Raw genomic sequence first — 46,048 nt, 5'->3', positions numbered from 1 at the left:
TGCCTTGGAACCAAACATTTACCGGTACCGCCCAATCGACCGTCGCTTAAAGCAAAGAGGTCCGCTTCCCTGAATCTGGGAACGGGCCTCTATTGATTTTCAAGACGGTCTGTTATTGGGTGCTTACCGTTGTTCTGCTGTTAGCGTGTCATAAGTGGAAGAAACTTGTTGCTGAACTGCTGTGTTCAGAAGCTTTGCAAACTGCTCAAATGTTAGATCATGTGTAACGCCATCAATCTTTATTAACTTGTGAGTGCTCATTATCCTTCTCCTCTGGGGCTTACCCCGTAACCTCTATAAAACTAGATGGCTAATTTTTCTAACCATGCTTCCAGATCTGTTTTACGGATACGCTTGTATCGGCCGTAAGAGATTTCTGGCAATCCATCCTGAATCCATTTGTAAAGAGTGTTGTAACTGCAATGGGCGGCGTGACAGGCTTCGCTAAGGTTGTACACAAGCGGTTCACGTAGTTCAACAATCTTTTGCTCTACGATTTGTTGCACACGTTCATCAATTCGTTGATCCATGGATTTATCAAAAGCGGGTTCCCAAATGATTTGGGCTTTAAGTGGTGTTTCTTGTTTCATGGGCTTTCATCCTCCTTTTAACTGTGAACAGTATAAGTCCATGACTGTATACAGTCAATAGTAAAAATACTGTTTACCTGCAATTTATTCCGGCGTATAGTCAACTTTGAGCGTACATGGTCACACCTGCTTTCTCTGGTGCTGCGGATTTTGGGTGTTTTTTCCCGTGCCGCGGCAGTGTGGGACAAATTTTTGTTTACAGAGGCTTTATAGGCAAGTCCATGACGTATGTAAAAAAACAAATCAAAAAAATTGAAAATCCAAGCAAGTCAGTGAAAGAAGGGAACTCAGTGATAAATGTTCAGTTGAAAGAAGTTGCACGACAACAAGGCCATACCCTTACGGATATAGCCAAGGCAACAGGTATTTCAATGAATACGCTCAGTGTTCTTGGGCGTGGTGATTCTAACGGCATTCAGTTTGGTACGCTTGAAAAGATCTGCAACTTCTTACAAATCACACCGAATGATCTCTTTGGCTTTGAACCTGATCTATACAAGATTTCTATCGGTGAGCAGCAAAATTCTGACCACAGCTATTCAGCAGCGGCGTTTAGTAGTGATGATCTCGCCGCATTAAATAGGAAATTAAGCGGTATTGATCTGGCTCAAACAGACAAGCCGTTAGCTGTATACGTTCAGCAGCCTGCCTTTAACGGTGCTGGCGCGATGTTAGTTGTAGGTGCACCACTGAATGATACAAGTGGCGTTTATCAATGGTTAGAATCTTTAAGCCAGAGGCAGCAGATTAACATTATTCAAGAAGCATTTACCATCTTACGGTTAAATCCCTATAAAGATGCCAACAGTCATGTGGTGGCATTGTTCATCATGGCGGATCACTCAGCGCGTGCTTATGATTTTCTGGTTTCAGAGGATCACAAGCTGTCGTTGGCGTAGGATAGGGAAGTCTTTGGTTCTCCATTTCTCAGTGCACCGCTTGCCTAGCGTGACGGAAAATAGGAGGAACAACAGATGTCGCAGTATAAATATTTGATCAAAGCAGGTGAACGGTGGCGTTTTGATGCAACAACACAGGTTCGGGGCAGCAACGGGCGCTTTAAGCGTGTAAGCGGTGGCGGCTTCTTAACCAAAAAAGAGGCTGCACTCCATGAGCGCCGCGCACTTGATGATGTAGAACGTCACGGATTCACAGAATCCAACAAGATTACGTTTAGAGCCGTTTATGAAAAATGGTATCAAGTATATGAAAGAGGTGGGATAGCCGAATCTACGGCGGCAAAGACACAGGATAATTTTCGGCTGCATATTTTGCCACTTTTCGGCGAGAAGCCGATTAAAGAAATTTCAATAGAGGATTGCCAGAATGCCGTTCAGTTGTGGGCGGATAAAGGATACAAGAAGTATCGCACGTTCTTGAAAATGACTTCCAAGGTGTTTGAACATGCCATGCTTAACAAAATTAGGTATGATGATCCTACAAGGGCCGTTTGGGTTCCTAGAAAGCCGGCTAAGTCAGACCGCAAGACAGAACCAAAAGACAACTTTTATACTGAGGATCAACTTCAAGCTTTTCTCAAAGCCGCACGCCAAGAAGCAAACTGGAAGGCGTATACTATATTTAACGTCTTGGCATTCACTGGTATGCGTAAGGGTGAGGCAATGTCTTTACGTTGGACTGATCTAGATTTCAAGAAACACACTCTTACAATCAGTAGAACCTTGACCCGCGGTAAAAATAATCGCCTTTATATCTCGCCAAATCCCAAAACAGAAAGCAGCAAACGCACGCTGTTTCTGGATGACAAAACAATATCTATTTTGAAACAGTGGCAAAAGATGCAAGCCCAAGAGTTTCAGCGTGATGGCATTAAATCTAACGGTGATGAACAATTGATCTTCACCAATGACCATAATGGGTTCATGCAACCTATGTATCCTAACAAGTGGATGGATAAGATTATCGCAGCTGCAAACCTAAAGCGAATCACGCCGCATGGTTGGCGTCACTCATGGGCAACCATTGGAAATATTAAGAATATCAATCCCGTATTGATTGCTGCGGAACTGGGGCACAAGTCTGTACAAACCACCCAAAACGTTTATACTGGTGTCACTGAGGATCAGCTTGCGGGTTTGCCAGACCTATTTGTTGAGTAGCCCTGCAATCGTGGAATATAGATATTCCCACATGATTCCCACATCAAAAATGTTTTCACAAGAACAAATACCGTAATGTAGGCGTTCGTTAACTGCATTGCTCAGTGTATATTGATCCCTATCTACCCAAGAATAATATCTATCAGCTGTCACGGCGTTCAAAAGCGCCAGGTGGCAGTTTTTTTATTGGCATACTTCCCTCTGAATGGCGTGATTGATCAGCGCTGTTTTGTCGCTGTTTGGTTACCGTTGTGTAACGGGCATGCAAAGCTGACGGTTTGGGCGTAAACTTAACTTATCACTTTGGAGAAAAGAGGGGCACGCATGAAAATCGAATCTGCATGTACGTCGATCTTGGTAGGCAAACTCGCCTCGATCGATGGCACCACCATGATCGCGCGCAACGACGACACATTCAAACCACTGACACCGCAACGCTTCTACATGCATCCAGCATGGAAAGGCGAGAAGGACTTAATGGTGAAGTCGCCGCTAAACAACTTCGAGGCACCGCTGCCGGAGAATGGCTACCGCTACAACGCGGTGCCTAATGTTGACCGTGAGCATGAAGGCGATTATGAAGAAAGCGGCATCAACGAGAAGAACGTCGCAATGTCGGCGACTGAATCGACTTATGGCAACGAGCGCACCTTGGCCTTTGATCCGTTAGTCAAAGACGGCTTAGACGAAGACTTGATGGTGAACATGGTTTTGCCATTCATCGAATCTGCACGCCATGGGGTCGAATACCTCGGTCAATTGATCAAAACATACGGCTCCCCAGCCGGCAATTCGGTGCTTTTTTCCGATAAAGACGCGGCTTGGTACATGGAAATCGTCACCGGCCATCACTGGGTCGCTCAGCGCATCCCTGATGACGCTTATGCAGTCGCTGCCAATCAAGTGGCGATTCAAGAAGTCGATTTCGACGATCCGGATAACTTTATCTGGAGCGCCGGGATCCAAGAATTCGTTGAAGAACACCACTTGAACCCGGATCAATCCGGCTTCAACTTCCGGCATATCTTTGGCACGATGAACGAGAAAGACCGTCACTATAACACGCCGCGGGTTTGGTATGCGCATCATATCCTCAACCCAGAAACGCCGGAAACCCCAGAATCCGCCGAGCTGCCGTTCATTATGCATACTGATCACAAAATCACCCGTGAAGACATTGCTTATATCTTAGGCAGCCATTACAACGAAACTCGCTTTGATCCGTTAGGCCATGGCGATGACGCGGATAAATATCGTTATCGGCCGATCGGCTTGAACCGCACGCAGAATTCGCATATTCTGCAGGTGCGCGATAACGCTGAATCAATCATGTGGTTAAACATCGGGATGCCGACGTTCAGTCCATATGTGCCGTTCTATTGCAACGCCGAAGACACCGATCCGTCTTATAACCAAACGCCAATGCAAATGGATGTGGATAAAGATTCTGCATATTGGCTGCATCGGTCGATGGGGATGTTGGTTGAATCGCATTATAACCACTTCATTCAACAAAACCGCGACTATTTAACTGAACTCAACCGGCGTTTCCGCATTCATATTGCCCAAACCGATGCCGCGACAGCCGACCTTTCCGGCAAAGACTTGACTGAAGCGTTGACTGCGGCCAATTACAAACTGGTGGCCATGGTCAAAGCCGAAACCAAGAAGCAAATCGCCAGCTTTGTGATGCAAGGCTTGGAGTTGTCGAAGCTGACGTTTAATATGGATAAGAACTTGTAGCCATTGCCAAGACCTTTGCCTTGCCGCTCATGTGAGTGCCAAGCGAAGGTCTTTTTTGGTGGTGGCGGGATGAATGGACATCTGGGATTTCTAGTGTATAATGTTGATAAAGGTGGGATGGATAGCCGCCTATCACGGAGGTTACGCGATGAATAAAGATCGAATTAACGCGTTATCAGATGGTGTGTTTGCGATTTTGCTGACGATCTTGATTTTAGAATTCAAGCCTGAAACGATTGCCCCTGGGACTTTAGGCCATGTGATCAGCCATCAAGGGCCGTTGTTTGTGATGTATTTGATGTCGTATTTCTATGTGGGCACCAGCTGGTTGTTTCATCATGACTACTTCCAATATGTGAAGAAAACCAACCGCACCTTGAATATCTTGAATCTGGGGTTGCTTTTCACCGTGACGCTGGTGAACTACGCCATGGTGTTGTTGATCGAAGCGCTGACCAATGGCAATGCTGATGATATTCAAGTGGCGTTCATTGTGTATGATGTGGTGGCGATCTTGATTTCAGCCAGTTTCTTGGTGGTGTATCGCTTCTTGGAGCGGCATGTGGAGTTGCGCAACTTGTCAGGCATCGAACACCACTACAACCGCATCCGCCAAGATCCGGCGCGGTCGGTGGGTATTTACCTGTTGTCGATCGTGGCGACTTTCTTCTCTAATGGGTTGGCGGGGGCCTTGTTGATCGTTGGGGTGGTGTTTCATTTTGTCGCGTACTTGCGGTTTTCCAAGGTTATTCATTTGGGGGTCAAGAATGCCAGTGGGGAAAATGAGCACGAGGAGCCAAGAAGTTAGGCGCCAAGCCTTGACAATCCCCTTGAATCCTGTAAAATGTTTATTGTTCTGATGATTCATTGCCCGTTGGTCAAGGGGTTAAGACGTCGCGTTCTCAGCGCGAAAACACGGGTTCGAATCCCGTACGGGTGAGTGTGCCGCTACATCGTTGATGTAGCGGCTTTTTGTATACCAGAGCGGAGTGGCGCGCACTTAGCGGGTCGGGTAGCTTAGCCATCGGGCTTGGGGCGTTCTTTGCCCCGAGTTCGATGGCGTAGCTAACCGTACCCGCGTTGCGCCACGCAGCTCGACGAAGACCACAGCGTATCAAGTCCGGACTTGGGTAGAGCCCGGCCAGGTGTTGCTTCGGCGCGCGGGGAAAGCATCGGCGCAGGCGGTGCGGCCGGTTCCAACCGCGCAAAAAAGCGCGTGGTTTCCACCTAAGAATTTAGCCGTACGTTCGCTCTGCTCACCTGCACGTCTAAATTCTTGCCGCGATCAGCGACGCGAGCCAAGCACAAACCGCTTGTCTCACGACGCTGATCGTTTCACGGCCTGACCGATGCTTTCCCCACGCGCCTGCGCAACACCTGTCCTCCGTGATTAAACCAGTCTAGTGGTTGGCTTGGCATACACAGTTGAACGGATAAACACCGGTTGGTTCAGATTTCGGGGCATATGTTTGCTATATTAAGCGCGGCGTGATCCGTATTGTGTGCAATCGTCAGATGAAGCAGCAGTACAACGCGAGTGTATGGCAGTGCAGCATGCAATGTTTTCGCGATGGCAAAACGGCTGTGCAGATCAACAAAGCAGCCGCGGCGCAAGACCATTGATGCCACCCAAGCTGCACAAAGGCCCGCAAACTCAGAATCCTGGGTTTGCGGGCCTTTGTGGCACTTGATTTCGCTGCTGCACCTTTACTTGTCTTGCGGCAAAGCAGGCTTACCGAAATAATAGCCTTGTTGGCGGAAGATGCCGCTTTGCTTAAAGGCATATTCGGATTCTTCTTGGTTCTCCACGCCTTCGAGAATAAATTCGAGGTGATGGTCATCGGCGATTTTCTTCCAGAAGTCGATGCGCTCCAACAACTGTTGCGCGTCATTGGTTTTGCGCAGATTCTGCATCGCAAACTTAATACCATCAATATAGGCGAACATGTGCAACACCAATTCATAACTGTTGTCGCTGCCGACGTCATCCAGATAGATCTTGATGCCTTCAGCGCGATAAATTTCTGTGATCTGCTTGACTGTTTGCAGGTCTGGGGCGTCCATGATCTCAATGACGAATTCCTTCAAGCGCGGTTCGTGGCGCTTGAAGTGCACAAAGTCGCGGGCGATGGCGGCATCGCTGAACTGCTTAGCGGTGAGGTTCACTGTGACACTTGGCACGTGGCTATGATTCAAGACGCGCTTGATCAAGCTGATTTGCGTCGTTGTCGCGATTTCGAAGCTGTCCGGCAGGCGCCATTGATTGCGATCAAAGGCGCGCAGCAACAGTTCATTCATGATCGTCTGATCGGTATTTCGGCGCACATCAACGATCGGCTGGGCATAATAAGTATAAGTCGGCAGCCAGTTTTGCGCCTCGCGGGCGTGCTGAGCGACCCCTTCAACGGTGATGGCGTCGCGGCCGCTGTGCTTGCTTTGGGTCATGCTGGCAGTGGCGCGCTTATACAGCGGATCAACATCTCGATCGACTGATTGGATCTGCGACAAACCAGCTGAGATCGTTAGCATCAACTGCTTGTCTTGGTAGGTGAAGGTATGGGTGCGGATCGTGTCCCAGCAGTCCAAGATGATCGGCGCTGCCAAAGTTGTCGGTGTGTTGTTGAAAATGATGCTGAACTCTTCGCCGCCAGCGCGGAACAAATGTGATTCAGCGCTGTATTGCGACAAGACGTTCTGCAACACTTCAACGACTTGCATCAAGATCGCATTGGCGCCGATGTGGCCATAGCGTTCGTTAATATCGGCAAAATGATCCACATCGATCACCGCTAACGTCAAAGGTTGGCGGCTTTGCTTGGCCCCCTCAAACAAACTGGCGACATTGCGGGCGTATGACGCATAAACGGTGTTGACAGTCAGGTCTTCACTGGCAGCTTGACTGGTCGTCAATTGCCGACGCCGGATGAAGTTCCAATATAAGCAAGTCAGCGCCGTCATCAATAAGTATGCGCCGATGCTGAAGTACAAATGCGCTTGAGTTAAGTTGACGTCAGGCACCGTCAGCCAATAGGCCGCGGCCACATAAGCGCCAGCGGCTAAACAATACCAGAAGCGATAGCGCAGGTCCCACCCGCGCAGGCGAATCACCACCAGCAGCGCAAGTAACCCCACCAGGGTTAAGCCAACTGGCCATGTCCAGAGGTTGGCTTGATGGCCAACGCCCCAAATCACCAGCAAAGCGGCACAGCGGATCAGATATTCCCACTTGCCCAGCTGATTATCCAAGATCGGAAAGGCGACTAAGAACAAGGCAATATTGGCATATAACCACCCGTTGGCAATATCCGTCAAACTGGCTGCTGTTAGGAGTGCGCCTAACAACCAGCTGGCCAGCGGCAAGGCGCAGCGGATACCCAGCAGCTGCCATTTAGACAGCGCGGTATTGCCCACGACGCGCTGCCAGATGCGCGAGTAGCCGATCACCAAAGCACAAACAAAGCCGGTGGCAAAAATCAATAAGACAACCTGAGGCAGCCAGGTTGCTGAACCAATTGTTGCAAACAAAATGTGAATGACCCCCAGAATACGCATCACGAACATGATGTCGAGCGAATAAGGATGAGGCACAGAATATCCTCCAACCAAACTTTATTATCATTTGCCAGATTGGACAAGGGGGCTGACGAAAATATCTCATGATTTCATCAGATTTTAGCAAAATATTCCTATTACTTGTGAATTGACATGCAGAAACTGATATGTGATTATGTTAATGCCATTAACATATTATGCACTTGGAGGAGGAATTATTTTGAATATGGACAAGGCAAAAGAGGTGTTTAACAAGTATCGCTACGCCGTATACGGCGTGGCGGTGTTGCTGGTGGTCGTCATTGGCTTTGGGATCTGGCGGGGGCTGGCGAGAACCGATGCTTTAAAAGATGCTGAATTAAAGTTTTCCGGGTATAACGGCGACGGCACCGCGTATCTGACGTCAGCATCTGCTCAGAATGCCACCAAGGCGATCCTAGTCGGTGTGATGACTGGCGACAACGTCGATAAAACGGCTATCGATTACGTTAAAGAAACCGATGCTGCGGAATTAAACTATGACAAGATCGGGCAGTTGTCCGGCAGCACGACGCTGATGAGTCAAGTCAATGAAACCTTAGGCGACATCAAGATCGACGTGACGCCAAACACCGGGCTAAAGAACGGTGAAACGGTCAAAGCCAAGTTGGCGATTTCAGACGCTGAAGCCAAGAAGTACAAGCTTAGCAACAAGAGCCATTCATTCAAGGTGTCAGGCTTGAAGAAGACCCAAAACATCGGTATCGCCGACATCAAGAAGCACTTGGATGTGACGTTCAGCGGCTATGATGAACACGGCATGATCACCATCACCAGCAAACAATATGCCAATGATTTGCGGTTTAAAGTGGCTGACAATGGCCAGCTCAAGAATGGTTCAGAAGTCTCGTTGACGGTGCCAACCAGCTTTACCAAGCAATTTAAGACCAAAGGCAAGATTTGGCAAGGCACGCGCAGCTTCAAAGTCAAAGTCAGCGGCTTGCAAAGCTTAGGCAAAGTCACCAACAAGGCTGATGTGACGCGCTTTATTGACGAACTGGCGGCAAAGCAATGGGAAACCACCGGCGATTTCGCCGATTATTCCGCGCGCAAAGCGTTGAAGACTTACATTTTTACTTATAATCCGATCGAAGGTTACAGCTTCGAAAGCCAAGACGCCAATACGCAGAATGTCGGTGAAACCGTTGATGTGCTTTCTGCAAGCGACAGCAGCGACACTGAGCGATACTCCGGTGATGATCAAGGGGTGACAATCGCCACGCTGTATCAATTAACCGAGAAAGACGGCGGTAAACAACGTTATGCTTTGGCTGGATACTCAGATTTGCACCTGAACAAAGGCGCGGTGGATATCGCCACCAAAGATGACAATGACAGTGCTTATCAGCTGAAATTCGAAGATGAGAAGTCGTTGACCAGTATTCAGCAACAATGCCAAAGCAATGGCCAAGTGTTAGATTAAATAGCTGCAGATACAAATAGCGCCTCTGGACTTCGATCCAGAGGCGTTATTTGTGCGTCATCAGGCGCGATTGAGTAATTCGGTATTCTTGGCTTTCCAGTCTTCTAACTTGATGCGCACCCAGAAGCCGTAGATGCCACAAGTGATCAGCGTCAACAGAAACCACTTGATCCAGTTGCCAAATAAACCAATGGCACTGCCGAAGAAGTGCATCCGATAGCCGTCCACCACAGTGTGATTGATCTTCCAGCCGTATTGCATGCACAATGCCCAAGGATAACAGATCCCCAAGGTGCACACGGTAATAATTGCCCCTAACAGTGTCCAGCCGATCAGACTCAACAAGCCGCCGTCAAAGAATGAGTTGCGTCCGTACTTGGTTTCCATCATGTTCTCCTTAGCGATTCTTCCAGATGACCATAGTATACACGAAGCTGATCAACGCGAACACCAAAGTCGCGACCACCAAATAAATCAGCCAAGACCAATCCAGCATCTGCATGCCCAGCCAAAATAAAAAGGCGAGGATGCTCGCCTGAACCGTGCGCCGCAACGCCTGATTAAATGCTTTATTCAAAGCTGACCTCCACAAAGTTAAGGCCTAACTTGCTGACGTGGCCAAGGGTCAGCCAAAGTTCATTAGGCACTGGCGGTTCATCTGCGTCGATTTGTTTGGCCAGCCATTGCACCAACTGCGGATGCGCTTGGATGAAGCCGTCTTCCATGCGCGTGGCTTCTAAGCGTTCATCTGGGAATAAGTGGTGTTGATAAGGAAAGATGATCGTGTCTGGCAAGCGAAACGCGACGACGTTTTGCAGGCCCCGCGTGACTATGGCATAGCTTGTAGGATGGGTGTGTAAATAGTCCAATATCATCTGCGCAGTTTTCACGTGCTCGCCTCCGACTTTAGTCTCTGTAGGATAACTCGTGAATATGATAACATGAAAAGGTAGGTGAAACCAAATTGAATGTTTGAAATCGTTTTCCAACTACGCAAATGGGGGCGCAGATATGACAGTGCGATTGTATTTGGTGCGACATGGACAAACTGATATGAATAAAACCAACCGCCTGCAAGGCATCACTGACCGGCCGTTAAGTGCCCGTGGTTTGAAACAGGCCCAAAGCTTGGCAGAATTACTGGCCGATGTGCCATTTGCTGCAGCATACAGTTCTGATCGCAAGCGCGCGGTGCAAACCGCCCAGGCGATTTTACAATATCATCCGAATTTGGCGCTGCATCAGCGCGCCGGCTTGCGAGAGTATTACTTTGGCGGTTTGGAAGGGCAAGGTGAAGGGGTATTGATCCGCCACACAATGCAAGCGGTCGGGGCCAAAGCGATGATGCGGGCTTTTGCGGGTGATCGCTTTGCCCATTTGATCGCGACTTTCCAACACCGCGATCCCACCAAGCAAGCGGAAAGCTTGGCTGAAGTGCAGCTGCGCGTGCGCACCGGTTTGGCCAAGATCGTCGCTGAAGCGCCAGCAGATGCTGATGTGTTAGTGGTGGCGCATGGCTTGTTGTTAAGCGCCTTGGTGCATCAATTGGCGCCGGATCAATTGCCTTTCGGGTTGTTGAAAAACACCAGTGTCACCCGGATCGATGTTGAGCAAGACCAATGGCAAGTCGTCGGGGTGAACTTGACGCAATTGCCAAAAGCTGTCGTCGAGAATTAAAGTTGAACTTTGGCCTTGGCCGCTTGTGATGGCGGACAAGGCTGTTTTGTTGCGCCTGAAGGTCAATGCCTCATTTCGGGCAAAAGAACTATTGCTTTTTTGCATCACTCGCGTATAATGACAAGTTGTCACATGACAGTTCGTCATGCCAGAGCACAAGGAGGTCAACATGCCGAAACCGACATTTTTCCGGTTGCCTGAAGAAAAACGCATGCGCTTGGTTAAAGCGGCTTATGCGGAATTCACTCGAGCACCGTTTGCCGATGCGAGCATCTCAAACATCATTAAAGATGCTGGGATCCCGCGCGGGAGTTTCTACCAATACTTTGAAGACAAAGGCGACATTTTCTTCTACTTACTAGATCGGATGCGTGAGTCGACGACTGCTGCGTTGCAAGGGATGCTTGCCAAACACAATGGCGATCTCTTCCCATCGGTCACCGATTTGTTTGACATGATCATCAACGAGTTGGCAGATGGTCCTTATGCGGCTTTCTACCAGAACGTGTTTATGTATATGGACTTTCATTCTGCAGCGAAGATCAGCCCAGGCGTCGATGCTAATGCCCATAAACCTAAAGGGCACGAGGTCATCGATTACATGATGAACAATGTCGATCGCAGCAACTTGCGCGTCGATTCTGATCGGCAACTGAGAATGTTGATCCGGCAGGTGATGGGCATGTTTATGCAAACTGTTGGTTCGTATTACAACCATTTGGGCAAAGGCGAAACCGTCAGTGCACAAGAATTAAAGAAGCGCGTGGCGCAGCTGTTAGACTGGCTGCAATACGGTGCGGTGAAGGAGGCGCCACATGATTAAACTGGCTAAAGGCCGGATGAGCTCACTTGCGGTCATGGGAGCGGTATTATTTATGATCGTGCAGGTCATCAGTTCGTTATACCTGCCGAATCTGACTGCCGATATTGTTAACAACGGGGTGGCCAAAGGGGATACGACTTATATTTGGCACACCGGGATCAAAATGATCGCCTTCTCTGTCTTGAGTGTCTTGGCTGCCGTGGGGAACGTTTTCCTGGCGTCGCGCACCTCACAGCGATTAGGCCAACGCGTGCGCAGTGACGTGTACCGCAAAGTCTTGAATTATTCCCATGATGAACTGGACACCATTGGCACCAGTTCGTTGATCACGCGGACGACTAACGATGTCACCCAGCTGCAGAATGCCTGGATGATGATCTTGCGGATGATGATCATGGCACCGATCATGTTGATTGGGGCCAGCTTCTTGGCTTATCAGAAGAATCACACGTTGACGTCGATTTTCGTGATCGTCATTCCGATCATGTTGTTGTTTGTCGGGATCTTGATGAAGTTTGCGGTGCCATTGTTCCGCAAGATGCAAGAGAAAACCGATAAGATCAACTTGGTCTTTCGTGAAGGCTTAACTGGCGTGCGCGTCATTCGCGCTTTCCGCCAAGATGATTTTGAACAAGACCGCTTCAGTGAAGCCAACAAGGATTACACCGATAATGCCATCAAGGTCAATACCATCATGGCCTTGGCGCTGCCGGTGATGACTTTGATCATGTCTGGCACCAACATTGGGATCACTTGGTGGGGCGGACATTTGATTGCCCAACAAGCCTTGGAAACCGGTAACATGATCGCATTTATCACTTATGCGATGCAGATCTTGATGAGCTTCATGATGCTGTCGATGATCTTGATGTTCATTCCGCGGGCCCAAGCTTCTGCCGTGCGGATCAACGAAGTGTTGGATCAGAATTCGCCGATTATTTCCCCAGATGCACCAAAGCCTTTAGGCGACACGCCGGCTTTGGAATTTGATCATGTGGACTTCCGTTATCATGGCGCCGAAGATCCGGCATTATCCGGCATCGACGTGTCGATGCACGCCGGGCAGACCTTGGCGATTATTGGCGGTACCGGTAGTGGGAAAACCACGATGATCAACTTGATCCCGCGCTTTTATGATGTGGATGCTGGGACGGTTAAAGTCAACGGTGTCAACGTCGCCGAGCTTGACTTAAAGCAGCTGCACCAAGCGGTATCTTTTGTGCCGCAAAAGGCGGTGCTGTTCTCCGGTACTGTCCGTGAGAACATGCAATACGGCAATCCTGATGCCACTGATGAACAGATCTGGCATGCCTTGGACATTGCGCAATCGCGTGATTTCATTGCAGAAAATCCTGAAGGCTTGGATTATCACGTTGAACAAGGCGGCGGCAACTTCTCAGGCGGCCAGCGGCAGCGTTTGGCGATCGCCCGGGCCTTAGTCAAGCCAGCCAGCATCTATGTGTTTGATGATTCCTTCTCGGCTTTGGATTTCAAGACTGATGCCAACTTGCGCAAAGCATTGTTGGATGATCCGGAAATCTCGCAGAAAGTCGTGGTCATTGTCGGCCAGCGCGTTTCAACAGTTGCCGACGCCGATACCATTGTCGTGTTAGACGATGGTAAAATGGTCGGTCGCGGCACCCATGCCGAACTCAAAGCCAACAACGAAACGTATCAAGAAATCATCAATTCTCAAATCAGAAAGGGGGATGAAGCCTAATGGCAGAGAAAACCACGAGTCGTCCAGCCGGCGGTCACGGCCCAGGTGGGCGCTTGGGTGTTGTTGAGAAGCCTAAGAACTTCTGGGGCACGACTAAGCGCTTGATGGGCTATATGAAAGGCCGCTTGGTGGGGATCTTCATCGTGTTGGTGTTCGCCATTGCCTCAACGATCTTTCAGATCCGCACCCCAAAGATCTTAGGTCAAGCCACGACTGAGATCTTCAAAGGCTACATGAAAGGCGTCGCCCAGCAAAAGGCCGGCATCAAGATGAGTGAATTCCCGATCAACTTTGGGAAGATCGAATCGGTGATCATCACCGTCATTCTCATGTATGTGGCTTCGGCGTTATTCTCCTTCTTGCAACAATACATCATGACCCGGGTGTCGCAAAACACGGTTTATGACTTGCGCAAAGAATTGAAAGCCAAGATGAAGCGGGTGCCGATCAATTATTACGACACCCATTCCAACGGGGATATCATGTCCCGGGCGATCAACGATATGGATAATATCGCCTCGACTTTGCAACAGTCTTTGACGCAAATGGTTACCTCGACGTTTACTTTCATCGGGACGTTGTGGATGATGATCTCGATTTCTTGGCAAATGACCTTGATCGCCTTGATCACCATTCCGCTGTCTTTGATCGTGGTTGGTGTCGTGGCGCCAAAGTCGCAGAAATACTTCGCTGCCCAACAGAAGGCTTTAGGCTTGTTGAACAACCAAGTCGAAGAGAACTTCGCCGGCCAAGTGGTATTGAAGTCCTTTAACCGTGAAGAAATCGCGGTGACGACTTTTGAAGAAGAGAACCGCAACTTCTACAATGCCGCTTGGAAAGCCCAGTTCGTGTCTGGCATCATCATGCCGTTGATGAACTTCTTAAACAACATCGGTTACGTCTTCGTGGCGATTTTCGGTGGGGTCGGCGTGGCCAACGGGACAGTTTCTTTAGGGGATGTGCAGGCATTCTTGCAATACACCCAGCAGTTCTCCCAACCAATTTCGCAATTGGCCAACTTAGCCAACACCATTCAAAACACGATTGCCTCGGCAGAACGGGTCTTTGAAGTGTTAGACGAACCGGAAATGACCAACGAACCATCCAACTTCCCAGCAGTACCTAATGATCCTAACAAGCTGGTGATGGATCATGTGAAGTTTGGTTATGACGGCGCTGAATTGTTGATGAACGACTACAACCTGCAAGTTAAACCAGGTCAAATGATTGCCATTGTTGGCCCTACTGGTGCCGGCAAAACGACGGTCATCAACATGTTGGAACGCTTCTACGATGTCAAAGGCGGCTCGATTCGCTTAGACGGTGTGGATACGCGCGACATGACCCGCGAAGAATTGCGCAGTCACTTCGCCATGGTCTTGCAAGACACTTGGTTATTCACCGGCTCTATCTGGGACAACTTGAAGTATGGTAACGAACACGCCACAGATGACCAGATCATGGCTGCTTCTAAAGCCGCCCATGTGGACAACTTTGTGCGCCAGCTGCCAGAAGGCTACAACACGATCTTGGACGAATCGGCAAGCAATATTTCGCAAGGGCAGCGGCAGTTATTGACGATTGCCCGTGCGTTTGTGGCCGATCCGGATATCTTGATCTTGGATGAAGCCACCAGTTCGGTTGATACACGAACTGAAGTGCATATCCAACATGCCATGAGCCGTTTACTGGAAGGCCGGACCAGTTTCGTGGTCGCCCATCGCTTGTCAACGATTCGAGACGCCGACAACATCATTGTGATGAATCACGGCTCGATCATTGAAACCGGCAACCATGATTCCTTAATGGCCGCCAATGGCTTCTATGCTGATTTGTACAATTCACAATTTTCCGGTAATGTGGCGATTTAGCCGCCATGCCTAACGCCTGCCGCTTGGTGGGCGTTTTTATTTTGGGTAAAATTACGCGGCCAGTTGGTTAATTAACGCGTTATTTAGGCTAAAATAGGCGTATGGGAAGTGAAAGCGTGAAGACGATCGAGAACATGTTGCATCAGTTAGTGACCAAGCGCATGGTACCAGGGGTATCTTATGCCTTAATGCAAGGCGACTGCGTGCAAACAGAGGTGTTTGGTGCCAGTCAATGGCTCCCGACCAAACAAGTGCTGCGGCCGGGGATGGTTTATGATTTGGCCAGCTTAACCAAGGTGTTAGGCACGACTACGGTGTTCTTGCAGGCGCTGGATGCGGGGTTGGTTTTCATTGATGAACCATTGCGCAACCACTTGCCTGAGTTTGCCCCTGCCACCACGTTTGGCGAAGCGTTGACGCATACCAGCGGCTTGGAAGGTTATATCCCACACCGTGATGAATTAAGCGCCCAAGCGTTGCGCCAGGCGCTGATCACCACGCTTAAGCCCACCGGCCCAAAGACCGTGTTGTATCGTGATTTCAACTTATTGCTTGTGGGCTGGGCGCTGGAAAATGTGTATGGCGCAGCGATCCAAGACGTGATCACAACGCGCGTGCTGAAGCCGCTGCATTTGGCTTCCGCCAGCTTTCATCCGAACATTGATGATTGTGTGCCAACGACTTATCACGACAGCCGCTTGCTGCAAGGCGTGGTGCATGACCCCAAAGCCCGCATCTTAGGCGCGCATGCCGGGTCTGCCGGGTTGTTTGCCGGGTTAGCCGATTTGATTGCATTTACGCAATACGCCTTTGGCCAGCGCCAAAGTGCGGCGTGGCCAAAGGCGTTTGCCGGTTTGCTGCGCGATTATGCTGGCGGCCGCAGCTTAGGGTGGGATCTGCGCCAAGATCGCCTTGGTCAGCTGTGGCTATATCATACTGGCTACACCGGCGGGTTTTGGCTGTTGCAGCCGCAGTCTCAGCAGGCGTTAATCGTGTTGACTAATCGGGTGCACCCGGTGGTGAATGCGGATTTTCTTGACGCACGCGATGAGATCGTCGCGCAATATCTGCAGAACGTGGTAGAATGAAAACGGTATAAATAAGCTTTTTCACGGGAGGATAACATGACGGAACCATTATTCTTAGCACCGGTGTTTCATGAGAAGATCTGGGGTGGGCGCAAGCTTGAAACTGAATTCGGCTACCAGATTCCAGACGGCAAGATTGGGGAGCTATGGGCGATTTCTGCGCACCCCAATGGCCCGTCGACCATCGAAAACGGCCCGCTGGCTGGCAAAACGCTGACGCAAGCTTGGGCAGAAGATCAAGACTATTTTGGCCATCAGACTTCTAAGGTCTTTCCTTTGTTGACCAAGATCTTGGATGCCAACGACAGCTTGTCGGTACAAGTGCACCCAGACGACGCTTATGCCGCAGCCCATGAACGCTCTGGCGAACTGGGCAAGACGGAATGCTGGTATGTGATTTCAGCAGAACCTGGTTCTTATTTGATCTATGGCCATCACGCCAAGACGCGTCAAGAACTGGCGGATATGATCCACGCCGGCGATTGGGACCACTTATTGCGCAAGGTGCCAGTTAAAACCGGCGATTTCTTCTATGTGCCAAGCGGGACCATTCACGCGCTGAACAAAGGCATCATGGTGTTGGAAACGCAACAATCGTCTGATACCACTTATCGCTTGTATGACTATGATCGCACCGATGCGCAAGGCCACAAGCGCGAATTGCATTTGCAACAAAGCATCGACACGACCACGGTGCCTTATGCCGATCCGCAATTAGACATTCAAGAAGCCAAAGTTGACGACGCCACCATTACCACTTATGTGCAGCCGCCAATTTCCAAGTACTTCTCAGTGGAACATGTGCAACTCAATGGTAAATTACATCAAACGCCATTAGCCGCTTATACCTTGGTTTCGGTATTAGCCGGCAGTGGTGAATTTGCCGCCGATGGTCAAACTTATTCGATCAAGAAAGGGACGCACTTCTTGATCCCTAATCAAATCAAGGCTTGGGACTTTAAGGGCGACTTAGAAATGATTCTTTCGCAACCAGGACCGGAAGCTTAACCCTAATAAATACCGCAATTTCACGACTTGCCTCGTGAAATTGCGGTATTTTTAGTGGTGCGCCTGGGACTGCTGACGCTGCCAGGCGCGGTATTTGGCGGTTTCAATGAAGTAAGTGAGTAATTGTTGATGCTGGCGTTTCTGGCTGAAGCCTTTGCGCGGCGTTTCCAGCTTGGCCAAGCGCGCCAGCGGACTAGGCACCAGCAAAACATCGCGGATCACCGCCGACACATATAACACTGGATCCAGCGAAAGGGCTGGTAAGATAAAGCCGGCTTCAGCATGCTGCAGCGTCGCTAGGGCTGGGTTGTTGCGCAACAGCCGCCGCTGCGCCGCCAACCATGGTGCCAGCTGCCAATTACCGCTTAAGAAGCGTTCCGTTAAAGCGGCAAAGGCTGGTTGCACGCTTTTGGTGACATGGCGGCGCTGCCAGTCCGTCAAGAACTTGCGCCAGGCGGCTTGCTGCTTGTTGCGGGCTTCAAGCGCGCGTTGATAACTAGTCGATAAAGTGATCGCATCCAGCTGGGCGCGGCCGCTGACACTGATGGTATCGCCGATTTGCAGCCGTTGGCCTAACAGCAAATGCGTGAATTTGACACAAGCAAAGCGACACGCTTGCAGTTGCGCCAAGCGCGGCGGGATCGGGTCCGATGTGAGAGAAACGTGTTTCAGCTGCAGCCAAACGTAAGCATCTTCATCGACAAACTTGCCGTTGGTAAAGCGCACGGCATAATCCACGCCGGAAATGACGGCGATCAGCTGATAATAAGCCGCCTCGAACATGACTTCACCCCCTAGCCATAGTGTACAAGGCGGCTTGCAGGTTGCCAAAGTTTTGCTCAAAAGCCTGATTTGTCAAGGGTTAGACGGCTGCTGCTTAAGCGGTAAATACACAAACGCCCAAGCCCCTGCGATTCAACGAGAATCGCGGGGGCTTGGGCGTTTGTTGGTTAATCTTCGTGCCAAGTGGCATCGTTGCGTGCCACTTGGGCGTTGACTTTTTCGGCGGCGGCCAAATCGGTGGTGGTCCAGCTGTGAATGCCCCAATAATAAAAGCCCAGTGAACATACGCCGATCAAGACGTTGTCCCAAGGATATACCAGCCAGCCGACCCCATTGAATTCATGGGCGCCGGCATAAGACATCACCGAGATAAATACCAGATACACCAGCATCCACATGGCGGGTTTAATGGCGGCGCGCAGTTCGCTGAAACCGTTGCGCCATTCGAAATAGAAGTAAAACGGTAACCCGATCAGAATGATCAAGATCACTTCGATAGTGGTCGGCCACATCGCCCAATAAACCGCCAAGCTGGTCAACATGAAGGCAATCGGCGCGATCCAATTGAGGCTGCGCAGCTTCACCGGCCGATACAAATGTGCGCCCAGCTTGCGCAAGGACACCGCCGTGACTGGCCCAGTGAGATAAGCGATCAGCGTAGCGGTGGATAACACAGTGGCTAACACTGCCCATGAGCGGAAAACGGTCACCATGACGATCGACAACACCGTATCTGCCACCATGGCCCGGCGCGGAATGCGGTATTTGGCATGCAGCTTGCCTAACCAATGCGGCAGATGGTGATTAGACTCTAAAGCAAACAACGCGCGCGATGCATTGGCGACAAACGACACCCCGGTGCCAAAAGGCGATACGAAAGCATCCATATATAACAGCACTGACAACCAATTTAACCCCAATAGCATTGCCAAATCAGCAAACGGCGATGAGAAGTCTAACCCATGCCACCCTTGAGCAGCCAAGATATGCGGCGGGATGGCGGTGATAAACGTTGACTGCAAGCAGACGTACAAGACGCCTGAAATCAGCAGAGAAATCGTGATCCCGCGCAAGATATTCTTCTCTGGATGCTCGATTTCAGCGCCCATGTTGATCACGGTTTGAAACGCATCGAATGAGAAAATGATCCCAGCAGCACTGGTGGCTGAGAAAATCGTGGCGGTACCATAAGGGAAGAATTCATGGAAATTGGTCCCATAGTTAGCCGGATGAAAGCCTGACATGGTCAACAAGATAATGGTCAACACCGGCATGCCGATTTTAAATACTGAAATCAAGCTGGTGAAATGCGTCAGCACCTTCACTGACCAGTAATTCAACAAGGTGAAGACAATGATGAAGCCAAACACGACAAACAAGCCTGAGGTGGTGACCACGCCATTAGCCAGCAGCTTGTGCGTCCAAGTGGCCCAAGACCAAGGCCAAGTCGACATGTATTGCACCGCCGCCACGGCTTCAATTGGTATCAAAGTGATCAATGACACCCAATTGGCCCAAGCGGCAATGAAGCCTAATAGCGAGCCATGCGAATATTGGGCATATTTGCTCATGCCGCCGGCTTCTGGGAACATGGCGCCGATTTCAATATAAGTATAAGCGATGATGCCGATGATGAAACCACCCACCAGCCAAGATAAGATGGCGGCCGGCCCGGCAATCTTGGTGGCTTTCCAAGAACCAAACAGCCAGCCTGAGCCGATCAATGACCCCAGCGCCAGCATCACCGATTGAAACAGTGAGATTTTCTTGATATGCATAATTGACTCCGTGATTCGTGATTATAGAATATCTTCTAAGTGTACTCGTCATGCAAACGGGTGTCACGTTATCACAGACATATTCTGCAAATCACTCAGCCAATTGCTGGCGGGTTTGGACATGATGATTCAACAAATACGTATTAATGGCGCCAAACACCACGTTCATCACCAGCATATAAACACAGCCATTCAGCATTTCCTGCACACTGTAAGCCACCTCGCTGTTGTGCCCAAAGGCAAAGCGCACCCCGTCACTTGAATGCGCAGGTAATAGCGTATGGGCGGCAAGGGATAAGTACTGCAGTGCGAAGATGATGAGCACAGCACACACCAGATAAACCATCCCTTGCAGCAACTTGTTGAAGCGGGTGGGCAAGGCGTTGCCAAAGCTTAGCGCAAGCAAGTGGATCAAGCTGATTGCCAACCACCCATAACAACACGCACTCAACAAGGTGATTAGGCCCAATAAACCAGTGGCCCAAGTGGCGTTAGTCGCAGTGATCGGCGAGCCGTTGACCCACGTCGCGGCCATAATCAACACCACTTGACCGATTATGAAATATCCCATTGCCAACACATTGCTTACGATCCCTGCACCAAGCAGTTGACTGCCGCCCACCGGCAGCAGGCGATAGGTGTTGCGCTGCCACATGCGTTCGTTAAACACGGCTAACACCACAAACAAACACAACCCGCTTAACACGCCGATCACGCCAGCCAGCCCGGCAACATCGCCAGCGGTATAACGATGGCTGAAGCCGCCCGCAATCAGCAATACTGCCACAAACCACACAAGCTCAAGACCCAGCGCATAAGTCACCGCGATCAGCCGCTGGCGGCTCAAATTTCTGATCAATTTCCACATCCGGATGTCCTCCTTAGGCGTATTCCACAGCGTGCGTCAGCAAATATTGGGCCAGCCAGGTCATCCCGCAAGTGATCACCAAGCTGATCGCCGACCACAGCCCAAGGGCCAAGCCACTCCCTGCTGGTAACAGACGGCTGTAAAATGTCGCGGCGGCTAAATGTGCCGTGACGGTGCCCAGCTGCTTTAATGGCCACACGCCTAACAGTTCCCAAGCGCCAACGCCGATTAAACACAATGCCACAGTTGACAGTGGCGCAAAGGTCCAGCGGTCCTTGATTGCCAGCAGCATCAACATAAATGCGTCGACCAAGCCAAACAACAAGGCGACAAACACCAATAGTCCCCACAGAAACAGCCAAAACTCGCTATCCGGAGACCAGTGCGCAAAATAGCCGATGGTCGCCCCAAGCGGCAGTTGTCCCGCTAATATCACCAGCCACATCGCGTAACTGGCTGTCAAGTTGCCGCCTAACAGCTTCTGGCTCGAAATTGGTAACAGTCCCCAAAACGGCTGCCACCAAAGCTTAATCGTGTCATAAAGCAGCCACGCCACGGCAATCGCCAAACAGCTACCTATCCAAATCGGCAGCACATTGCTGAACAAAACCCGCTGCCAATTGAGTTCAACCCAGTAGTGCCGCGCCAAGCCCAACGCGATGGCACCAAGATATTCGCCGATTAACAACAGCCATAAATCGCGCAGGCGTTGGCCAAAAAGCGTCTTAAATACTGGCCTCACAAGCCATCACCACCTTTAGTGAAGAAACTTTCGTAATAAGCTTCCAAGCTCATATTGCTGGTTTGGCGAATGTGGTCGGTGTCATCATCTGCGACGACCTGGCCGGCTTTGATGATCAACACGCGATCAATTAAGGCGGTGATGTCTTCCAGATGATGATCAGAAATCAACACCGTGGCCATTTCGGGCAAGAACTGCAACAAGCCGGCGGTGAGCTGCTTGCGCGTCATCGAATCGATGCCGTCAAAAGGCTCATCAAGCAAGTACACATTGGCTTGTTTGGCCAAGGTGAAAGCCAAGCGCGCTTTCTTCTGGTTGCCTTTAGAAAGCTGGGTGAGCTTGGCGTTTAGATCCAGGTCCAAAAACGCAGCCAGGTGCTGAAATTGGGCCAGGTCAAAACTAGGCAATAATTGCGCCGTGGTTTGGGCCAGTTTGCTCAAGCGCAGGTTAGTGGCGTCGTCAAACCAGGCAAAACTGGCAGACACCGCGGCTTTGCGCGCGATGAGGGTGCTTTGGCCGTTGACGGTGATGGTGCCGTCAAAGCGCGGCACGGCCCCAGCAATTACGCGCATCAGGCTGGTTTTGCCGACACCATTGGCCCCTAAGAGCCCAACAATGTGCCCAGCAGCCACGCTGAAGCTCATATCGTCTAAGATCAACTGGCGATTGCGGCGATAAGAGACGTTTTGTACAGTTAAATTATCCATGACGATCCTCCTGTTGGGCAGCAACATAAGCGCTAAACGCGGCTTGCATTTGGCTAGGGGTCAACTCCAAGGCGGCAAGGTGGTCGTATAACCAAGCCAACTGTGCTTGCACGACGTGATTTTTCAATTCGGCAAGCGTTGCTTGGTCTTTGGTGACGAAATTGCCGCGGCCGCGTTGGGGGATGATCACACCTTCTTGGATCAATTCGCTTAAAGCCCGTTGGACAGTGTTGACATTGACGGTTAAATCTACGGCCAATTGGCGTACCGCCGGCAGTTGCTCGCCAGGCAGCAGATGCTTGGTGATGATCTGCTCATAAAGATATTGTTTGATTTGGTAATAAATCGGAACGCGGTCCGAGAATTCCATGGCGGCCTCCTTATCGTATGAGTGTAATAGCTTACTAGCACACTATAGCACGAGCCGGTGGCGGCGCCAAGACAATTTTGTCATGCGCGCAGATTCAGATTTGTGTAAAACAGCCGAATTTGTTGTGATAGCGCTATTTTCACATAATAATGCAAATAAATTAAATAAATATTGATACAGTTTGCGATTTTGTGCGAGCAGAAATTGGCGTTAAAGCCCTGTGCCGGGGTATACTGAAGTTGTTGATTTAACGCTTACACAATTCAAGGAGGTTGCGTATGAAAACCGCAAATATTGTCTTGATCGGCGACGGCGCCATCGGGTCCAGCTATGCTTTCAACTTGTTGACTGCCGGCATCGGCGGCAGCCTAGGAATCATTGACGTCAATAAAGAGCGCGTGCAAGGGGATGTTGAAGATTTAGTCGACGCCTTGCCTTACACATCGCAGAAGAATATTTACGCTGCCAGTTATGAAGATTGCCAATACGCGGATTTGATCGTGATCACTGCCGGCGTGGCGCAAAAGCCTGGTGAAACTCGGCTGCAGCTGCTGCAAAAAAACGCCAGCATCATTAAATCCGTCACCAAAGAGATTATGGCCAACCACTTCAACGGCATCATTCTTGTGGCCTCTAATCCGGTGGATGTGCTGACTGAATTGGTATTGCGCTTAACTGGGTTGCCGAAGAATCACGTCTTAGGCTCGGGCACAGCGCTGGATTCTGCGCGCCTGCAGTCGGAAATCGGCCGCCGCTACAACGTGGATGTACGCGCGGTGCATGGCTATATCATGGGCGAACATGGCGATTCAGAATTCCCAGTCTGGGATTACACAACAATTGGCGGCCAGCCGATCCGCGATTTTGTCACTGGGCCGCGGGCCGAAAACGACTTTGAAGCCATTGGCGAACGGGTCAAAACTGCCGCGTATTCCATCATTCAAAAGAAAGGCGCGACTTTCTATGGCATCGCCGCTTCCTTGACGCGCTTGACGGCAGCCATATTAAACGACGATCACGCCGCCTTTGCGATGTCAGTGCATTTGGATGGGGAATACGGCTTAGAAGGGGTGTCGATTGGCGTGCCGGTGTTATTAGGCGGCGACGGTTTGGCGCGGATCTTGCAGCTGGACTTAAATGATGCAGACCAGAAGCGCTTGGAAGAATCAGCCCAAGTGCTCAAAGACAATTTGCAATCGGTGCTTTGAAATTTGCATGAAAACCAACTATGATGAAAAGGCGGCCACTTGGCCGCCTTTTCTAATGGACTTGGCAGAGTCAATAAACACTCCAATAATCAATGGAGGTTTACGCACTCTTGGATGAATCAGTAACGTTAAAACAAAAACTGGCGATCGTCAGCTGCGGCTTGTTGTCATTTACTGGGATCTTGGTGGAAACGTCAATGAATGTGACGTTTCCCACATTGATCAAGACCTTTGGCGTCAGCTTAGCCACGGTGCAATGGTTGACTACGGCATATTTGCTGTTGGTGACCATTGTGATGAGTACCACTGCGTATGTGTTAAAGCGCTTTGCCCCTAAGCGCGTGTTCTTGTTTGCCATTTGTTTGTGCACGTTAGGCGGCTTGATGTGTTTGATGGCGCCGAATTTCTGGGTGTTGTTAGGCGGGCGCCTGCTGCAAGCCGTGGCCACTGGGTTAAGCACCCCGTTGATGTATCAATTGATCTTTCGGCTGGTGCCAGAAGCCAAGCTTGGGATCTACGTGGGTTTTGCCAGTGTGATCGTGAGTTTGGCGCCGGCACTTGGGCCAACTTATGGCGGGGTGTTGACCAGTGCGTGGTCGTGGCGGGCGATTTTTGTCGGCATCATGCCGCTGATCGTCGTGGTAGCTGGCCTTGGCGCTTGGGCGATTCAAGGCCAAGCTCAAGGTGTGGGCCAGGCGCGCTTTGACTTTGGCGGCGTGACACTGTTGGCGGCAGTGTTTGCCAGTTTGTTGTTTACGTTTAACGCCGCCGGCCAGCATGGCTGGTTCAGTGGTGGGTTTGACCTTTGGGGATTGGGGTTTGTGATGTTGGCGTTAGGCTTGGTCGGCTATGCCCGCCACAGCAAGCGGCAGATCTTTGATTATCGCGTGTTGCACAATGCGATGCTGCAACTGCGCTTGGGGCAATATTTTGGCTTGCAGTTTATTAATATCGGCTTGTCTTTCGTGTTGCCGCTGGTGGCACAAACTGGGTTAGGCGCCGGCGCGTCGGCTGCTGGGCTGATGCTTTTGCCTGGAGCGCTGATTGGTGCGGCGATTGCACCAATTGCCGGCGGCGTTTATGATCGGCGCGGACCGCATGGGGTATTGTTGTTTTCTTCAGGCATGGCGCTGGTGGCCATGGGAGCCTTTTGGGCTTGCAGCGCGCACTTGTCAGTGGGGTTGATTGCTGGGTTATTTATCGTGTTGCGCTTTGGGTTTAATTCCGGCTTTGGCACGGCGATTTCAGATGCTTCCACGCAAGTTTCCAACCGGCAGAAGGCTGATCAAAATGCCTTGTTTTCGATGATGCAACAATATGCTGGTTCCTTGGGCACCGGCGTGATGGCGGCAATAATTGCCGTACAGCAATTGCATCAACCAGCCCAAGCGGCGACGTTAAGCGGGGCGCGGGTTGATTTTATCGTGTTGACCAGTCTTTCGGTGATCATTGCCGGTTGTGCCATTGCTGCCAAACACATCGCGGCACGTGCCGCAACTAACCGTTGATTTTAGACATATAGCAAAAGGCGCGGCCTCAGTGAGGTCGCGCCTTTTGCAAGCTAGAAGCCTTGTTTAATATAGCCGCTGTCGGCGAGTTTCTTGCGCAGCTGCAATACCGCAGTATATGTCGCCAGCAGGTAAATGTTCGTTTCCGGCATGGCTTTAACTGACGTGATCACATCTGACAAGTCGGGTTTTTGGATCAATTCCTTAACGCCTGCGACTTGCATGCGAAAGGCGATGTCTTTGTAGCGCTCACCGCCGACTAAATAAGTGGTTGGCTTGCCGCTTGCCACCAACGCTTCGAAGTCGCCATCCCAGATCCAACTGGTGTCGGTGCCATCAGCGTAATTGGCATTAAGCAGCACGCCTAAGCCAAAATGGCTGTTTTGCCGCGAAATCATGGCCAAGACTTCGTTTAAGCCCACTGGATTCTTGACTAAGATCAAGGTGACATTTTTATCGCCAATGGTGATTTCTTCTTGGCGGCCAAAGACTTTCTCGTCGTATTGGAAGGCCTGTTTAACTTGGGCTGGTGTGATGCCAAATTCAGCGCCTACGGTATAGGCGGCCAAGGCGTTATACACATTGTAAGTGCCGCCGATGCCTAAGGTGTAGGCGTGCCCATCAATGGCAAAAGCCGAATCCCCTGGCGTCAAGCGCGACACTTCTGTTACCGCATGGGTCAAAGCCGGGCGCTTGAAGCCGCAGTTGGGGCAAAAGAAGCTGCCTAAGTTGGAATAGGTGATGCCATGATAATGCAAGATGTGTTCACACACCGGGCACAACACGCCATCGGTATTCGGCGGGGCCACTTGATCGTCGTCGGCCGCTTCGCTTAAGGCAAAGCCATAGTAGCGCCAAGGATTAGGCAATTCGCGCGCCGAGAAAATCGGCGCGTCGCCGTTTGCGATCACCAGCGCTTGCGGGTGCATGCGAATGCCGGTGAGGATCTTTTCGTAAGTCGTGTAGAATTCGCCATAACGATCCATTTGATCGCGGAAAATGTTGGTCAACACATAGGCTTTCGGCGTGAGATACTTGGACACCGGCGCGACATTGGCTTCGTCGACTTCCAACACAGCCAAGCGGCGTTTGCCGTGTTTGCCTTTGGCCAAGAACGCGGTGATGATGCCTTGCATCATGTTAGAGCCGGTGGGGTTGGTTAAGACTTCTTGATATTGCTGGCGCAAGACTTTAGTGATCAAGTTGGTCGTCAACGTTTTGCCGTTGGTGCCAGTGACGATCACCACGTCATAGTCGCGACCTAACGCCTGTAACACATCAGGGTCGATGCGCGCGGCGATCTTGCCAGGCAAGGAGCTGCCGCCTTTCATGAAGGTGTGTAAGAACCAATAGCTGAAGCGGCCGGCTAGGATCGCCAGGCGACTTTTAAGCGTAATTGAATGGGCCAAAAGACGGTCTTCCTCTCGTAGTGAATGATGACGTTTCGTATAGTATTCTAGCATAATCGCGGCCAGATTGGCTGGTTTGCAGAGATTGTCGGGCAATGCTGGTGAAAGCTTTGAAAATTCGCTATAATTGACGAGGTATGTTTTCATCAAAGATTAGAAAGTAGGGATATGCTTGGCGCAGCTATTTTTCCGCTACGGTGCAATGAATTCAGGCAAGTCAGTCGAGATCCTTAAGGTCGCGCATAATTATGAAGAACAACACAAGCCCGTGATCATCTTGACTTCGGCTTTGGATAACCGCTCCGGCGTGGGGATAGTGGCGTCGCGCATTGGCATGCAGCGCCCGGCGCACCCGGTGCAAGCAGATACCAACTTGTTTGATTTGGTGCAGCAGCTCAATCCTAAGGCGTATTGCATCTTGATCGATGAGGCGCAGTTTCTCAAGCAGCACCATGTGTTTGAATGTGCGCGAATCGTCGATGAATTGCATATTCCGGTGATGGCGTTTGGCTTGAAGAATGATTTCAAGAACGAATTGTTCGAAGGCTCCAAGTACTTGTTGCTGTATGCTGACAAAATCGAAGAGATGAAAACCATTTGCTGGTTCTGTGCCAAAAAAGCGATCATGAACTTGCGCGTGCATGATGGCGCGCCGGTGTATGCCGGCGAGCAAATCCAAATCGGTGGCAACGAAATGTATTATCCTGTGTGCCGCCATCACTACTATTACCCACCTGAAGACTTGGCAACCAGAGCGTAGCAAAGCGCACTTAGCGGCTGATATAAGCTGGGATGACGCCAAGGCGGGTTGTGCCTTTGCGGCGTCACAGCTTATATCACTGCCGCGTTGCTTTGCGAAGCTCGACGATGAGCAAAGCGTACTTAGCGGCCGGATCGGTAAAGCTCCGCAACACAGGGGCAGCGCGATGGCGCAGGCGGTGCGGCCGGCTGCAACCGCGCTGAAAGGCGCGCGTTTTCCGCCTAAGTTCTGAGCCAGGCGCTCGCTTTGCTCGCTTGCCCGTCTCAGAACTTGCCGCGTGTGCTGTCGGGTAAGCCTCGCAAAGTACGCGAGGCTCACCTGACAGCACACGTTTCACGGCCTGACCATCGCGCTGCCCCTGCGCTGCTGCGCTTTACCGATCCTACTTGATTGGCATCAGGTTTGGCAGTAGTGCAACAAGCAACCGACACTTCTACAGGTCCAGACGATCTGCGACACCCCAACAACACAACTAAATAAGAAGCAATTCGTAAACACAAACATTGGAGGATCCATGGATAAGATTTTTGAACAATTAGACGGTTTACTCGACCGTTATGAAGAATTACAAGAGTTGATGAGCGATCCAGAAGTGATCGCTGACACCAGCCGTTACTTGAAGCTGTCTAAAGAAGAAGGCAGCATGCGTGAAGTGGTGGCGGCTTATAACAAGTACAAGCAAACCAAGTCAGATATCGACGAAGCCGAAGAAGTGCTGCGCGAATCTAAAGACGAAGAGTTAGAAGACTTGGCCAAAGAAGAGCTCAACGAATTGCGCCCGGAGCTGGAAGACTTGGAGCAGCAAATCAAGTTATTGATGCTGCCTAAAGACCCTAATGATGACAAGAACATCATCATGGAAATTCGCGGCGCTGCCGGCGGGGATGAAGCCAGCTTGTTTGCCGCAGATCTCTTGAGTATGTATATGAAATATGCCGAACGCCAAGGCTGGCAGTTGGAAATCATCGACGAAAACCCTACGGAAGTCGGCGGCTATAAAGAAGTGGCTGTGATGATCACTGGGGATTCCGTGTATTCCAAGCTCAAATATGAATCCGGTGCGCATCGGGTGCAGCGGGTGCCGGTGACGGAATCTGCTGGGCGGGTGCACACCAGTACTGCCACAGTTGGCGTGATGCCGGAATATGATGAAGTTGATTTGAAGCTTGATCCTAAAGATATCCGTACTGATGTGTACCGTTCCAGTGGTGCCGGTGGTCAGCATATCAACAAAACCAGTTCCGCGGTGCGCATGACCCATATCCCGACTGGTATTGTGGTGACGATGCAAGATCAGCGTTCCCAACAACAAAACCGGGTCAAGGCCATGCAGATCTTAACCAGCCGGGTTTATGATTACTATGAAAGTCAGAATGAATCCGAATATGCCGAGAAGCGCAAAACTGCTGTCGGCACAGGGGATCGTTCCGAACGGATCCGGACATACAATTATCCACAAAACCGGGTGACTGATCATCGCATCGGCTTAACGCTAAACAAGCTTGACCGGATCATGAACGGCGAACTCGGCGATATCATCGATGCGCTGATCGTTCAAGATCAAGCCAAGAAACTGGAGAGTATCGGTGAATAAGACTTATTCGGAGGCGCTCAATTGGGCGTCTTCTTTACTCGCACAACACGATATTGATCCAGACGCCGCGCGCTTTGTCTTGGAGTATCGCGCCAATTTCTCACCAACGCAGCTGCGCATGCATGGCCGTGATATCATGCCTGAAGCGCTGTGGGTGCAGTTTCAACAAGACGTGCCGCGCTTGTTGCAACACGTTCCGGCGCAATATATTGTGGGCTTGGCGCCATTTTTCGGGGCAGACTTTGTGGTGTCGCCTGCCGTGTTGATCCCCCGCTTTGAAACTGAGGAGTTAGTGGCATGGGCGGCAGCAGACAGTGCGCAAGCGGCGACATTGTTGGATATGGGCACAGGCTCTGGGATCATCGGCTTAACGCTAAAGCGCCAGCTGCCTAAGCTTGCCGTGACGATGGCGGATGTGTCAGCAGAAGCTTTGGCAGTTGCGCGCCAGAATGCTCAGCGGTTTGAGTTATCTGTCGACTTGGTGCAAAGTGATTTATTTGACCAGTTAGGCCAAGCTCGCTATGATCGAATCGTGGCCAACTTGCCTTATATCAGCCACGCCGAAGAAGCGGTGATGGATGAAAGTACGCTGGAGTATGAACCAAAGCTGGCGTTATTTGCCGAGCATGATGGCTTGGCGTTGTTTGAGCGCTTCTGTGCGGCTATGCCTGAGCACCTTAATGCTGGCGGGGCGGTGTATTTGGAGTTTGGCTATCACCAGCAACCGGCGCTTGCGGCATTATTTTCCCGCATGCTGCCGCAAGCTGCGGTGCAGTTTCGACAAGATCTTGCCGGCCACCCGCGGATGGTGCGGCTGCAATTCTAATGCAATGTGAAAGGATCACTAATATGGAAACTAAACGCTTTACTGAAGCCACGATTCCAGAAGCTGCCAAAGCTTTGCGAGCCGGGCAGTTGGTCGCTTTTCCCACTGAAACAGTTTATGGCTTAGGCGCTGATGCGACTAACGAAGCCGCCGCCAGAAGTGTCTACACCACCAAAGGCCGCCCCAGCGACAATCCGTTGATCGTGACAGTTGATGACCGTAAGATGGTCGCGCAATACGCTGATATCACACCAGCTGCCAGCAAGTTGATGGATCAATTCTGGCCAGGGCCGCTAACGATCATCTTAAACATTCACCCAGGCAGTTTGTCTAAAACCGTCACCGGCGGCTTAAGCACCGCAGCGTTTCGGATGCCGGAGAATAAATTGACTCGGGCTTTGATCCATGAAGCCGGCGTGCCGATCGTAGGGCCGTCTGCTAACAAGTCAGGCAAGCCAAGTCCGACCAAACCAGAACATGTGCTGCATGATTTTGATGGGGAAATCGCCGGGGTTTTAGACGATGGTGAAACTCAAGTCGGCGTTGAATCTACGGTGTTGGATCTGACGGTGACGCCACCGGCGATTTTGCGGCCAGGCGCGATCGGGCCCAAAGAATTGGCGCCTTTTGTCGGGGTCGTGGATTCGGAAATGCATCACGTTGGCGCCAACGAAACCCCCAAAGCCCCAGGAATGAAATACAAACATTATGCTCCAAGCGCGCAAGTGGTGATCGTCGATGATGTTACCCAATTTCCGCAAGCTTTAACTTGGGCGGCGCAACAAGGTCAAGCTTATGGCGTCATGGCCACTGATGCGGTGTTGGCCGATGTGCCGACCAGCATCCCGCAGTACAGCCTTGGTACCGGCATTAAGCAAGCCACCCATCACTTGTTTGATGGCTTGCGGTGGTTTGATTTGCATCCGACAGTGACCTTGGTGTTGGCGCAAGCCTTTCCAGCTGAAGGACTCGGTGCCGCTTACATGAACCGTCTATTAAAATCTGCTGGGAACGAACATTTTAACCCTGCAAATGTAAAATAGTTCTGGTATACTGTGAATACTTTCAGAAAGGGGAATTTTAGCTTGGACTATACAAACTACGATCCAGAAGTGTTTACCGCCATTCATGACGAGGAATTACGCCAGCAGCACAACATTGAATTGATCGCTTCAGAAAACATCGTCAGCCCGGCCGTTCGTGCGGCGCAAGGCTCAGTGTTGACCAATAAGTATTCCGAAGGCTACCCCGGCCACCGTTACTATGGTGGCAACCAGTATATTGATGTGGTGGAACAACTGGCTATTGACCGCGCCAAGCAGCTTTTCGGTGCCGAATATGCTAACGTTCAACCGCATTCCGGCTCCGGCGCCAACATGGCCGCTTATCGGGCGTTTCTTGAAGATGGCGATAAGGTGTTGGCCATGGATCTGACCGATGGCGGTCACTTGACGCACGGGGCTGCGGTGAGTTTCTCTGGCCAAACGTATCACTTCTACCATTATGGCTTGGATCCAGAAACCGGACGTTTGGATTATGACCAGATCCGCGCCATGGCCGAAGAGATCCATCCGAAGCTGATCGTGGCTGGCGCTTCGGCATACAGCCGCAAGATCGACTTCAGCAAGTTCCGCGATATTGCCGATCACATCGGCGCATTCTTAATGGTCGACATGGCCCACATCGCCGGGCTGGTTGCCGGCGGGGTGCACATGAACCCAGTGGCGTACGCTGATGTGGTGACCACTACCACTCACAAGACCTTGCGCGGCCCGCGCGGCGGGATGATCTTGGCCAAGGCGCAATATGGCAAGACCATCAACTCTGCGGTGTTCCCTGGCATCCAAGGCGGCCCGCTGGAGCATGTCATTGCCGCTAAAGCTGTGGCATTAGGCGAAGCACTGCGGCCGGAATTCAGCGATTACGCCAAACAAATCGTCAAGAACATGCAAGCGATGTGTGAAGCTTTTGCCGAAGATCCGCATTTGAAGATGATCTCTGGCGGCAGCGACAACCATATGGTGTTGTTAGATGTCACCGGTTATGGTGTGACCGGCCGCGATGTGCAAGATTTGTTGGATACAGTAGACATTACCTGCAACAAGAATCAGGTGCCAGGCGAGCAGAACGGCCCGTTCAAAACCTCTGGCGTGCGCATCGGCACTGCCGCGATTACCACGCGCGGTTTTAAGGAAGAAGATTGCCGTCAAGTAGGCAAATTGATCTCGGCGGCGATCGCCAATCGTGAGAATCAAGAAAAACTTGATGAGATTCGGCAATCAGCCCTTGCGCTAACCGCCAACTATCCCTTATCATAGATAAGGTTTTGCGCTGATGCGCTAAAATAGAAGGAGGACCTTTTGCATGGGCAAATTTACGGTTTTGAATCACCCGTTGATCCAACACAAGTTGACCTTGATCCGGGACAAGCACGCTGGGACTAAGGAGTTCCGTCAGATCGCCAACGAAATCGCCGAGCTGATGGTTTATGAGATCACCCGAGACTTACCGTTGGAAGACGTTGAAATCGAGACGCCAATGGGCAAAACGATTCAAAAAGAACTCTCAGGCAAGAAACTGGCCGTAGTACCGATTTTGCGTGCTGGGTTAGGCATGGTCGACGGGGTGCTGGAATTGATCCCAGCTGCCAAAGTCGGCCACATCGGCATGTATCGTGACGAGAAGACCTTGAAGCCGCACGAATACTTTGTCAAAATGCCAACTGATATCGATCAGCGTGATTTGATCATTGTTGATCCGATGCTGGCCACTGGCGGTTCTGCGAACATGGCCATCGAAGCGCTGAAGAAGCGCGGCGCCCAATCAATGCGCTTAGTCGTATTGGTGGCAGCGCCTGAAGGGGTCAAAGCTGTGCAAGAGGCTCATCCAGACGTTGACATTTATGCCGCCGCGCTTGATGATCACCTCAATGAGAATGGCTATATTGTGCCAGGTCTAGGCGATGCCGGTGACCGGTTATTCGGTACGAAGTAATTTCTGATAGCTGCTTTCCTATATTATAGGGAGGCAGCTTTTTGTAACCAAAGCGAAGCAGCCCGCACTTAGCGATGTGGATAAGGCGAGATGACGCAAAAGCGTTTTTTGCCTTGGCGGCGTCACGACTTATCCGCGATCGCGTTGGGCTGCACAGCTCGACGAGACCTCAGTCGTTAAGGCCCGGACAGGTATTGCTTCGTGTCGTGGGGCAAGCGTCGGCGCAGGCGGTGCGGCCGTCTGCAACCGCGCAGAGGGCGCGCGTTTTCCGACTAACGGCCTGACCGACGCTTGCCCCGCGGCACTCCGCAATACCTGTCCGACCTCATGAAAGCAGGCAACATAGGTTTAGATCAATACCTCAATTGACGAAATGTCGAAGCTGATAGGGCTTTGGCGGAAATGGCAAACGGGGGCAGCTGAGGCGGACGCCATTTGGCCGTAGTCCCAGCTGCCTCCGTTTGCCATTGCCGGTCCGCACCAGGTGTCTTTGTGCTGAGTGAATACAGACAATCTCAATCGCTGCTTGTCGCTTGTCCGGGTCAGTTGAACCAGAAGCCAAGACGTTAGGCACAGAACTACAGACGAAATGGAACAGATGAAAGCAGGGGTATCACCTTGTGCCGAAAATGGAATGAAACCGAATTCTAAACCCGCCTTGCGTGAGGTTGGCAGAATGAAAGCCCCGCCAAGTTTGCACATGTGCCGCAACGGCGCGGTTGAGTTGAATTTGCGAATTTGCAGCCGAACTGAAGGTAATGTGAAAATAACTTTGAAAAATGGGCGGTCCGACCAGTAAAAAACTCACACGAGGCTTTGTCTTTTGCGGCGTTTGGTGATAGAGTAATGGTTGTGTTTTAAAGGATATGTATCCAAGTATCCATGATTTTAGAAACAATGCTGATCCGCGCTGCCAAAATTGTTGACGACACGTAGACCGTATTGCTTCGGTTAAGGAGGTGAATTCTGTGAACGAAAGTTATCCCTATGTCAAATTGTTTGGGCTAACGTTTAATCTGACGAATGACATCGGCATTCTGGTTACTGCAGTGCTGACATTCTTGTTGGTGTTTTGGTTATCCCGCAAGCCGCAACTGCGACCGGTTGGAAAACAGAACGTCTTAGAATGGGTCATTGATTTCACAAACGGAATCGTGAAACAGCAGATGCCGGGACGTGAAGGCAATCGATTTGGATTGCTGGCTTTTGTCTTATTCTTGTTTGTCTTCATCAACAACCAAATTGGGTTGTTCTTGCAATACGATGCAGGAGGCAAGACATGGTTCCGTTCCCCAACTGCTGATCCAGTCGTCACGATGAGCTTGGCGATGCTGGTGTTGGTCATGTCTCATTACTTTGGCGTTGTGTTCAAGGGCTTTAAAGGTTACCTTAAGGGATACATTTCGCCGGTACCGTTCTTGTTACCGATCAACATCATCGAAGAGTTTACCAACTTCGTGACGTTGTCCATGCGTCTTTACGGGAACATCTTTGCCGGCGAAGTGCTGGTACTATTGATCCGCCAGTTCGCGTTCTCAGGAATGGGTGGTCCAACGAGCTTCATTGTGGGCTTTTTGCTGGAAATGGTCTGGCAAGGGTTCTCAGTTTTCATTGGGTCAATCCAAGCATACATTTTTGTCACCCTTGCGATGGTTTATACATCACACAAGGTCGTTTCTGAATAATAGGAGGAAGAAGAATATGCAATATATCGCCGCAGCTATCGCAGCCGGTTTCGCCGCGCTTGCCGCTTCTTATGGTAACGGTCAAGTTATTTCCAAGACCCTTGAAGGGATGGCCCGCCAGCCTGAAGCTTCTGGTCAATTGCGTTCCACGATGTTTATCGGTGTTGGTTTGATCGAAGCCGTCCCGATCCTTTCCATCGTTGTTGCTTTCATGTTGATGACCAAGTAATACAAAGCACAGAGCAGAGCAAGGCGAATTTAGGGCTGACTTACACGCAAGCCCGCTGCTTTGCGCTGCTCGACTGGAAGGGAGTGGCTAAATCATGGCTTCATTAGGTGATATGCTGTTTCTGCTGGTCACTTTCATTTGTTTGATCGCGCTTGTCGCAAAGTTCGCATGGAAGCCTGTCACCAAGATGATGAGCGAACGCGCAACGAAGATCAACAATGATTTAGACTACGCCGAAAACGCGCGCACTGAAGCCCAGGCGCTGGCTGAAAAGCGCCAAGCCGAGCTCAAAAACTCCCAAGCCGATGCCGTTAAAATCGTGTCTACCGCGAAGGAAAACGGTGAAAAGCAACGTCAATCCATTGTGGATGCTGCCAACCAAGAGGTGACAACGCTGAAGCAAAACGCCCAACAAGATATCGCGCAACAGCGCAAAGATGCCTTGAACAGCGCTAAAGATGATGTTGCCGAACTCTCACTGGCAATTGCCAGCAAGATCATCGGCAAGGAACTGGATGCGGACGATCAACAATCCTTGATCGACAGCTACATCAAAGGCTTAGGTGATGCCAATGGCACTCACTAATGCTGTTGTAGCACCGCGTTATGCCCGCGCCTTGTTTGAAGCAGCACAAGATTCCGCCGCTTTAGCAAGCGTCGCAGAAGAGCTCGCCGCAATGAATGAAATCATTGCGCAAAACCCAACCCTGTTGGAAACGTTAAGTGCCAAGACCGTGGCGATCAAAGACAAGCAACACCTGCTGGACACCTTGAAATCCGAGGCTTCCAGTTTAGTTGCCAACTTGTTACAGGTTACTTTTGAGTATGGGCGCATTGCTGCTTTGCCTGCAATTATTGCAGATTATCAGCAGCGCTACGCTGATGCCATCGGCCAATTAGACGCAACAGTGACAACTGCCGTGCCGTTAACTGACGCACAACAACAGGCGTTAAGCCAAGCAATCGCCAAGCGTTTTGCCGCCAAGCAAGTCCGGCTGGATCCGCAAGTGGATCCGACGGTCATTGGCGGGGTCTTAGTGCAGACGCGCCAAGTCGTCGTTGACGGTACGGTGCAGACGCGCATGACCAAATTACGCCGCGCATTGTTAGCGAAATAGTAGAAGTTAAAGAGGTGAACCGGATGAGCATCAAGACTGAGGAAATCAGTTCTCTGATCAAAAAACAACTTGAAAACTATCAAGATGACCTCGATGTTGAAGAAGTCGGCACCGTCACCTACGTTGGTGATGGGATCGCCCGTGCGACCGGCCTCGAAAACGCGATGGCTAGTGAATTATTGCAATTTAGCAACGGCTCATACGGGATGGCCCAAAACCTGGAAAGTAATGATGTTGGTATCATTATTCTCGGGAATTTTGATGACATTCACGAAGGCGACCAAGTTAAGCGTACCGGCCGCATCATGGAAGTCCCTGTTGGCGAAGCGATGATCGGTCGCGTTGTCAACTCGTTGGGTCAACCAGTTGATGGCCAAGGTCCTATTGCAACCACGAAGACTCGCCCTATCGAAGTCAAGGCACCAGGTGTTATGCAGCGTCAGTCTGTTACTGAACCGTTGCAAACCGGCTTGAAGGCGATCGACGCCTTAGTCCCGATCGGTCGTGGTCAGCGTGAGTTGATCATCGGCGATCGTAAGACTGGTAAAACGTCGATTGCCATCGACACCATTATCAACCAGAAAGATCAAGATATGATCTGTGTGTACGTGGCCATTGGCCAGAAGGACTCAACGGTCCGCACACAAGTTGAAACCTTGAAGAAGTATGGTGCAATGGATTACACCATTGTGTTGACTGCGGGTCCTTCTGAACCTGCGCCAATGCTTTACATCGCCCCTTATGCCGGCGCTGCGATGGGTGAAGAGTTCATGTATAACGGCAAGCATGTCCTGATCGTTTATGATGATCTGACCAAGCAAGCGACTGCTTATCGTGAATTATCCCTGTTGCTGCGGCGTGCACCAGGTCGTGAAGCCTATCCTGGGGACATTTTCTACACGCATTCCCGTTTGTTGGAACGTGCGGCGAAATTGTCTGATGAATTAGGCGGCGGGTCCATGACGGCTTTGCCGATCATCGAAACGCAAGCTGGGGATATCTCCGCTTACATCCCGACCAACGTCATCTCTATCACCGATGGGCAGATCTTCTTACAAAGTGATCTGTTCTATTCTGGGACGCGTCCGGCCATTGATGCCGGGTCTTCCGTTTCCCGTGTTGGTGGTGATGCGCAGATCAAGGCGATGAAGAAGGTTGCTGGGACGTTGCGTTTGGACCTTGCGTCCTTCCGTGAACTTGAAGCCTTCACGCAATTCGGTTCTGACTTGGATGCCCAAACGCAAGCCAAGTTGAACCGTGGCCGGCGGACGGTTGAAGTCCTTAAGCAGCCTGTGCACAAGCCAATGCCTGTGCAATACCAAGTCGCTTCCTTGTATGCCTTGACCCATGGCTATCTTGATGCCGTGGCGATCGATGACATTGCAAGCTTTGAAGCCGGCTTAGCCGACTACTTAGACTCCAACGACGCCGACGACCTGAATACCATTAAGACCACCGGCAAGCTGCCTGAAGGCGATTCTTTCGATGATGCCATCAAGGCCTTCGCCAATGGGTTCACTGCCAGCACCGAGAAATAAGGAGGTGCCACATGGCTGAATCATTAATGGATATCAAGCGTCAAATCGCTTCGACGAAGAAAACTGGCCAGATCACGCAAGCCATGCAAATGGTTTCCGGGGCCAAGCTTTCACAAATCGAAAAACGCGCCGGCAACTACCAGGTATATGCCACTAAAGTTCGCGAAATCGTGACGCACTTAGCTGCGGCTCAATTGTTGCAGATCGAAGCGATGCAATCTAGTGGTAAAACCGACAACAAGCAAGGCTTCAAAGTGGCCAGCTTGTTGCAAGAACGTGAAGTCAAGAAAACCGGCTACCTCGTGATCACCTCTGATCGCGGGTTGGTGGGGGCTTACAACTCCACGATCTTGAAGGCCATGATGCAAATGATCCAAGACGACCACAAGTCGCCTGACGAATATTGTATCTTAGCTGTCGGCGGTACCGGGGCTGACTTCTTCAAGGCCCGCGGCGTCGATCTCGCTTATGAATATCGTGGTGTTTCTGACATTCCGACGTTCAATGAAGTTCGTGAGATCGTCAAGACGGCGGTTACGATGTTTGATTCTGGTGTGTTCGACGAGCTTTATGTTTGCTACAACCACCATGTCAACTCCTTGACCAGCGCCTTTCGTGCCGAGAAGATGCTGCCGATTTCAGATCTTGACGTTTCTGAAGTGGCAGACAAGCATATCGATTATTTGACTGAACCAGATCCAGACGCTGTGCTTGAGGCTATTCTGCCGCAGTACGCAGAAAGTTTGATCTTCGGTTCGATCATGGATGCCAAAACGGCGGAACATGCCGCTTCGACGACTGCGATGAAGTCTGCCACTGATAACGCCAATGACCTGATTTCGCGCTTGTCAGTCACATATAACCGTGCGCGTCAAGCCGCCATCACCACCGAGATTACCGAAATCGTCGGTGGTGCCAACGCGCTGGAATAAAACCAGAGCGTTGGGCTGCGCAGCTCGAGGAAACCAGAGCGGAGCAAAGTGGTTTTAGCGGTTGATATAAGATGGGATGACGCATGGGCGGTCCTTGCCCTGGCGGCGTCACAGCTTATATCACGCCGCGTCGCTTTGCGCAGCTCGACGATAAACCCAGAGCTGCAGCTCGACGCTGCGTTTGCACATGGCGCAATCAAGAACACAACGAGCATAAGCTCGAATCTACACAACAGGGAGGACGATTTCATTGAGTAATAGTACTGGTAAAATCGTGCAAGTGATCGGCCCTGTTGTCGACGTTGAATTCCCAAGCGACAGTGAAACTCCTGCAATCAACAACGCTTTAACTGTTCAGAACTCCGACAAGCAATTAGTGCTTGAAGTTTCTTTGCAGTTAGGCGATGGCGTATTGCGGACCGTTGCGATGGACTCTACTGATGGTTTGCAACGCGGGATGGTCGTCACCGATACTGGTGGCCCTATCTCCGTGCCTGTTGGTAAAGACACGCTCGGCCGAGTGTTTAATGTCTTGGGTGATACGATCGATAACGGTCCGGAATTTCCGGCTGATCACCGACGCGACCCTATCCACAGAGAATCTCCAGCTTTTGAAGACCTCAGCACCACAAGTGAGATCCTGGAAACTGGGATCAAAGTCATCGACTTGCTTGAACCTTACCTTCGTGGGGGGAAAGTTGGGTTGTTCGGTGGTGCCGGTGTCGGCAAAACCGTTTTGATTCAGGAATTGATCCATAACATCGCCGAAGAACACGGCGGCATTTCAGTATTTACTGGTGTCGGCGAACGGACCCGTGAAGGGAACGACTTGTATTTTGAAATGCAAGGTTCTGGCGTGTTAAAGAACACGGCCATGGTGTTTGGTCAGATGAACGAGCCGCCTGGTGCCCGGATGCGTGTGGCGCTGACTGGTTTGACGATTGCGGAATACTTCCGTGACGTCGAAGGTCAAGATGTGCTGTTGTTTATCGACAACATTTTCCGCTTCACGCAGGCTGGTTCTGAAGTTTCTGCCTTGCTGGGCCGGATTCCTTCTGCCGTTGGTTATCAGCCAACGCTGGCTACTGAAATGGGTCAGTTGCAGGAACGGATCACGTCGACCAAGAAGGGCTCTGTTACTTCCATCCAAGCCATTTACGTGCCTGCCGATGACTACACCGACCCGGCGCCTGCCACGACTTTCGCCCATTTGGATGCCACCACTAACTTGGAACGCCGCTTGACGCAACAAGGGATCTACCCAGCCGTTGATCCGCTGGAATCCACTTCTAGTGCCCTATCGCCTGAAATTGTCGGCCAAGAACACTATGATGTGGCCATGAAAGTCCAACAGGTCCTGCAACGTTATAAGGAACTGCAAGACATCATTTCCATCTTAGGGATGGACGAGTTGTCTGATGATGAGAAGATCACCGTTGCCCGTGCGCGTCGGATCCAGAACTTCTTGTCACAATCCTTCTCTGTTGCCGAACGCTTCACTGGCTTGCCAGGGAAGTACGTGCCAGTTGAAGAAACCGTCAAGGACTTCAAGATGATCTTGGATGGTAAGTTTGACGATTACCCAGAAGAAGCCTTCCGTTTGGTTGGCGGCATCGATGACGTAATCGAAAAGGCGAAGAAGCTGGGCTATACCCCGGCTGAAACGGCATCTGACGATTTGCAAGCTGCAGCAAACTAAGGAGGGGTAGCTTATGGCTGAACTTTCCAACGTTGTTACAGTAAACATCGTCACGCCTAATGGGTTGGTTTATGATCACCATGCCGACATGGTCGTTGTTAAAACGATCGCAGGCGAACTGGGAATCATGGCCAACCACGAACCGATCGTTGCGCCACTAGTGATCGGCGAAGTACGGGTGCGCCGAACCGATAACCCGGGTCACGAAGACGTGATCGCGGTTAACGGCGGCTTCATGGAAATGAGCGATAATGTCGCTTCCATCGTGGCCGATTCCGCCGAACGTGAACGCGACATCGACTTGACCCGGGCCCAAGCGGCGCGTGATCGGGCCGAACGCCGCATCGAAGACGCGAAGTCTCACGCTGATGCCGACGAGTTGCAGCGCGCCCAAGTGGCCTTGCAGCGTGCCATCAACCGGATCCACGTCAAGACCGGCAAGTAGCCTTGCCCAGTCCAAAACGCTCTCAATTAAGTTTGAGGGCGTTTTTGCGTGGCGTTGGCAGTTTAGTTAAAATACTCGACATTCAATTGGCGCTGCCACTGGGCCAGCTCGGCGTCGCTTAGCGGGGTGGTTTTGCCAGACAAGGGCAAGTGGTTAGCTTGCGCATATTGATAATCCAACATGATCTCACGCGCCTGTTGTTGCAGGTATGCCGGCTTGCGCGACTGCGTAACATCCACGGCGTCGCGGGCGCGTTGCGGCCGTGCATAATCTGAATTGGTCAGCACATGTAGGCGCGGCTTGGCAATCAGCAACAACGGAATGGCTCGGCCCATCAATGCCGCTTGGGTTTGTGCGTTAAATTTGCGCTGGTGGGCTTGCATCGCTGTCAAGCGCCGATCAGCCAGTTCACTATAAGGCCCCGCCAGATCGCGGACTTTGCGCTGATAATCGGCCAATTGCAGCGAGCCTTCAGGCCAGTTGGCGGTGATATTGGCCAACTTCTTGTGGAACTTATCGGCACCGGCAAACCGTGCGACATCGTGGGCAAACCAAGTCGCTTGCAACTGCAAGAGCTTGGCCCGATTGGCTTTAAGCAGGTGTTGGACAGCTTTAGCGTCTTGGGCATGCGGAATCACCAGCACTTCTTGCAAGTCGCCTTGCACCGTGATGGTATTGGCATAGCGAATCGGCTGATTGGCGTTCACCAGCTTCGGGGTGATCGCCACAGCCACGGTTTCCATCGGTGGTTTTGTGGTGCGATGGCGACCGACTTTCATTGCGTACACGCGGATGAACAACACTTCAAGCGTTGACACTGTTGCAAAACGGTCAATGACCAGCAAGGTTTTGGGCCGGTCAACGATGCCTTGAAGCAGTAGTTTGGGGGACTTTTTTGCCATAGAATTTTCCTCCTTTTCCTTTGTCTTGATTATACGAGGCAAAGCGGGATTACACGAATTTCTGTGCTTTGTAAATGTTTGGTAAATTGGCGATGAAGCGCTTGCATTAAATGCACGGGTATGGTATCTTAACATTGCGGATGTGAAGGTGCGGAGACTCGCGAAGGCCAAGCTTGTCTGAACCCCAAACCTTAAACGGAGCCGATCTGGTAACAAGCGCTGAGCTTGTTGCGGCTCCGCTCGTCCAGAGCGTCAAGCGCGCTGTCGCGATGAAGCCTGTGTCCATAACAACCCCAGGCAAACCCAGGACGTAAGCAGATCCTTGGCAGCTGGCATTAGCTGCTGAGTACTTAATTGAATACGATGGCAGGCAATAGCAAGCATAGCCTGCCGCACGAATACACGATGGTGGGTAGGCCGATCGTGTGTTTGCACATGTCCAAGATAACAGTGGCAGTCAAGCGCAAGGCGTTTGACTGCCATTTATTTTGCCAACAAACTTGAGTTGAGCAGGTTCTGTAATTGCGTCATAATTCGATTGTGGCATAATGGTGCTGATGCAAACGCTTCATGGACGGGTCGCCCATGAAGCGTGCATGTGCTATGATTGGCGGCTGAGGGTGTTAATTACCAGTTGCTAATCGATAGGGAAACGATTTGGCAGAATATTTGGAGGCAGACTGAGATGGCAGAATTTACCGGTTTAAGGATCGCCCCGGCGACGCTTGCGCCAACGACGGTGACATTGGTGTGGGACAAGGTACCACAAGCACAAGGTTACGCGGTATTTGGCGGACCAATCGCACCTGTGATGCGCAAGGCGCGCCAAACCCATGTCACCTTGGTGGGGCTTTTGCCGCATCACGAATACCGTATCGGCGTGCGCGCCATTGGTGCTGGCGTCAACGCAGAAATCAACTTCATCACGCCGCTGGCGCAAACGGTGATCGATGTGCTAAAGCCGCCATATTCAGTCGATCCCACTGGCCAAACAAAGGCGACTCAAGCCTTACAACAAGCCATCGATGATGCCCAACCTGGCGATTGTGTGTGGCTGCCAAAAGGGGCCGCGGTGTTAAGCGGGGCGCTTTATTTGCACAGCGATATGACGCTGCAAGTCGACGGGGTACTGCAAGGTACCAGTGATCCTGATGATTATCTGCAACCTGCTGCGGCTGGCGACGATCCTTATGCCGGGTTGATCCAATCGCGATATGAAGGTTGGGAGATGAAGTGCTTTGCCAGTTTGATCAACGCTGGGGTGATCGATACTGGCGACCGCTCGCGCGTGGCGTGCCACGATTTGCGCATCGTCGGTTCCGGGACGATCCGCGGCGGCGGTACGGCCTTAGGCGACGCCCAACGCGAGCGTTACTCAGACGTCAGCCGGTATCCACAGTATTTGTCTGACGGCCGGCCAGGGCGGCGGGTGCGCGGGCGTTTGATCAACTTGTCGCAGTGTCACAACGTGGAACTGGCAGGTTTGACGATTGCCGATCCGCCGGCTTGGACCATTCACATGATCTATTGTGACACAATCACGTCTCACGGTTTGCATATCCAATCACGCGGTGTGGACAATGGTGACGGCTGGGATCCGGATTCCAGCCGCCATTGTATGATTTTTGACACGACTTTTGACACCGGGGATGATTGCATCGCGATTAAGTCTGGCAAGAATCCGGAAGGGGCCAGCTTAGCGATTCCAACCGTGGGTGTGCAGGTGTTTGATTTGGATATCTTAGGCGGTCATGGCCTGGCAATCGGCTCGGAGCAATCCGGCGGTGTGCAAGACGTGCTGATCCGCGATTGCACCGTGCATCACACCAAACTCGGCGTGCAGCTTAAGGCGCACAAGGACCGCGGCGGTTACATCAAGCAGGTGCTGGTGCAAGATTGTGATTTGGATTCTTTCACGGTGCAAAGTGTTGATTACAATGCTGATGGCGAGCCGGCACCAACCCGGCCGGAAATCCGCGATATTACCGTGATCGATACCAAGATCGGCGGCAGACAGCCGGCGGTGAAGCTGGTGGGCTTTGATGACCCGGCGCATTATCTCAAAAACATCCGCCTGGCGAATTTAGTTGTCGATGGCGGCGACGCCAAGGCGATCGAAATGGCGTGCGTGGATGGGGTCGAATTGACCAACGTGATGACGCCAGCCGGCCACACGCCAAGTATCGATCAAGACCCGGCCACGGTATTGAATGTCAAACTAAACGAAGAATAATTCTGCAACACCAGTGGCAAACGGTGCTGGGCCATGATCGATCGTGGCTCAGCGCTTTTTTGTGTGCGTGACACCAGCCGGTTGCTGCGGTGGCTTGGGGTGCGGCATGGTATACTGAGGCATGTCGTTTGTTTCACAGAGTAGAACCGTTTTGGGAGGTCAATATGTACACATCGATGGGTTTATCATCATTGTTAACGCTGTTGTCGCACTTGTTATTCATCGCCATCAGCTTCCGCTTGCTGACGGCGGTGCGCTTTGACAAGTTCTTGCGACCCAATCACGTCGGCGAAAGCCGGTTGTTGCTGCTGTTTATTGCCATTGCGTTAGGGTATTTGGTATCGAGTTTCTTCCTATCAGCGTTGGAGGCGTCGCGCACGCTGCCATACTTGCTGCGCAGCAATCTTTAATAAAAAGTCTAGACTTTACACGGATAACGATTGAAAGTTGGTTAAGATCAATATATAATAAAAATAATATTAAAAACTTTAACCGATGATTTTGGACAAACAGGCGCACACTTTGAGCGTTGGTGAGGAATCGATATGAAATTGCATCATTTATTGTTAGCGGCAGCGGCACTGGCCATAGGGGCGGTTTTTGCTTTTCCGCAGCATGCGACTCAAGCCGCGACAAGTGTCACCATTGATGGTCAATATGGCGACTGGGCCCAATACCCGGCTGCTAAAGTCGGCTATTCTGAAGACGCCATGAATTTGGTGAAGATTGCTGCTGATACGCAGCATATCGATATCTATATTCAAGCGCATGGTAATCAGCGCAATAATGCCATTCCAAATTGGCAGTACACATTGCAAGTGGGCAACCACACCTACTACCAGATCAACTTAGGTAATGGTGACACGATTGCGCAAGGCTCAGCCACCGTTTACAGTGCCCAGACCCCAGTCGGTACCGCGCAAATCACCCGCAGCAAAGCTGATGGTAACTATAAAACCGATTACTCCACTGTTGAGATGCAGCTGGACTTAAGCAAGCTCGGCGCCAGCGATACGAAAGTCGGGGATGCAATCAGTTTCAACCTTGGCAGTGCCGGCTTAGGTGGTCAACTCGTCAAAACCACGGTGGGCAGCACTGGTGCCAATACCGATACCAATGCCGCCAGTACCAGCAGCGCTGCCAGCGCTAGTTCCAGTGCCAGCTCGAGTTCAAGCACCAGTTCCAGTTCCAACGTTTCCAGCAATGGGGTTGTGACCGACAAAGGCGATGCCGATCCACACGGCGGCGATCAGAATCACAACAATGACAACTTAGGCTTGAGCATCGACGGTGAATTCGCCGATTGGCAAGACATTCAAAAAACTGTCCTGTCAGGCAACAAGAATCAAATGGCCATGGTCACCCAAGGCGATGACGTTTATGTTTACGTCAAGATGAATCCCAATATGCCAATGCCTGGTTATGGCGATTACAACTTCACCATCGGCGGCCAGCATGTGTTTGTTTGGTCGAATAATATGCCGCAACAATCGCAATTGACCACAGGCGGTGCCGCTCAAGCTGTCACCTTTTACGGTGGCAAATGGAACGAAGGCAACCAATACGGCACCGTGGGCACTGGTTATGTGCGCCAATACGACGGTGGCGCCGGTGCTTATGATGTGATGGAGTTTAAGGTCAGCCTGAAGGCCTTTAATTTGTCCAATACCACCAGTCAAACCATCACCATGGAGAACCCTAACGTTGGCGGTGGCGCGGTGACGGCTGCCGGCGGCTCGACTGGGCCGGTGGTATTGGCTTCAGTAGGCGTTTTGATTGCCGGGTTTGGTTATTACAAGCTGCGCCGCTTCAAGAAGACGCCGCTTGCTGCCAAACAATCAACTGTGCATAAGGATCTGTGATGTATGGGCCTGGATTATTCACCTCGGTATTGGGGACATGAAATCGCATCTGGCCGGTCTGAAAGCAACGTTTGGATCGTTGCGAATACTGACTGAGCGGAGAAGTTGGTGATCGATGCACCACGAACAGACCGACCCAGTTTTCGGCTCGACGCACGACCTATTCAGTTATTCAGTTCAGGTCGCCAACTGATGGACTTCGTC

The 46,048-nt window shown here is 51.1% G+C and carries 43 protein-coding genes and 1 tRNA gene; 31 read left to right on the top strand and 13 right to left on the bottom strand.

The window, feature by feature from the left end; translation table 11 throughout:
- Nucleotides 1–302 precede the first annotated feature (302 nt).
- Nucleotides 303–590 (bottom strand): helix-turn-helix domain-containing protein, encoded by a 288-nt coding sequence (locus tag ACGG90_RS12420; RefSeq protein ID WP_390409857.1) that lies wholly within the window; start codon nt 588–590, stop codon nt 303–305.
- A gap of 116 nt (nt 591–706) precedes the next feature.
- Here ACGG90_RS12420 and ACGG90_RS12415 point away from each other — a divergent pair, with 116 nt between their 5' ends.
- The 5 genes from ACGG90_RS12415 to ACGG90_RS12395 all read left to right on the top strand — a co-directional run bounded on the left by ACGG90_RS12415 (nt 707) and on the right by ACGG90_RS12395 (nt 5,393).
- Nucleotides 707–1,489: a helix-turn-helix domain-containing protein gene (locus ACGG90_RS12415; protein WP_390409855.1), complete on the top strand. Its 783-nt coding sequence runs from the start codon at nt 707–709 to the stop codon at nt 1,487–1,489.
- Between the two features lie 75 nt (nt 1,490–1,564).
- The gene (locus ACGG90_RS12410; RefSeq protein WP_390409854.1) at nt 1,565–2,710 is read left to right on the top strand and encodes a tyrosine-type recombinase/integrase; all 1,146 of its coding nucleotides are present in this window, start codon (nt 1,565–1,567) and stop codon (nt 2,708–2,710) included.
- 324 nt (nt 2,711–3,034) lie between these two features.
- Complete coding sequence (locus ACGG90_RS12405; protein WP_390409852.1) at nt 3,035–4,453, top strand: C69 family dipeptidase; 1,419 nt, start codon at nt 3,035–3,037, stop codon at nt 4,451–4,453.
- A gap of 148 nt (nt 4,454–4,601) precedes the next feature.
- On the top strand, nt 4,602–5,261 hold the full coding sequence (locus ACGG90_RS12400; RefSeq protein ID WP_390409851.1) for a TMEM175 family protein: 660 nt from the start codon (nt 4,602–4,604) through the stop codon (nt 5,259–5,261).
- 60 nt (nt 5,262–5,321) lie between these two features.
- Nucleotides 5,322–5,393 (top strand) — tRNA-Glu (locus ACGG90_RS12395).
- Between the two features lie 767 nt (nt 5,394–6,160).
- Here the strand turns inward: ACGG90_RS12395 and ACGG90_RS12390 are convergent.
- The gene (locus ACGG90_RS12390) at nt 6,161–8,041 is read right to left on the bottom strand and encodes a bifunctional diguanylate cyclase/phosphodiesterase (protein ID WP_390409849.1); all 1,881 of its coding nucleotides are present in this window, start codon (nt 8,039–8,041) and stop codon (nt 6,161–6,163) included.
- Nucleotides 8,042–8,231: 190 nt separating this feature from the next.
- On the opposite strand from ACGG90_RS12390, the gene ACGG90_RS12385 reads away from it, so the two are divergent.
- Nucleotides 8,232–9,467, top strand: a complete 1,236-nt coding sequence (locus ACGG90_RS12385; RefSeq protein WP_390409847.1) for a hypothetical protein — start codon at nt 8,232–8,234, stop codon at nt 9,465–9,467.
- A 60-nt stretch (nt 9,468–9,527) separates the two neighbouring features.
- On the opposite strand, the gene ACGG90_RS12380 is transcribed toward ACGG90_RS12385, so the two are convergent.
- From ACGG90_RS12380 to ACGG90_RS12370, 3 genes are read right to left on the bottom strand one after another with little or no spacing between them, the layout of a single operon-like run.
- A complete protein-coding gene (locus ACGG90_RS12380) occupies nt 9,528–9,854 on the bottom strand; it encodes a DUF4234 domain-containing protein (protein ID WP_390409846.1) in 327 nt (108 codons plus the stop codon).
- 10 nt (nt 9,855–9,864) lie between these two features.
- On the bottom strand, nt 9,865–10,044 hold the full coding sequence (locus ACGG90_RS12375) for a hypothetical protein (RefSeq protein ID WP_390409845.1): 180 nt from the start codon (nt 10,042–10,044) through the stop codon (nt 9,865–9,867).
- Nucleotides 10,037–10,357, bottom strand: a complete 321-nt coding sequence (locus ACGG90_RS12370; protein WP_390409843.1) for a hypothetical protein — start codon at nt 10,355–10,357, stop codon at nt 10,037–10,039. The genes ACGG90_RS12375 and ACGG90_RS12370 overlap by 8 nt, the downstream gene beginning before the upstream one ends.
- A gap of 121 nt (nt 10,358–10,478) precedes the next feature.
- Between ACGG90_RS12370 and ACGG90_RS12365 the strand changes: the two genes are divergently transcribed.
- From ACGG90_RS12365 to manA, 6 genes are all read left to right on the top strand, one after another.
- Nucleotides 10,479–11,144 (top strand): histidine phosphatase family protein, encoded by a 666-nt coding sequence (locus tag ACGG90_RS12365; protein WP_390409842.1) that lies wholly within the window; start codon nt 10,479–10,481, stop codon nt 11,142–11,144.
- A 169-nt stretch (nt 11,145–11,313) separates the two neighbouring features.
- Nucleotides 11,314–11,967, top strand: a complete 654-nt coding sequence (locus tag ACGG90_RS12360; RefSeq protein WP_390409840.1) for a TetR/AcrR family transcriptional regulator — start codon at nt 11,314–11,316, stop codon at nt 11,965–11,967.
- Entirely contained in the window at nt 11,960–13,687 is a 1,728-nt protein-coding gene (locus ACGG90_RS12355; protein WP_390409838.1) for an ABC transporter ATP-binding protein, read from the top strand. Before ACGG90_RS12360 ends, ACGG90_RS12355 begins: the two co-directional genes overlap by 8 nt.
- Nucleotides 13,687–15,558: an ABC transporter ATP-binding protein gene (locus tag ACGG90_RS12350; RefSeq protein WP_390409836.1), complete on the top strand. Its 1,872-nt coding sequence runs from the start codon at nt 13,687–13,689 to the stop codon at nt 15,556–15,558. The genes ACGG90_RS12355 and ACGG90_RS12350 overlap by 1 nt, the downstream gene beginning before the upstream one ends.
- 101 nt (nt 15,559–15,659) lie before the next feature.
- Complete coding sequence (locus ACGG90_RS12345; RefSeq protein ID WP_390409834.1) at nt 15,660–16,646, top strand: serine hydrolase domain-containing protein; 987 nt, start codon at nt 15,660–15,662, stop codon at nt 16,644–16,646.
- 36 nt (nt 16,647–16,682) lie between these two features.
- The gene (gene manA / locus ACGG90_RS12340; protein WP_390409832.1) at nt 16,683–17,654 is read left to right on the top strand and encodes a mannose-6-phosphate isomerase, class I; all 972 of its coding nucleotides are present in this window, start codon (nt 16,683–16,685) and stop codon (nt 17,652–17,654) included.
- A 51-nt stretch (nt 17,655–17,705) separates the two neighbouring features.
- Here manA and ACGG90_RS12335 read toward each other — a convergent pair whose 3' ends face one another.
- From ACGG90_RS12335 to ACGG90_RS12310, 6 genes are all read right to left on the bottom strand, one after another.
- Nucleotides 17,706–18,437, bottom strand: coding sequence for a hypothetical protein (locus ACGG90_RS12335; RefSeq protein WP_390409831.1), 732 nt, complete (start codon nt 18,435–18,437; stop codon nt 17,706–17,708).
- Between the two features lie 167 nt (nt 18,438–18,604).
- On the bottom strand, nt 18,605–20,215 hold the full coding sequence (locus tag ACGG90_RS12330) for an APC family permease (RefSeq protein WP_390409830.1): 1,611 nt from the start codon (nt 20,213–20,215) through the stop codon (nt 18,605–18,607).
- A 91-nt stretch (nt 20,216–20,306) separates the two neighbouring features.
- Entirely contained in the window at nt 20,307–21,083 is a 777-nt protein-coding gene (locus tag ACGG90_RS12325; RefSeq protein WP_390409828.1) for a hypothetical protein, read from the bottom strand.
- Nucleotides 21,084–21,096: 13 nt separating this feature from the next.
- Complete coding sequence (locus ACGG90_RS12320; RefSeq protein ID WP_390409827.1) at nt 21,097–21,825, bottom strand: hypothetical protein; 729 nt, start codon at nt 21,823–21,825, stop codon at nt 21,097–21,099.
- The gene (locus tag ACGG90_RS12315; protein WP_390409825.1) at nt 21,822–22,532 is read right to left on the bottom strand and encodes an ATP-binding cassette domain-containing protein; all 711 of its coding nucleotides are present in this window, start codon (nt 22,530–22,532) and stop codon (nt 21,822–21,824) included. Before ACGG90_RS12315 ends, ACGG90_RS12320 begins: the two co-directional genes overlap by 4 nt.
- Nucleotides 22,525–22,902 (bottom strand): GntR family transcriptional regulator, encoded by a 378-nt coding sequence (locus ACGG90_RS12310; RefSeq protein WP_390409823.1) that lies wholly within the window; start codon nt 22,900–22,902, stop codon nt 22,525–22,527. Before ACGG90_RS12310 ends, ACGG90_RS12315 begins: the two co-directional genes overlap by 8 nt.
- Nucleotides 22,903–23,180: 278 nt before the next feature.
- Here ACGG90_RS12310 and ACGG90_RS12305 point away from each other — a divergent pair, with 278 nt between their 5' ends.
- Together ACGG90_RS12305 and ACGG90_RS12300 are read left to right on the top strand one after the other, a co-directional pair.
- Nucleotides 23,181–24,110 carry an L-lactate dehydrogenase gene (locus tag ACGG90_RS12305; protein WP_390409822.1) on the top strand — a complete coding sequence of 310 codons (930 nt, stop codon included), beginning with the start codon at nt 23,181–23,183 and terminating at the stop codon, nt 24,108–24,110.
- 110 nt (nt 24,111–24,220) lie between these two features.
- Nucleotides 24,221–25,618, top strand: coding sequence for an MFS transporter (locus ACGG90_RS12300; protein ID WP_390409820.1), 1,398 nt, complete (start codon nt 24,221–24,223; stop codon nt 25,616–25,618).
- A gap of 53 nt (nt 25,619–25,671) precedes the next feature.
- Here ACGG90_RS12300 and ACGG90_RS12295 read toward each other — a convergent pair whose 3' ends face one another.
- A complete protein-coding gene (locus ACGG90_RS12295; protein WP_390409859.1) occupies nt 25,672–27,015 on the bottom strand; it encodes a MurT ligase domain-containing protein in 1,344 nt (447 codons plus the stop codon).
- A gap of 184 nt (nt 27,016–27,199) precedes the next feature.
- On the opposite strand from ACGG90_RS12295, the gene ACGG90_RS12290 reads away from it, so the two are divergent.
- The 14 genes from ACGG90_RS12290 (at nt 27,200) to ACGG90_RS12225 (ending at nt 40,847) form a co-directional block, all read left to right on the top strand.
- Nucleotides 27,200–27,787: a thymidine kinase gene (locus tag ACGG90_RS12290; RefSeq protein WP_390409819.1), complete on the top strand. Its 588-nt coding sequence runs from the start codon at nt 27,200–27,202 to the stop codon at nt 27,785–27,787.
- Nucleotides 27,788–28,301: 514 nt separating this feature from the next.
- Nucleotides 28,302–29,381 (top strand): peptide chain release factor 1, encoded by a 1,080-nt coding sequence (gene prfA / locus ACGG90_RS12285; RefSeq protein WP_390409817.1) that lies wholly within the window; start codon nt 28,302–28,304, stop codon nt 29,379–29,381.
- A complete protein-coding gene (prmC, locus tag ACGG90_RS12280) occupies nt 29,374–30,207 on the top strand; it encodes a peptide chain release factor N(5)-glutamine methyltransferase (protein ID WP_390409816.1) in 834 nt (277 codons plus the stop codon). Before prfA ends, prmC begins: the two co-directional genes overlap by 8 nt.
- A gap of 23 nt (nt 30,208–30,230) precedes the next feature.
- Complete coding sequence (locus ACGG90_RS12275) at nt 30,231–31,250, top strand: L-threonylcarbamoyladenylate synthase (protein WP_390409814.1); 1,020 nt, start codon at nt 30,231–30,233, stop codon at nt 31,248–31,250.
- 42 nt (nt 31,251–31,292) lie between these two features.
- Entirely contained in the window at nt 31,293–32,525 is a 1,233-nt protein-coding gene (gene glyA / locus ACGG90_RS12270) for a serine hydroxymethyltransferase (protein ID WP_390409812.1), read from the top strand.
- Between the two features lie 46 nt (nt 32,526–32,571).
- Nucleotides 32,572–33,201, top strand: a complete 630-nt coding sequence (gene upp / locus ACGG90_RS12265; protein WP_390409810.1) for a uracil phosphoribosyltransferase — start codon at nt 32,572–32,574, stop codon at nt 33,199–33,201.
- Nucleotides 33,202–34,169: 968 nt separating this feature from the next.
- Nucleotides 34,170–34,886, top strand: coding sequence for a F0F1 ATP synthase subunit A (gene atpB / locus ACGG90_RS12260; RefSeq protein ID WP_390409809.1), 717 nt, complete (start codon nt 34,170–34,172; stop codon nt 34,884–34,886).
- 16 nt (nt 34,887–34,902) lie between these two features.
- On the top strand, nt 34,903–35,115 hold the full coding sequence (atpE, locus tag ACGG90_RS12255; protein ID WP_390409807.1) for a F0F1 ATP synthase subunit C: 213 nt from the start codon (nt 34,903–34,905) through the stop codon (nt 35,113–35,115).
- 94 nt (nt 35,116–35,209) lie between these two features.
- Nucleotides 35,210–35,701, top strand: a complete 492-nt coding sequence (gene atpF, locus ACGG90_RS12250) for a F0F1 ATP synthase subunit B (RefSeq protein WP_390409806.1) — start codon at nt 35,210–35,212, stop codon at nt 35,699–35,701.
- Entirely contained in the window at nt 35,688–36,233 is a 546-nt protein-coding gene (atpH, locus tag ACGG90_RS12245) for an ATP synthase F1 subunit delta (protein ID WP_390409804.1), read from the top strand. The genes atpF and atpH overlap by 14 nt, the downstream gene beginning before the upstream one ends.
- A gap of 23 nt (nt 36,234–36,256) precedes the next feature.
- Complete coding sequence (atpA, locus tag ACGG90_RS12240) at nt 36,257–37,771, top strand: F0F1 ATP synthase subunit alpha (RefSeq protein ID WP_390409803.1); 1,515 nt, start codon at nt 36,257–36,259, stop codon at nt 37,769–37,771.
- Nucleotides 37,772–37,782: 11 nt separating this feature from the next.
- Nucleotides 37,783–38,703: a F0F1 ATP synthase subunit gamma gene (locus ACGG90_RS12235; RefSeq protein WP_390409802.1), complete on the top strand. Its 921-nt coding sequence runs from the start codon at nt 37,783–37,785 to the stop codon at nt 38,701–38,703.
- A 250-nt stretch (nt 38,704–38,953) separates the two neighbouring features.
- Entirely contained in the window at nt 38,954–40,402 is a 1,449-nt protein-coding gene (gene atpD / locus ACGG90_RS12230) for a F0F1 ATP synthase subunit beta (RefSeq protein ID WP_390409800.1), read from the top strand.
- Nucleotides 40,403–40,415: 13 nt separating this feature from the next.
- On the top strand, nt 40,416–40,847 hold the full coding sequence (locus ACGG90_RS12225; RefSeq protein ID WP_390409798.1) for a F0F1 ATP synthase subunit epsilon: 432 nt from the start codon (nt 40,416–40,418) through the stop codon (nt 40,845–40,847).
- A 62-nt stretch (nt 40,848–40,909) separates the two neighbouring features.
- Here the strand turns inward: ACGG90_RS12225 and ACGG90_RS12220 are convergent, their stop codons facing one another.
- Nucleotides 40,910–41,749, bottom strand: coding sequence for a hypothetical protein (locus ACGG90_RS12220; RefSeq protein WP_390409796.1), 840 nt, complete (start codon nt 41,747–41,749; stop codon nt 40,910–40,912).
- Nucleotides 41,750–42,434: 685 nt separating this feature from the next.
- Between ACGG90_RS12220 and ACGG90_RS12215 the strand changes: the two genes are divergently transcribed.
- From ACGG90_RS12215 to ACGG90_RS12205, 3 genes are all read left to right on the top strand, one after another.
- Nucleotides 42,435–43,982 (top strand): glycosyl hydrolase family 28 protein, encoded by a 1,548-nt coding sequence (locus ACGG90_RS12215; RefSeq protein ID WP_390409794.1) that lies wholly within the window; start codon nt 42,435–42,437, stop codon nt 43,980–43,982.
- A gap of 164 nt (nt 43,983–44,146) precedes the next feature.
- A complete protein-coding gene (locus ACGG90_RS12210; RefSeq protein WP_390409792.1) occupies nt 44,147–44,392 on the top strand; it encodes a DUF1146 family protein in 246 nt (81 codons plus the stop codon).
- A 135-nt stretch (nt 44,393–44,527) separates the two neighbouring features.
- Nucleotides 44,528–45,844 (top strand): Firmicu-CTERM sorting domain-containing protein, encoded by a 1,317-nt coding sequence (locus tag ACGG90_RS12205; RefSeq protein WP_390409790.1) that lies wholly within the window; start codon nt 44,528–44,530, stop codon nt 45,842–45,844.
- The last annotated feature ends 204 nt before the right edge of the window (nt 45,845–46,048 follow it).

The sequence above is a fragment of the Lacticaseibacillus jixiensis genome (assembly GCF_042847315.1).
Classification (GTDB): domain Bacteria; phylum Bacillota; class Bacilli; order Lactobacillales; family Lactobacillaceae; genus Lacticaseibacillus; species Lacticaseibacillus jixiensis.
The sequence above is the reverse complement of the archived record's forward strand: the minus strand, read 5'-3'. Positions and strand labels throughout refer to the sequence as shown.

Excerpts from the sequence above, each read along its gene's own strand:
- ACGG90_RS12420 (WP_390409857.1), bottom strand. The coding sequence starts at position 590 with ATGAAACAAGAAACACCACTTAAAGCCCAAATCATTTGGGAACCCGCT.
- ACGG90_RS12415 (WP_390409855.1), top strand. The coding sequence starts at position 707 with ATGGTCACACCTGCTTTCTCTGGTGCTGCGGATTTTGGGTGTTTTTTC.
- ACGG90_RS12410 (WP_390409854.1), top strand. The coding sequence starts at position 1,565 with ATGTCGCAGTATAAATATTTGATCAAAGCAGGTGAACGGTGGCGTTTT.
- ACGG90_RS12405 (WP_390409852.1), top strand. The coding sequence starts at position 3,035 with ATGAAAATCGAATCTGCATGTACGTCGATCTTGGTAGGCAAACTCGCC.
- ACGG90_RS12400 (WP_390409851.1), top strand. The coding sequence starts at position 4,602 with ATGAATAAAGATCGAATTAACGCGTTATCAGATGGTGTGTTTGCGATT.
- ACGG90_RS12385 (WP_390409847.1), top strand. The coding sequence starts at position 8,232 with ATGGACAAGGCAAAAGAGGTGTTTAACAAGTATCGCTACGCCGTATAC.
- ACGG90_RS12380 (WP_390409846.1), bottom strand. The coding sequence starts at position 9,854 with ATGGAAACCAAGTACGGACGCAACTCATTCTTTGACGGCGGCTTGTTG.
- ACGG90_RS12365 (WP_390409842.1), top strand. The coding sequence starts at position 10,479 with ATGACAGTGCGATTGTATTTGGTGCGACATGGACAAACTGATATGAAT.
- ACGG90_RS12360 (WP_390409840.1), top strand. The coding sequence starts at position 11,314 with ATGCCGAAACCGACATTTTTCCGGTTGCCTGAAGAAAAACGCATGCGC.
- ACGG90_RS12355 (WP_390409838.1), top strand. The coding sequence starts at position 11,960 with ATGATTAAACTGGCTAAAGGCCGGATGAGCTCACTTGCGGTCATGGGA.
- ACGG90_RS12350 (WP_390409836.1), top strand. The coding sequence starts at position 13,687 with ATGGCAGAGAAAACCACGAGTCGTCCAGCCGGCGGTCACGGCCCAGGT.
- ACGG90_RS12345 (WP_390409834.1), top strand. The coding sequence starts at position 15,660 with ATGGGAAGTGAAAGCGTGAAGACGATCGAGAACATGTTGCATCAGTTA.
- manA (WP_390409832.1), top strand. The coding sequence starts at position 16,683 with ATGACGGAACCATTATTCTTAGCACCGGTGTTTCATGAGAAGATCTGG.
- ACGG90_RS12335 (WP_390409831.1), bottom strand. The coding sequence starts at position 18,437 with ATGTTCGAGGCGGCTTATTATCAGCTGATCGCCGTCATTTCCGGCGTG.
- ACGG90_RS12330 (WP_390409830.1), bottom strand. The coding sequence starts at position 20,215 with ATGCATATCAAGAAAATCTCACTGTTTCAATCGGTGATGCTGGCGCTG.
- ACGG90_RS12325 (WP_390409828.1), bottom strand. The coding sequence starts at position 21,083 with ATGTGGAAATTGATCAGAAATTTGAGCCGCCAGCGGCTGATCGCGGTG.
- ACGG90_RS12315 (WP_390409825.1), bottom strand. The coding sequence starts at position 22,532 with ATGGATAATTTAACTGTACAAAACGTCTCTTATCGCCGCAATCGCCAG.
- ACGG90_RS12310 (WP_390409823.1), bottom strand. The coding sequence starts at position 22,902 with ATGGAATTCTCGGACCGCGTTCCGATTTATTACCAAATCAAACAATAT.
- ACGG90_RS12305 (WP_390409822.1), top strand. The coding sequence starts at position 23,181 with ATGAAAACCGCAAATATTGTCTTGATCGGCGACGGCGCCATCGGGTCC.
- prfA (WP_390409817.1), top strand. The coding sequence starts at position 28,302 with ATGGATAAGATTTTTGAACAATTAGACGGTTTACTCGACCGTTATGAA.
- ACGG90_RS12275 (WP_390409814.1), top strand. The coding sequence starts at position 30,231 with ATGGAAACTAAACGCTTTACTGAAGCCACGATTCCAGAAGCTGCCAAA.
- upp (WP_390409810.1), top strand. The coding sequence starts at position 32,572 with ATGGGCAAATTTACGGTTTTGAATCACCCGTTGATCCAACACAAGTTG.
- atpE (WP_390409807.1), top strand. The coding sequence starts at position 34,903 with ATGCAATATATCGCCGCAGCTATCGCAGCCGGTTTCGCCGCGCTTGCC.
- atpF (WP_390409806.1), top strand. The coding sequence starts at position 35,210 with ATGGCTTCATTAGGTGATATGCTGTTTCTGCTGGTCACTTTCATTTGT.
- atpH (WP_390409804.1), top strand. The coding sequence starts at position 35,688 with ATGGCACTCACTAATGCTGTTGTAGCACCGCGTTATGCCCGCGCCTTG.
- atpA (WP_390409803.1), top strand. The coding sequence starts at position 36,257 with ATGAGCATCAAGACTGAGGAAATCAGTTCTCTGATCAAAAAACAACTT.
- ACGG90_RS12235 (WP_390409802.1), top strand. The coding sequence starts at position 37,783 with ATGGCTGAATCATTAATGGATATCAAGCGTCAAATCGCTTCGACGAAG.
- ACGG90_RS12225 (WP_390409798.1), top strand. The coding sequence starts at position 40,416 with ATGGCTGAACTTTCCAACGTTGTTACAGTAAACATCGTCACGCCTAAT.
- ACGG90_RS12220 (WP_390409796.1), bottom strand. The coding sequence starts at position 41,749 with ATGGCAAAAAAGTCCCCCAAACTACTGCTTCAAGGCATCGTTGACCGG.
- ACGG90_RS12215 (WP_390409794.1), top strand. The coding sequence starts at position 42,435 with ATGGCAGAATTTACCGGTTTAAGGATCGCCCCGGCGACGCTTGCGCCA.
- ACGG90_RS12210 (WP_390409792.1), top strand. The coding sequence starts at position 44,147 with ATGTACACATCGATGGGTTTATCATCATTGTTAACGCTGTTGTCGCAC.
- ACGG90_RS12205 (WP_390409790.1), top strand. The coding sequence starts at position 44,528 with ATGAAATTGCATCATTTATTGTTAGCGGCAGCGGCACTGGCCATAGGG.